This window comes from Dehalobacter sp. (assembly GCA_023667845.1).
Lineage (GTDB): Bacteria > Bacillota > Desulfitobacteriia > Desulfitobacteriales > Syntrophobotulaceae > Dehalobacter.
Genome location: JAMPIU010000018.1, coordinates 1 through 55,738 on the forward strand (window position 1 = coordinate 1; position 55,738 = coordinate 55,738).

Consider the following 55,738-nt stretch of genomic DNA (forward strand, 5'->3'; position numbering starts at 1 on the left):
ATGTCTGAAGATAAAATAAAAGCCATGTGGGAAGAAGATGGTGATCTCATGCGTCTTAAGAAATTTTTTGGTTATGTCTATCAGGACGACGGTCTTAAGGAGCGGATCAAAGATAAAACCCGGGGAAAAATTTTGGATTCTGTTAAAAATCAACCGCTGGAAAACATGACGTTCGTGGCTGCTGAAGCCAATACCAGCATTCCTTTCTTGCAAACACGGCAAAAGAAGAACAGAATATCTGCGCTTGCAGCACGGCTGAAAAACAAACTTTTATATGGAAATAAAAAAGCATTTGCATTGATCGGCTGTGCCGCTGTCGTAGTGCTGGCCGTTGGTCTTGGCGTGAATGGAATCCTGATGGGGGATGGTTTGCAGAAAGAGGTCAGTTCACTGCAAACGACAACAGATCGTACCACGGATGATATGGGGAATGAACTTGCAGCGAGCCCTGATGCCGGTGTTGCGGCTGAATCTGGAGGGGGAGTAGCTGACTCCGCTAATACGGTTTCTCCTTCGTTTACTGAATCTGCTGCTCAGAAAAAAAGTTCGGAGAATTCAGTTCCGGGTGGATCTGCAGCCTACGATTTTTCCCGGCAGAAAATCATCTATTCGCTCGATGTTTTCCTGAAGGCAGATGATGTCGCCGCTGCGGCAAAGGCTATCGAGGAGAAGACCAAGGCCCTTGGCGGATACATCGCCGAATCGACCCGCAGTAATTATGACAGCAGCGTGACGGCTTTTCTCTCCTTAAGAATACCGGCCAAACAATTCCAAACGTTTCAAGACAGTATTCCCCAGTTCGGCACCATCGTCAATCAACACCAGTATACCGAAGATGTATCGACGGCTTATTTTGATGCCGAAACTCGATTGAGATCTTGGGAGGTTCAGGAGCAACGGTACTTGGAAATTCTCGAAAAGGCGAATTCCGTTGAGGACATTCTGAAAATTGAAAGTTCCCTGGTTACAGTCCGTCAAGAGATCGAAAGCCTGAAAGGGCAGCTCAAATACTATGACAACCGGGTAGAATACTCCCAGGTCACCATCAATATTGAGCAGGCCCGGAACGACCTGACGGTCAATAATCCCTGGCAGCCGATATCGCTGAAGAATACCTTCATTGCCGTAAAGAATGCTTTGATCAAGACTGTAAGCTTCCTCTGGAATGCGCTCAACTATGTGTTGGTCTTCATCGGCTATGCGCTGCCGGTATTGATGATCCTGCTGCTGATCTGGCTGGTCTTCCGGATCATTAAAAAACACAGGATGCTTTCGGAGAAAAGTTTTAGACAAAATAAGGAAGATGAAGAATAAAACCTTATATTTATAACAAAACGATCGATGATAAGGCTAGGATGTCGTTGTACGACGCTACATCCTAGCCTTATTTTTTATAAATTTATTTTAAATAAAAAAACAGAGAAATTCCTGAAATTAGAAAAATAATCACTAATTAGTAGCTACTAAGAGATATTACGTATTACAGAGATATAATGCGAGTGACTTGAGTTTATTTTATAGACTCGATGTGAAAAGTATGGAAAGGGGGTGTTAACGTGTTGAATGTAGTTCTCATTTTTGTTGTTGGAATGCTCTTTTTAGCAGGTATTTTAGCCCTGAGACCTTACGCAAACAAGGCGGACAAAAAGAAAACTGTGCTTAATTGGTTTCTGTATTTGGTCTGGTTTCTGATTACTTGTATCGGGTTATCTTTCATTGTGCTTAATGCTCAGATTGGTCATGTCAAAGCTACGAGTACCGGAATCTTTCTTTTTTTTGGGCTATCCATCGTCATCGGAATCGTATTAGCAAGATTAGTGGGATTGATAGGTCTAGGTAAGAAACAAAAAAGTTCTAATTTGACGAGTTAAGAGGTGAGAAGTAATGTCAAAATTTCTAGAAGAAAAACAGCAGGAACAAGGATTCCAGATGAACCGACGTAAATTTTTGAAGGCAGGGGCTGCTTCTGCACTGGCAGTAGGGATTGTTGGCGCAATCGGAGTTTTGCCGTCAGAAGCTATGGCAAGCCAGACAGGTTCTCAAAACGGAGCCAAATCCAAGCTGCATCCCAATGTAGATTATGGTGGTGCCACTGTCCGATTCGTTGAGAATAACGATCAATGGCTCGGAACTTCAAAGATCGTCGGTTCTATTAAAAACACCCATGCAGCAGACGCAGGATTCAATTATGCTATTCGTGGTAAACTAACCCCCGAAGCTCAAAAAGAATCCTTCCACTATCACTTTGTTGGCAAACATCCTCTTAATGCTGCTCTTATGGGATTCGTCGGTGTTATCGGTCCAGACGCACTGTGCGGCGGGAAACCGGCTCCTGAAAAGCTGCCGATTCCTGATCCTGCACAAATGTCCCAACACATTAAGGATTGCGCGTATTTTTTGCGGGCTGACGAAGTTGGAATCGGCAAGATGCCCGCTTATGCTTATTATAGTTACAGGTCCCCTTCGCAGGATAATTTGTTTAAGAATGGGGATGATTTGTCTAAGTCAATTCCGGTCACAGAGAGGATGCCTTATGTCATTACGTTTATGATTGACCAGCATTTGGAAACGATGTTGGGTTCGACCGGATATGATGGTATCAGTGCTGGCCAATCCTTCCGTTCATATCATGCCTCCGGTGTTATTGCGGTCATCTTAGCGAGTTATATTCGTAACCTGGGTTATAATGCCAGGGCAAATCATATTTCCAACTATGAAGCAGTCATGGGTCCCTGCCTGATAGCGTCGGGATTGGGCGAGCTATCCAGAACAGGAGACTGCGTAGCTCATCCCCGTCTGGGATTCCGCCATAAGTGTGCAGCTGTAACCACGGATCTGCCGCTCGCTCCTGATAATCCCATTGATTTTGGCTTGCAGGATTTTTGTCGAGTGTGTAAAAAATGCGCTGATAACTGTCCAGGGGGCGCTATTACATTTGATGATGATCCAGTCGAGCACAATGGATACTTGAGATGGAACTCTGACGCTCAAAAATGCACCATATTCCGGTCAACAAACAAAGAAGGCTCTTCCTGCGGCAGGTGTATGAAAGTATGCCCTTGGGATTCAAAAGAACAATCCTGGTTCCATGAAGCAGGTACTTGGATCGGCAGTAAAGGCGAGACCTCATCCAGATTGCTTAAGACAATCGATGATATGTTTGGCTATGGTACGGAACAGATCGAAAAATATAAATGGTGGCTGGAATGGCCCGAGAGGTATTAGCCGCCAAACAATAATCGGTTCAGTTTTCTCATTAGGTATATCTTTAAGCGGCCGGGGCTTTATCTTGCCGCTTAAAGATATACGAAAACAAATATTTATTATTGCAATTGGTCTTCATCAAAAAATATTGCAGAGATTTAATCGTCATTTGAAAAGAATCCTCCTTCTTTTTTCTAATGACTTTTTTGGTTTCAGCAAATAGCCTTCGTTCAACTTATTGTAATGTACCTCAGCTTTCCTATCCCTTTTAAGGGACTAATACCTATTAAATTTTTGAAGACTAAGCTTAAAACAACAAGAAAACCACCATAACGGGTATAATGAGAGTAACCACAGTATTATATTTTCTTTTAAAAGGTGGGGATAACTTTGGAAAACGGGAAACTATCGAATTGTATAATAAAGATGCCTATTATTCCAACATTTGATCCCATTGAAGAGCTAAACATGTATACTTCTCTTGGAAGCCTGCATACATTTGCAAGAGGAAGCAAGATCGTTTCGCCCGGCATACCTTTTAGTAATGTTATTTTCTTGATTTCAGGACAACTTGACGTGAGTATGGTATCGCGGAATGGTGAGGAGAAGTACCTGCTTGAAGTTTTTAAGAACGGCATAGCGGTGGCTTTAAACCAAAATGATGATCATGAATTTCAAATTACTGCAGTAAAAGATTGCACTGTCTGTTTTTTTCCTTTGGACATGATGGTTGCAATATTATCGCAGAATACTCGTTTATTAAAAAATTTTATCTTGAATCTTATACAAAAAACGCAATACTTCATGTATCAATCAAGGGACTTCTATCAAAGCCGCCCTTCTGCTAGGGTATTCTCTTTTCTATATAACCTCTGTCTGACAAAAGGAAATCGGGTGAATGACTATTATGAGTTAGCGGTTGAGAATGTGTCACAAAAGACGATTGCCAAAATAACAGGAACCCATCCTGTCACCGTTTGTAAATTATTTACTTATCTTAGTAAAGAAGGCATTATAAAAAAGAATAGAAAAGTCATAAAGGTTTACGATCTCAATAAATTATGTAACCTTATTGCAAATGAGGAATTAACATATTAAATCAACCTGATAATTAAAAATGCGGTGGGGGTAATGTAAAATATCAAGGGATCTGTCCCTTGATATTTTATAATGATGATATGCTTTAAAAAAACGTTTTATATCTTTTGATTTGTTTTGTGTAAAATTTTATTTCTCTAACTCGCCTTTTCGGATATTGTACTCTTCCAGGTCGATTTCCCCTTTGGCATATCGTTCGCGTAAGATGATCATAGCATGGTCTTCCGGTTTACCGGAGGCGTTCTGTCTGTCCAGATAACTTCTAATAAGCCTGACTGCAAGAAAAATAATTCCCAGCCAGAAAAGCAATTGGATGATCATGATAGCAAATCCCATCCAGGAATAATTGCCTCCCATCATCCAGTCTCCACCTGGTCCATACCAGCCTCGCATCATTTTTAGTTACCTCCTTTTATATTCTCTTGGATTTTCTAGGCCATTTAAAAAAGTAAATCCTAGTTTTGGAAACTATTTTTTTTGATTAAACCATTGTCATCAATATTTTGTACTGTTTGTGCCTGATTTATGATGGCTGTAATCTGAGAAAAGGAAATGGAATTGGTAATGAATATGCTGCAGTTTTTTGGCAAGTATAGTGACAGAATGAAAGCCTCACAGTTTGATCTTGAATATTTGTGAAGAAAGTACTGGATGAACGTTGGCAGGAAAAAATAATTTTTCGCGTGTAAAGGGGATTTCTAAAAGTTAGCGAAACAATATGTTTAAAAACTAAACCATGCCAGTAGATGAACAGAGAAAAATGATAGAGAAAATGACCGAGAAAAACTAAGATGATAGGAAGATGAGAATGAGCCAGCAGAAATCATGGTTTGCTGTTGTGAATCCCCGGTCAGCAAATGGAAAAACGCAGGGACTTTGGCCAGGGTATTACCAGCAGCTTCAGCAGGCGGGAATACAGGTCGATTATGCGCTGACCTCCCGCTCCGGGGGAGGAACAGAAATAACACGTATGGCTCTGGACGAAGGGTATCGGAAGATAATTGCTGTCGGAGGAGACGGAACTGTCAATGAGGTGCTTAATGGTCTGATTGAGAAGGACCGGCTTGTCGCGGACGATATCGAACTGGCTGTTTTTGAACAGGGAACAGGCGGGGATTTTGTAAGGACAATAAAAACAGGCAAAGAAAAAGGTCTGAAAGCCTTGATCAGGATGCTGAAGGAGCCCAATATCATTCTTTCTGATCTTGGCCGAGTTGACTTTCTGAATTTTGAAGGGGAAGAACGGACACGTTATTTTCTGAATGCATCCAATGTCGGAGTCGGCGCGGAAGCGGTCCACAGGACCAATTGCCGGAGTAAAGCGATGGGCAGCAAGCTCTCTTATCTGACCAGTACTTTAGAAGCTGTTCTATCGTACAAGAGCGTCTGCGTTTCTCTGAAAATGGACCAGGATACATTCTGGGAAGGGAATATCTGGGGGCTTATGGTCTGCAACGGTCAATATATTGGCGGCGGAATGCGTATTGCGCCTGATGCCCGCCTGGATGATGGTTTGTTCGATCTGGTTGTGATAAAAGAAATGAAGCTGTCCAGGCTCTTTTCACGCTTTCCGCTGCTTTATAAAGGTCAACATATCCATCTTCCTGAAGTCCAAGTGTTCCGCTGTAAGGAAATTGCACTGCATATACCGGATTCCATACTTTTTGAAACCGACGGGGAGATCCCGGGGGTATGTCCGAAGGCATACCGGGTAATCCCTAAGTGCTTGAAACTATGGGTATAAGTTTCCGTTAACATTAAAACCATACGGATGAATACGCATATAGACGAAGATTCTGCAAGGTCAGCTAAAGACAAATATATGTCTGACCAATATTGACCTTTAAAGGAATTTTGCATATAATACAATTAATGGGTAAGGAAAGCAGTTTTGAGGTGGTGAGGACAGTGGATTTTAAAGATTATTATCAAATCTTAGGCGTTTCTCCGGATGCAGACAATAAGGCCATCAAAAAAGCATACCAGGCACTGGCCAAAAAGTATCATCCTGATTTAAACCAGGGTGATAAAGCCTCAGAAGAGAAATTTAAGGAAATTAATGAAGCCTATCAGGCGATATCCGATCCTGCCAAAAGACAAAAATATGATGATTTAAGGGCAAACTACCAGCAATGGCAGTCGCACGGCGGCAGAGGGAATTCTTTTGACTGGTCGGCCTGGCAGGAATCACAGGGGAGCAACCGCTATACCCGTACAATGACGCCGGAAGAGTTCGCGGAAACATTTGGGGACAGAGGTTTTGGCTCTGGTGCCGGCAGGGGCATGGGGGGATTTTCTGATTTCTTTTCCTCGATCTTTGGCATGGGAGCAGGCTATGCTGATGATTCCGATGATTATTATTCGGATAGGATCAGAAGACCGCAGGCCGGCAGGGACATTGAAGGTGAAATCAGTATTACGCTTGAAGAAGCCTATCATGGAACCAAACGGATGATTGAAGTCGGCGGCCGGAGAATTGAAGCCACTGTTCCGAAAGGTATTAAGCATAACAATAAAATTAGGCTCAGCGGACAGGGACAAGCAGGAGCGAAAGACGGAAACAAAGGAGACCTTCTGTTAACGGTAAAAATTCTGCCACATGCTATCTATACCCAGGACGGAGATGATTTGTCCGCTAATATCGAAATCGATTTCTTCAAGGCTGTACTTGGCGGAGAAGCGCGCGTTAAAACGTTAGGCGGAGAAATATCCATTAAGATTCCTCCGCGCACCCAAACCGGAAAAAGTTTCCGTCTGAGAGGGAAAGGCATGCCTATTCTCAACAAACCGGGCCATTTCGGCGATTTTTACGCAAAGATTACGCTTGTCCTGCCCGAAGAGATGTCTGAGAAAGAAATGAGTACGCTTCAGGAATTAAGCCAGGAAAGAAACAGCTGATTACTCCAGAGTTAGGTCTGCATGCCGCAATTACCGGCGTCAAGGGAGCATAGAGGGCGCAATCTGCCGAAAGCGGTATTGTGGCATGCAGACCAGACCCAAATATGCTTACTTATTTATATATTCCGTTGACCTACCAAAAATACCGGTATGTTTACTCAAAGGAGTGATACGCATGGCTTTTGATACCAACCGTTTTACCCAGAAATCCCAGGAGGCAATCATTGCTGCGCAAAACAACGCAGAAAGTAACCATAACAGTCAGGTGGAACCCGAACATCTGCTACTGGCCTTATTGGAACAAAATGAAGGCGTTGTGCCTCAGATTCTGAATAAATTAAATATTTCGCTAGCTAGCGTCAGCGAGAAGACCAAATCCAGCATCTCAAAACTGCCTAGAATGATGGGAGCTGCTACCCAGTTGAGCATTTCCCCGAGAATGAGAACAGTACTGGTGAACGCCCATGACCAGATGGAACCGTTTGGGGATGATTATGTCAGTACGGAACATCTTTTGCTGGCCATTGTTGATCAAGCCGGCGGAGAGGCCGGAAAGACCCTGAAAGAAGCCGGAGTTACCCGGGAAGCCCTGTTGAAAGTCCTAAAGGAAATCCGCGGATCTCAGCGGGTTACCGGTCAAAATCCGGAAGGGACCTATGCTGCCTTGGAACAGTACGGCCGAAACCTCGTGACACTGGCCAGAAGAGGAAAACTTGATCCGGTTATCGGCAGGGATGAGGAAATCCGCAGAGTACTGCAGATTCTGTCCCGCCGGACAAAAAACAACCCGGTTCTGATTGGCGAACCAGGCGTAGGAAAGACGGCCATTGTCGAAGGGCTGGCCCAAAGAATCGTGCGCGGTGATGTTCCTGAAGCAATTAAGAATAAAGAAGTAATCTCCCTTGATATGGGCGCGCTGATTGCCGGGGCCAAATACCGCGGGGAGTTTGAAGAGCGGCTGAAGGCTGTTTTAAAGGAAGTTGAAAGCCGCGAAAATATTATTTTATTTATTGATGAACTGCACACTGTCGTCGGGGCAGGAGCTGCCGAAGGCGCGATGGACGCCGGCAATATGCTGAAACCGATGCTGGCCCGCGGGGAGCTCAGGATGGTCGGAGCCACGACCTTGGACGAATACCGTAAGCACATCGAAAAGGATGCGGCGCTGGAAAGACGTTTTCAGACGGTGATCGTCGCACCGCCCACAGTCGAGGATACGATCTCGATCCTGAGGGGCTTGAAAGAACGTTATGAGACGCATCATGGCGTCAGGATTACCGACAGTGCGATCATCGCAGCGAGTATTCTTTCCGACCGCTATATCAGTGAACGGTTCCTGCCGGACAAGGCGATCGACCTGATAGATGAGGCAGCGGCCAGGCTGCGGATGGAAATCACCAGTGAGCCGCAGGAACTCGACGATATCAAACGCAGAATCATGCAGCTCGAGATTGAAAGGGAAGCGTTGAAAAAAGAAAAAGACAAAGCGAGTCAGGAAAGACTGGCCAATATTGAAAAGGAACTTGGGGACCTGAAGGAAAAAAGAAGTGCCCTAGAGGCCAAGCTTCAGGAAGAACGCGAAAAATTGGGCAATATTCACAAGCTGAAGGAAGATATTGACCGGACGAGGGTGGAGATTGAAAATGCCCAGCAAAAATACGACTATAATAAGGCTGCCGAACTTCAGTACGGCGTACTGCCAAAGCTTGAGAAAGAGCTGGCCGAACTTGAACAGCTCGTATCGGGCCGGGAGAATACGCTGCTGAAGCAGGAAGTCTCGGCAAGCGATATTGCTGAGATCGTTGCCAAATGGACGCATATCCCAGTCTCCAAGCTTCTGGAAAGTGAAGCCGAGAAACTAATTACGATGGAGGAAAACCTGCATCAACGGGTCATCGGTCAGGATAAAGCTGTCCAAGCGGTAGCTGATGCGGTCCGGAGAGCCCGTACCGGTTTGCAGGACCCGAACCGTCCGCTGGGTTCATTCCTGTTCCTCGGCCCTACCGGAGTAGGGAAGACAGAGCTGGCCAAAGCCCTGGCAGAATTTCTGTTTGACAATGAACAAGCCTTGATCCGGATTGATATGTCGGAATATATGGAGAAGCATTCCGTAGCCCGGCTGATTGGGGCTCCTCCCGGCTATGTCGGCTATGATGAAGGCGGACAGCTGACGGAAGCAGTCCGCAGAAAACCGTACGCCGTCATTTTACTTGACGAGGTTGAAAAAGCGCATGGTGATGTCTTTAATGTTCTGCTGCAGCTGCTTGATGACGGCAGACTCACAGACGGCCAGGGCAGGATTGTCAATTTCAAGAATACGGTTGTGATCCTAACCAGCAATATTGCCGGACAGGAGATCCGGGAAATGAATGAAAACCACAGCAGTCCGGAATTGATCCGCAAAACGATCGAAGCCGAGTTAAGCCGGTATTTCCGGCCGGAATTTATCAACAGACTTGATGAGATCATCATCTTTGATCCGTTAAAGAAAGAAGATCTTGTCCGGATCGTGGAAATTCAGCTTGACCTGCTTCGGAACCGCCTCAAAGAAAGAGGACTTACCCTGACTTTAGCCGACAAGGCTTTGCACATGCTTACAGAAGAAGGCTATGATCCCATATTCGGAGCCAGACCGCTGAAGAGAGTGATTCAGCAGCGGATCCAGAATCTGCTGGCTAAACAGATTCTGCAGGGTGAATTTCCAGAAGGCACCAAAATCCTCGTGGATTATGACCAGGACTATCAGTTTAAGAAGATTTAACAAAAAAACGATCGAACGAGTCTGAAACATTAATATAAAAAAACAACATGGGTTTTAGCTGTTAAACCCATGTTGTTTTTATTATTATGACAGGGAATAATGCATAAATTCAGCTCTTTTTGTATATCCTGAAAATACTTAATTCTAAAATACTTAAGAATTTTGGAAGGTGGGATATCATGCAGCATAGTCAAAGTGAAATCAAGAAAATTCTCGATCAGGGAATGATAACAAGATCTCTAGTTGAAAGCGAAGTATCGATGAGGAAATGTGAAATGTTCAGTGAGATGGCTCACGACAGGGAAGTAAAAGCATTTTTTAAGGATCAGGCAAGCGCACTCGAGGGATTAACCGGCTTCCTTAAAAGTAAACTTGCTCAAATCATGTAGGAAGGGGATTATTAAGTTTATGAGTAATTTTTCGGATCTAGATATGATGTATGACTACGAAAAAGATGTCTCGGCAGCGGCTTCCGGGTATATGACATTTGCCACCAAAGCCTCGAATGATGAAATCCGGCACCGCTATCTTCAGCTGGCGAATGAAGCAAGTAAAGTCTATGAACGGCTTGGGAAACTTATTGAAAAATCCGGAGGATCGATCTAAGATTATTTGTTAGCAAGTGGAGATCCATGAGTAAAAAAGACGGGAAGGTTATACAGCGGTATAGCCTTCCCGTCTTTTATTTGCCTTGTTTTAAGAATCGATCTACTACGCAAGCTGCTTAAACAGATTCGCGGTTTCAATCGCGGTTACGGCAGCATCAAAACCTTTATTGCCGGATTTCGTGCCTGCCCGTTCAATGGCCTGCTCAATCGTGTCGGTGGTCAGAACGCCGAAGATCACAGGAACGCCTGTTTCCAGACCGACATTGGCGACACCTTTGCTGACTTCGCTGCTGACATAGTCAAAATGCGGCGTAGCCCCTCTGATCACTGCACCAAGGCAGATGACCGCATCAAACCGTTTTTGTTCAGCAATTTTTTTGGCGGCCAACGGAATTTCAAAAGCACCGGGGACCCAGACGAGTTCGATATTGTCCTCATCAGCGCCATGTCTTTTCAGCGCATCTAAAGCGCCGCCAATAAGCTTATTCGTAATAAACTCATTAAATCTTCCGGCAACAATCGCAAACTTTAAATTCTCAGCCAACAGTTTTCCTTCAATGGTTTTCAAATGATATCCATCCTTTCTTTTGCAGCCTGTTCGGTCATATTTCTTTTAGGCTATTTGGTTATGATATTTGGTCTTTAGTTCTCTATACTCCTTAATGTCTTTGTCATTCGTCAATTAAGGATTGCCGGTTATTACCGATCAGCGAATATTGGTCAAAAAATGGCCCATTTTTTCTTTTTTAGTTGACAGGTAGTATTCATTTTCAGGTTTCGCGGGCATTTCGATTGGGACGCGTTCGGTAACTTGAATGCCGTAGCCTTCCAGACCTACGATTTTCTTGGGATTATTCGTCATCAGACGGACTTTGGTGATACCGAGATCAGCTAATATTTGAGCGCCGACGCCATAATCACGCAGATCAGGCGGGAAACCCAGCGCCAGATTTGCTTCGACAGTGTCTTTGCCTTCTTCCTGAAGTTTATACGCCTTCAATTTATTCAGAAGTCCGATTCCGCGGCCTTCCTGGCGCATATAGAGAAGCAGTCCGCGCCCTTCGCGTTCGATTTGCTGAATGGCTGCCGTTAACTGGTCCCGGCAGTCGCATCTTCGCGAATAAAAAACATCTCCGGTCAGACATTCGGAGTGGACTCTGACCAAAACGGGTTCCCCGTCGCCGACATTGCCTTTGATCAGGGCCAGATGTTCCTTGCCGTCAATTTTACTTTTAAAACCGACTGCCTTAAACGTCCCAAATTCTGTTGGGAAATCAATACTTTCGGCTCTTTCGATAAGTCTCTCGTTCAGGCGGCGGTAACTGATCAAATCTTTGATCGTCACCATTTTCAGATTGTGTTTTTTCTTAAATTTCAGCAGGTCGTTCACTCTGGCCATTGTCCCGTCTTCATTCATGATTTCACAAAGGACCCCGGCCGGTTCAAGACCGGCCAGCCGGGACAGATCGACCGATCCTTCGGTATGGCCGGCTCTGACAAGGACACCGCCTTCCCGGGCCTGCAGCGGGAAAATATGACCCGGTCTGCGCAAATCTTCCGCCTTACTATCTTTATTAATCAGCACCTGAATCGTAGCAGCCCGCTCAAACGCGGAAATTCCTGTGGTGCTGGTTGCGGCATCAACGCTGACCGTAAAAGCTGTGCCGTGGGGATCTGTGTTGTTCCGGACCATCAGATCCAAATCCAGTTCTTTAAGCCTTGCGGCAGTCAGGGAAGTACAGATCAACCCCCGGCCGTAGGTAGCCATAAAATTGATCGCGTCAGGAGTCACCTTGGAAGCAGCCATGATAATATCGCCTTCATTTTCCCTGTCTTCATCATCGACGACGATAATCATTTTGCCCTGACGGATATCTTCGATAGCCTCCGGAATGCTTGCAAAAATATTTTCTTGTTGTGTCATCTGTTTAAGCTCCTTTCGTTAGATAAAACGTTTGCTAAACGTTAGATAAAACCATTTTCAGTTAGAAATGCGAGGGAAATTTCCGTTTTGGTTTGGGGTGGGCTGTGGTCCTTTTGCAGGAATTTTGCTACATATTTTCCGATGAGATCGGTTTCAAGATTCACCGTAGAACCAACGCGTTTAAAGCCGAGTGTCGTATGCTGAAAGGTGTGGGGGATCAGGGAGACGGTAAAAAAGTCATCCCCGGCATCAATGACCGTTAACGAGATTCCATCAATGGCCACTGACCCTTTCGGCAGCAGGGAGGAGGTTATCTCCGGGGAGGTTTGAATTCGATAGATCTGAGCAATGCTGACCGGACTGATGGCAGTAATTTTTCCGGTGCCATCGACATGACCGCTCACCAGATGGCCGCCCAAACGGCTTTGCAGCTGCAGCGCTCTTTCCAGGTTGACTTTTGTCTGCGGCTTTAATTCTTGAAGGTTTGTTCGCTGCAGGGTCTCGTACATAACATCGACAGAAAAACTTCCGGAACCAATGGCGGTCGCTGTAAGACAGACCCCGTTGACGGCAATGCTGTCTCCGATTTGGGATCCCTTCAGCACAAGTGAAGCATCAATGGTTAATCTGGCGGAGTCTTTCAGCAGGTCTATGTTTTTTATTGTGCCCAGTTCTTCAATGATTCCGGTAAACATTATTTGTCACTTCCCATTTTATTGGTATGGTTATAGTCAACTGTTCCGGTAAAACTATAATTTCCTCCCAGCTCACAGACCGCTAGTTGACTGACATTTACTGCCTCAGACATGCTGGTGAGGTGCAGGCCTGAGAGCGGGGAGAAGCCTGATCCGGCCAGTTTCGGGGCCATCATAAACATGATTTGATCAATCAGCCTGGATTCCAGCATTTTACCGGCAAGCGTACCGCCGCCTTCCAATAAGATGCTGTTTAAGCCTCCGGCCGCGATATCTCTCAGCAGGTCCGGCAAGGGAACCTGTCTCGACGTATCATACTGCCAGATATCAACCTTGTCGGCAGCAAATGTTTCGCGCAACCGCAGCAGCTTATTCTCGTCAGCAGCCTTTGTTGTCGCGATGATGCAGCGGCTGGCGGATTCGTTCCGGAGGACCTGAGCGTTTAACGGAACAGACAGGGAACCATCGACGACTAGCCGGACCGGGTCCCGGCCATTCTCAATATTGCGGCAGGTTAAGAGCGGGTTATCCTGAAGGACTGTTTGACTGCCGACCATAATGACATCAAAAGTATTTCTTAGGCCATGGACGAAATGTCTGGCCTCTTCCGAAGTGATCCATTTGGAGTCTCCTGATTCTACGGCAGTCCGGCCATCGAGCGTCATTGCAGCTTTATAAAGTACAAAGGGCATTTTTGTGGTAATCGCTTTCAGAAAAGGCTCATTAATTTTTCGGGCTTTTTCAGCCAGCAGACCTGTTTCGACAAGAATACCGGCATCCTGCAGCTTTTTCACACCCTGACCGCTGACCAGCGGATTCGGATCCGTCATCGCTACAATTACTTTCTTTACGCCTGCTGCAATCAGCGCATCGGTGCAGGGAGGTGTACGGCCGTAATGGGAGCAGGGTTCCAGTGTGACATAGACATCGGCACCTTCTGCGCTTGATCCTGCAGCATTTAAGGCATGGACTTCCGCATGCGGCGTACCGGCTTTCCTATGGTAGCCTTCCCCGACAATCTGACCGTCCCGGACAATGACACAGCCCACAAGTGGATTTGGACTGGTTCTGCCTGCTGCCAGTACGGCAAGATTCAGCGCGCGTTCCATGTAGTTTTTATCTTCTGCGGTAAAACGATCAGGCAATGGATGTACCCTCCAGTCATTAGCGTGTCAACGACAAATGAAAATATAAATCATTGATAAATTATAGAAAAAATAATAAAAAATGCCCGGAAATACTCCGGGCGTCATCATTCAGATCAACAGTCATTCAAAACAAGCAGGTGAGAGGCTACGCGACAAACACGACAAGCACGTGCACGATCACACCATGTTTTGCTCTTTCCATCCAGACTTTAACTGTCGGCTTCGTAATTTCAACGAATCTGCCATAAGGCTCGCGGGCTGTACCGCCGGTAAGGAATTACACCTATCCCCAGAGTAAAGAACGTATTCAGTTTTGCTGCGTAGATCAATCGAACTTGCAATTATCATACTGCAATCCTGCCAAGAATGCAACCATTTTGCACAGAGATCAAGAGAGTCTAAAGGCGGACGACCTCGGCATAATCTTTTTTTAATAAACCTAAGATGATTGCGTCAAAATATTGCCCTTCCACATAATAGGCTTCACGCAGCCTGCCTTCGGCAATGAAGCCGAGCTTCTGATAGCAGGAGAGCGCCCTGGTGTTATTGACCCAGGTCTCAGCGGTCAGTCTCCGGAAATTCCACTGGCCAAACAGGTAGCGGATAAAAGCAGTCAGCGCATCGGTCCCGTAACCTTTTCCCCAGTAATCTTGGAGACCAATTCCGACATAGATGCGGGCCGATCTGGCCGGAATATTGACCTGATCGAAACCAATTGTACCGATAAGGCTGCCTTGTAAATCCGTAATCGCATAGCGGTTGGCATCCTCTTCAAAAAGTTTGCTCTCCAGATCTTCCCGGCGCAGCAGGGTTGTCAGCGGCCAATTGCCGCTGACCCAGTAAGAGAAGTCGTGATCATTATACCATTCATACAAGGTGTCCAGATCATCCATTGCGAGCGGACGGATTCGGGTTCGTTTGCCGTTTAATATGGCATTCACCTTCCAAACAAAAATGCGTTTAAGTAATCATAGTTTAGCATGTAGAGAAATAAGATCAAGTAGAAGGAGAAGCAAATGCAAAATAAGGTAAAATATAGCAAAAATGCTTGAATTTTGTTGCTTCTTTCGTTAAGATGAAATTATTCATCTGGAGTCATCATTAATAATTTTGAAAGGGGACTAGAAAATGCTTGAAAACAAAGAATTAAGGGCCATGGCCCGCACCCAGTTAAAAGGGCAATGGCTGAGACCAATCCTGGCCTGTCTGATTTATGCTGTAATCGTATTCATCCTGTCTTGGATCCCGTGTGCTGGTCCGATTATTACGCTCTTAATTGCGGGGCCGCTCATGATTGGCCTGGTGACCTTTACCTTAAAGTTCTGCCGCGGGGAAGATCCGAACGTTGAAGTGGTTCTGTCTGGATTCAAAAACGCCGTTAACTGCGCCGGGCTATATCTCTGGTATGTGCTGTGGACACTTTTATGGTCACTGTTACTGATTATTCCGGGGATCGTTAAAGCGTACGGCTATATGATGAGCTTTTATATTTATGCTGATAATCCTGATATGGGTATCAGAAAGGCCTTTGATCTCAGCAAAAAAATCAGCTATGGCTATCGCGGCAAGCTATTCCTGCTTACGCTCAGCTTCATTGGCTGGGCGATCCTGGCCACGATCCCGTTCTGTCTTGGCTATATCTGGCTGATGCCTTACATGCAAATTACGTTTACTAATTTCTATCAGGAACTGAAAAAAGAAAGCATCAAAAATGGTGTCTGTACTGCGGAAGAGTTTTAAGTTATAGATAAATTTACTCCGGGCAAAAAACCCGGAGTAAATTATTTTTCATTAACTTAGTGACTAGATTCTACTGTTAATATATTCAAAAGTTTTCTTAACCATGCTACCTCCAACAGAGCCGTTTTGTCTTGCGGAGGTGTCTGGACCTAGGTTAACATTAAGCTCGCTGGCAACACTTTGTTTGTTAACCGGCAGTTTATACTTAGCCATTCAATATCCCTCCTTTTTATTTATTATTTATCTATCTGTAGTATCTGCATACAGGAATAAAATACACAGGTAGTTTATTTTAGTTCAGTAAGTTTTTAACATTTAGCTTAAATATGACAATTAATAAAGAGGTTCAAAAGTGGATCAAATATATAAATATAAAAAATAAGCTCCGGGTATAAACCCGGAGTTTCTTTTGAGTTTCAATGGTCGGGGCGACAGGATTCGAACCTGCGGCCTCTTGGTCCCGAACCAAGCACGCTACCAAACTGCGCCACGCCCCGATGTCTCTTCTGAAGAACAAATAAAATCATAACAAATGGCATAACGCATGTCAAGGATAATATCCGGTCAATAAATGTTTTACATTACAAAATACGACAAAATAGGATATATAAGGAATGGCATGATGTATCACATATAAAGATATTTGACTAAACTTGCTACTGAATTATTCTGTGGAGGGAAAAATAGAATGGAAAATGGAAAAGTAAGAAAAATATCAGTATTTTATTAGCTTGTAATTATACTGAACCATATAATAAAGTATTATATGATGCGGGTGTAGAAGCCTCAGAACATAAGGGAGATTTATATTGTTTTAAATCAAAGGTAAATCACGGAAAAGACTGGGATATTAAAAGAGAAGATCCTTGGAAGAAAACTATTGGAACGACATACCCTGAAAGTCTTGACACTACAATACTCCTGAAATATTTTGATTCAGGTTACTTTAAACGCTGCCAAGATTAAAGACACCTTATAGTATTGGCTTACCGCTTTGCTTGGGGTGGTTTAAAAAAGATGACTGCTTATATATCCTACCTTTTCAAACCACCAACTATAGCGGTAAGCCAACGCTTTGAACGAATCTATTTTTCTTTTGCCTTCTCGACGGAGACGGTATCCCAAATTCGCAACCGGTTGCGAATTTGAGTTATTAATGCTTCAGCAAGTTCAAAACGTATACGTTTTGAACTTGCTGAAGCATTAAAGCAGGCAAGACATTGACAAGTATCAATGTCTTGGATAATATATAAGCATATTGATGTTTATCAATATATAAACATACAAATGAGGCGGTTGAATTGGAAAAAAATTATCAAGATTATGCTTTAGCGATGAAAGCGTTATCTGATGAAACAAGATTGAAAATATTTGACATGTTGGGCAATGGGGAACTATGTGCTTGTAAGATTCTCGAAGCGTTCAACATAACCCAATCCACGCTTTCTTATCACATGAAGATCTTATGTGAAAGCAGTCTGGTGAATGCCAGGCGGGACGGCATTTGGATGAGGTATTCTATCAATGAAAGTAACCTTGAAGTCATTGCCCGCTTTTTTAATAAGGTCACAAAAATTAAAAGTAACAAAAAGTAACAATTCGAATGAAACGAATAAACAGCAAGAAGGTGACTTAAATGGTATTTGAATGGCTAAACAACCAATTGCTCAGGATGGAATGGCTTTCGAATTTGGTAAAGCTTTTGGTTGAGAATGTATTTGGGCTTAGCATCCAGGATCGCTGGGGAGGCGGCCTCCATTTTTTTATCTATGACGTTCTTAAAATATTTATTTTGCTAGCCGTTTTGATCTTTCTCATTTCTTATATTCAAAGTTTTTTTCCGCCGGAAAGAACCAAAAAAATACTCGGCAGGTTTAACGGTATTTCAGGAAATATTTTAGGTGCTTTACTCGGCACGGTGACGCCTTTTTGCTCCTGTTCTTCCATTCCTCTTTTTATTGGCTTTACCAGCGCGGGGCTTCCCGTCGGTGTTACTTTCTCGTTCTTAATATCATCCCCCTTGGTGGATTTGGCTTCGGTGCTTTTGCTGGCAAGTATCTTTAATTGGACCATTGCCATTGCCTACGTTGTTGTTGGTTTGATTCTGGCAGTGATCGGCGGAACTGTGATTAGCAAAGCAAAGCTGGAAAAGTATGTAGAACCGTTTGTATTCAGCAATAAAATACCGGAAATAGAACCGGAGCGGTTAACAACTCGGGAAAGGCTGGATTTGGCTAAAGATCAGGTTCGTGATATTGTGAGAAGAGTGTGGGTATATATTCTAATCGGTGTCGGTATAGGTGCTGCGATTCACAACTTTATTCCTGAAAATATCATTTCCTTACTTCTGGGTCAGGATAAATGGTATTCGGTATTGTTGGCTACTTTTGTAGGGGTCCCGATGTATGCAGATATTTTTGGGACGCTGCCGATTGCGGAAGCGTTAGTGGCCAAGGGCGTTGGTCTGGGAACTGCTTTATCCTTCATGATGGCTGTAACTGCACTTTCTCTGCCGTCTTTGATCATGCTCAAGAAAGTCGTAAAAATGAAACTACTCGTCATATTTGCAGGGATTGTAACCATTGGTATTCTTATCATCGGCTATACATTTAATGCCTTAGGATATTTGCTCATGTAAGGGGTTATAATATTTAAATTTTCAAGTAAAAGGAGCGTATTAAATATGATGATTAAAATTTTAGGATCTGGCTGCAAAAATTGCGTTACCCTTGCTGAAAATACCAGAATTGCTTTGGAAGAAGTGGGCCTTGCTGCCGAAGTAATCAAAGTTACCGATATTCAAGACATCATGGCCTATGGTGTGATGTCCACACCAGCCCTGGTTATTGACGAAAAGGTGGTATCTTTTGGGAAAGTTCTAAAACCCAAGGAGATCGTAAAGATTTTAGAAACTGCGAGGTAGAAAAAAAGATGCTATCAATCTCATAAAATAGTTTCGTGTGATTAAAAGCGAGTACAACTCAAGAAGTACTCGCTTGTTTTTAGCGGAATAGCGTGGATAGTTTTATTTTTAGTCCGCCTTAGTAGGAAATATCAAGAAAATGTCGAATGAGATATTAATTGACTCATTAAATGATTATTGGGGAGTCACGCTATGGATAAATTAACAGTTGTTTTTGAATCAACGCTCAACGCAATCGAGAACGGTAAAGAAGAAATATTCAACATCTATGAGATGACCCGCAACGAAATACAGCGGTTAAAAAAAGAGCTGGAATTTATGCGCAGGGAAATCGAAGACACGATCAAAATGGTGGATACCCAGTTTATGAAAGAAAAACGCTTCCGTCGGAAGCTGATGGAAGTCAACAAGAACTTCGATAAGTTCAATGAGAAGCAGATGCTCGAAGCGTATTCGGAAACGAAGGATGCACAGGTAGAGCTGCAACTGCTCCAGGCGAAAGAGCTTCAGCTGCGTTCCCGCAGGGATGAAATCGAAAGAACGTTAAAAAATTTGGATATCACAGTGATTAAGGCTGAGGATCTGATGAGCCAGGTCAGTCTTGCCCTGCGGCTTTTAAAAGAAGGAATCAGTGAGATCAGTCAGTTCTATAGCAGTGACCAGAGAAAAGAAACCGCTTTTCAGATCATCAAGGCCCAGGAAGAAGAACGCCTGAGGGTCGCCCGTGAAGTCCACGACGGTCCCGCCCAGAGTCTGGCCAACATTGTTCTGCGTCTGGAAATAGCCGAGAAGCTTCTGGAACTTGATCACCGCCAGGTGAAAAAAGAATTAAAAGAACTGAATATGCTGGTCAGGGATAATCTGAAGGATATCCGCAGAATCATTTTCGGACTCAGGCCAATTCCTTTAAATGGGGCGGGAATTGTTGATACCATCAATCATTATATGAAAAATTTTGAAAAAACGTATGGGCTGACCTGTGAACTTATCGTGGAAGGACAAGAAAGGGAGCTTGATTCTTCCGTAGAAGTGGCCCTTTTCCGACTGGTTCAGGAAGGGATGACCAATGTGGCCAAACATGCGGAATCTCCGAAGTGCAGGGTTCATTTGAATTTTCAGGATGACAGGATTGTCGGTCAGATTATCGATGATGGTAAAGGATTTGATATCAGCAATGGCTTGGATAATTCCGGTGCCCATTTCGGCTTGATTGGAATTAATGAGCGAATTCAGGCTTACTCCGGACAATTATCGATTCAATCAGAACCGGGCAAGGGTACTGTTGTTATGTTTAACATTCCATATTCTGAATAAAGGAGGAAAGGATCAAAATGATAAGGGTTGTAATTGCCGATGATCACCCGCTTCTCAGGGAAGGATTACGAAGAATTCTGGAATTTGAAGAAGGCATTCAGGTTGTATCCGAAGTCGGAGATGGTCAAGGGGCAATTAATATGGCGAGGAAGACGCCGTTTGATGTTCTGCTGATGGATTTGAATATGCCTGGGGTAAATGGTCTTGAAGCCTGTAAAGTCATCAGAAGGGAATTCCCGAACATTGGGATTTTAATTCTTACTGTCGATGACTCGGATGAAAAGGTGTTCCAGGTATTACAGCTCGGGGTAGCTGGATACCTGCTGAAAGACGTCATTCCGAAAGCCCTGGTTGATTCCATCCGCAAAGTATATGCTGGAGAACCCATTTTGTCCCCGTCGGTAACCGGAAAACTGCTTGGCCAGCTTTCCAATCCGAACAGTCCAAAAGATCATTTCGGATTAAGCAACAGGGAAATGGAGATACTTACCTATGTGGTCAAAGGCTCGTCAAACAAAGATATTGGCTTAACGCTGTTTATAAGTGAAAAAACAGTCAAAAATCATCTTTCCAGTATTTTTAGAAAACTAGAGGTCGAAGATCGCACCCAGGCTGCTTTGAAAGCAGTGAAGACGAAACTTATTACACTGGAATAAATTTTTTGTGGCTTCACAAGGCTGCAGAAGGGAATACGAATGAAGCTTTGTTTTTATGGTGCCAGTCAGACTGTGACGGGGTCCTGTTATTTGCTGGAAACGACAGATACCAGAATCCTGATTGACTGTGGAATGTTTCAGGGTTCCAAGATCATGAAAGAACTGAATTATGGCGCGTTTCCGTTTGATCCCAACCTTCTTGACGCTGTGATTTTAACGCACGCCCATATTGACCATTCCGGGCTTATTCCGAAGCTCATCAAAAAAGGTTTCAGCGGGCCGATCTATGCGACGACGGAAACCATAGAATTATGTTCTGTGATGCTGCCGGACAGCGGGCACATCCAGGAAATGGAGGTCACCAGAAAAAACCGCAAGCACAGCAGGATGGATGTTTCATTAATCGAACCGATTTACACGGCTGAAGATGCGGTGAATGCTCAAAAGTACTTTGTCGAGGCGGCCTATAATCAAAAGACCCAGATCTCGCAATCGCTGTCCTTTCAGTTTGTCGATGCCGGGCATATCTTGGGCTCGGCCCATGTCATTTTCAGCGTCAAAGAAAACAACACGACGAAAACCATTGCATTTTCCGGAGATATCGGGACTTCCGGTCAGCCTTATGTCGAAGATCCCGAAGGGATTAAAGAAGCGTGTATGCTTAAGGATCCTGATGGTATACGAGATGCCTGTATGATTGTGATGGAAACAACCTACGGCAACCGGATTCATCCGGATAAAACCAATCGAATGGAGAACCTGGCCAGGGTCATTAATAATGCCCACCAAAAAGGCGGCAATATTATTATTCCGGCTTTTGCCATAAATCGGACACAGGACCTTTTGTACTACCTGCGCAAACTTCAAGATGACAAAAAAATTCCGGTAATGCCGATTTACATCGATAGTCCGCTGGCTGTTGCAGCGACGAGAATATTTGGGCGGAATACCCGGAATTTTGATCAGGAAACCAAGCAGCTGCTGGAGGCGGGCCAAAGCCCGTTTGCCATGCCGAATCTTCATTTGAGTGAAACCGCGGAGGATTCGATCCGGCTGAATGCGATACAGGGCGGCGCGATTATCATTTCGGCTAGCGGGATGGCTGATGCCGGGAGAATCAAGCATCATTTGAAACATAATCTGTGGCGGTACGATGCCACAGTCATCTTTGTCGGTTATCAGGCCCAAGGGACACTTGGCCGGTTTTTAACTGACGGTGCCAAAGAAGTGACTATCCATGGAGAGAAAGTCGCGGTCAACGCCGAAATCGTTGCGTTCCAAGGTTTTTCAGCGCATGCGGACCAGAATGAATTGCTGGCGTGGCTTAAAGCCGCCGGCGGCAACGCAGATCATCTCATCCTGGTCCATGGCGAAGATGATGCGATTCAGGCGTTTTCATCTCTGGTCCAGCAAAAATTCGGGATTGTGCCAATCATTCCAGAACTGGGTGAATGCCTGGAGATAGCGGACGGCGAAATCAAGCGTCTGAAACCTTCCAAGCCCTGGCTAAAGGAAATTGAAGATAGGATGGGTTATCCTGCACCTCAGGAATGGCAGTCACACCCGTCCAAATCTGTTAAGCAAAGATCTTCAGAAGAAGGACCAGGGGGAAGAACCTTCAAACGCCGGAGAAAAGTTCTGCTTTCCGAAGCAAACAGGGCCTATACTAAACTCCGCAAAGACCTGAAATTATTCATTGATAGGAGCAATGAGCGCAAGGACTATGAAAACCTGATTGATACCTTTGAGAGCATTTCCAATCTTTTAAAAACAAGAATGAAACGGTAAAACGAATCAGATCCAGGCATACTCCGAGGTCTGACGCTTAATCCCTGACAGAAAACGCATGATCTCTTCGCGCCGTTTTACAGCGATTCTCCTGCCGGTCTTGGAGTACACTTTTTTGGGCAGTGCTTCAGCAAAGGTCTGCGCTCGCATTAAAGCCTCATCGGGACTCGGGATCAGCTCGTCCTGTCCGACAAGGCTCAGCAGTTTCATTAATCCGATGTTTCCGAGATTATCAAGGATATTGGCGTCCCTTAAATAAATAGCCTCGTCACTGTTGCCCGGCTCGGAATAATACATGTGGCATTCAATGGCGTCCAGAATTTTTGCCAGTTTTTCCTGCTCAAAGTGATAGCTCTTCAACAGGTTCATCGCGACACCTTTTGATCTGAGGGTATGATCGACGTTGGGAAGCGCGTACATCGGGTACTTTCCGGTATCGTGAAGCATGGCAGAAATATAAAGTACTTCATCATTCAGGTTGAGATGCTGAGATAATTCTTTGGATAAATGATAGACCCGCTGACAGTGTTTCCAGCCAAGAGCCGGATGAGCACCGGATTGGTTGATAATTTGAAATAGTTCTTTGGAGATATCCATATCCTGCACCACCTTTCTGTTAAGTATTACGGCAAAAAAACGCAAAAGTCCTTCCAATACATAGAAAAAATGTCGTCATAAAAATTGTTTTTCCTCCTAAAATCTTTAGGATTTTAGGACAGTAATAGTGTAATATATAGAATAGTAGCAATAATGCCAATAATTTTTTTTTCTAACATCAATGAATGGTATGAGGTGGTAGCAATGTCAAAAAACAAGGTATACGGGGGCTTTTGTCAAGCTCTTTTATTTTCCGGTTCCGTTTCGATTCCCAATCTTATTCTTGATCATTATACGGAACTTGGAATCGGTCATAAGGAAATGATGCTGATGATTCATATGATGACTGAGACAAGTACGAACAGTGATCGTATTGAGGAACAGATCACCAAGAAAATGGGACTCTCGGTTGAAGAATACAAAATCATGATCCAGAATCTCCAGACCAGAGGACTGCTTTCTGTCAATAGCCGCAAAGCGAAAAACGGCACGAATCGTGAATATGATTTCAGTGGGCTGATCGATCAGTTATTGGAATTATGGGGAATCAATGAGTTTAAGCAGATGTCCTCAGGCAGTGAACGTAATGGCAAAATGAATATAGAGAATATGCCGGACCTTTCTCAGGCTAAGCTGACTTCGCTGTTTGAACAGGAATTAGGCAGGCCGTTAACCGGTCTGGAGTGTGAACATATTGAAAAATGGCTGATGGCCTCGTATTCCGAAGAACTGATTATTGAGGCTTTACGAAGAGGCGTTGGCGCCGGGATTCGGAGTTTCCGCTATCTCGATTCTATTTTAAGAGAGTGGGAGAAGAAGGGGATCAAAACGCGTCTGGAAGTTGAGGCTGAGGACCAAAATTTCCAGTCCAGACAAAATAAAAAAAATGACAAACCGTTGAAAGGCTCACCAAAAATCAAAAGCAAATATGATAATATTTATCTCTAATATCTTGTATTATAGATAAATAGGTATAATAACATTCAGACATTAGTATCTCGGGCTAGTCTGAGTGCCACAATACCGCTTTCGGCCGTTGCGTCCTCCGTGACGCAAAAGGCCGCGCTACGCACTCCATGCTCCGCTTGACGCTGGAACTGTGGCACGCAGACTAATAACAGGCATGTTAGGGCTTGGCTGCGATCCCCAGACTGATTATCGGGTTAGACAAGCAGGTCTGATCGTCGGAATGTATCTCATTATTTGTGGAGTTATTTTAAGAACATTTTCTCGCATGTTAAAATGGTATTTGAAATATAGGTAGATAGACATCATTGAAGGGTAACGAAATTGTTGTCAGAGGAGGGATTTCATCTGGAAAGAACAGATCGTATCATTGGAAGAGTGCTGCCGAATCAGGGAAACACGAACATGGAAGATCGGATTGCAACGGATTCGGATAAAACAAATCGGAATGAATCGGAGATAAAGATTCAGCCGACTGTTCAGCACGAAACAAATATTGAAGCCGGTGCTGTCTGCCCGCTCTGCGGAGACAGGGGAATCGTCCTGAATGGAGATACGGCGGTACCCTGTTCGTGTATGGAGAAAAAGAGGATTGTAAACAGCTTTAAATATGCACGTCTGTCCAGGGAACTAATGAACTGCCGTTTTGAAAAATTCAGCCTCGAATACTATCGGAACACCCAGCAGGATCAGGAAGATTACCTGAATGCCCAAAAAGCACTGAAAGCCGCCAGGGAGTTTGTCAAAAATGTCCGGACAAATCCCCATGAAGTCGGGCTGCTCTTCACGGGCTCCGTCGGAAGCGGCAAAACGTTTCTGGCAGCTTCCATCGCGAATGAAATTCTGGAAAATAATCACAAGCTGCTCTTTTTGATTGTCCCGGACCTTTTGGATGAACTGCGCGCTACATTCAGTAATAAAAGTGAAAATACGGAATACGACTTGCTGGATATTGCCAGAACCGTACCGATTTTGATTCTCGATGACCTGGGTGCGCATAATTATACCGAATGGTCCCGCAACCGGATCTACTCCATCTTGAATTACCGGATGAACGAGCAGCTGCCGACTGTCATTACGACCAATCTTGATTTTGATGAGATCGATCATTATCTGGGAGAACGAACCTGCTCCCGGCTTCTTCAGATGTGCAGGATTTTCCGCTTGTCTGCACCGCAGGACATCCGGATGCAGAATTATTTAAAACGGGAAGGATTAAAAAAGGATAAAAAATAAGCGTCCAATCAGAAAAAACGCTAAGATATTTTCCTAAGCTGTCTGCTTAAGGCGAATTTCCTCAAATCATAAGGATTTTTTGGGTATAAACCTATGCATGTCCATGAAAAGCATGCATAGGTTTTCTATTAGAAATGGTTTTATGGAGGTGCAGACACTTGGCTAAATTCTTTATTATTAAGAGAAAGTATTTGTTTGTCGGAGGACTGGTCATATTGGTTGCTCTTATTGGCCTTATGGGCAGCTTGATCGGAAATACGGAGATCGTTTCCACTCCGGAACAAACAGAACCTGAGATTAAAATTGTAAGTATTGATTTTGATCCTCAAATTGTCATCCGGGACATCACTTACGGAGAGGAAATGTTTAAGGGAGTCCAGATACTACCGGCAAGTCATTTTAAAGTCTCTGCGATCATTCAAAACATGACCGAAAACACGATGACCAATGTGCCGGTTGTCCTGACCATTCAGTCCCTGGAAGATAAAAATAAGCAGGTCAGCAAGGAAGGGATTATACCGACACTGGAACCCGGAGCAACAGCTAAAATTGCCTTTGAAAATATTGAAGCCTTAGGTGATGCAACCGGCAAGAGTGCGACGGCAGGCCAGCATGAGATGGTACTGGCAATCAAAGCCAATCTCGAAGGCGGTGCGTCTCAAAATACGGAAGCCAGGGTGGTCTTCAATGTTGATTCGTCGATAAAGTCCTGACTTTATCGAACCATGTAACCGTAGTAAAACGGAGTGTAAGGAAAAATCATTGCTTAGAACCTTATAAATATAGTATCATTAAGTGTCTGGTACCTTTTAATCAAAAAATTCTTGGTACGAAAGCACTTATTTTTTTGCTTGACCAAATAGTATAATAGAACTGTTGATCGATTTCTTGATGGAGTAAAGGGACTAAATGAAAAGAGCCATACTGATTAGCCAGGAAAAACAAATCAATGAATTGAATGCCGTCCTGCCTTTGGCTAATTATCAGGCGATCGCGAGGACTGACAGTGGTATAGAGGCTCTGCGCATGGCGCAGCGGGTTGAGCCTGACCTGATCATCTGCGGAGGGGATATCCAGGGGATTTCCCCGCTTGATCTCGTTCAGAATCTCGTTCATGCCAATATTTGTCCGGTTATTTTCGTGCTTGATCAAAAGGATTATGTGAACCTGGATTTTGCGCTGAAAACCAATGTCCACCATATCATGACGGCTCCGCTCAGAGCGATAGATGTCGTCTCCGGGATTGCCCAGGCTGAACACCGGTTTAACAGAGAAATAGAACAGCGCAAAGAAATGAATAAATTAAATGATGAGCTTAAAACAAGAAAACTGGTGTATCAGGCGATTTTAATCCTGATTGCAGGCGGGATGGATGAAGAAACAGCCTATGCCTCGATTCGAACAGAAGCGATGACCTCAAGAAAAACAATTCGGGCAATCGCTGCCGATGTCGTAAAAGGAACGTGGAGACCTTGATAACAAAAAAACAATTTTTGATCCGGTTCATCGTTGGGAATATGCTGTTGTTCATCCTCTTAGGGCCTTTCATTGTCTTTTATGGTCCTTTTCATTCGTTGACGTATGTTACGGTCGGAACGATTCTGACGTCCCGCCATCCTCAGGTAGCGGATTTTTTTTTATCGGATGAAAAAATTGCTGAAATTACCCAGAAATACGGAAATACGTCAGTTACCGTGGAACCTGTTATTCAGCATATTGACCATAAGATTGACGATGAAGAAAACGGGATCAGGATAGAAAATATTGAAGGCAAATATTTTAAAGGCATCGTCATGCTCGTGCGTGACCCTCTTCAGATCGAAGTTGCCGTTACCAAAGAGATTGGCATAGCCGGACAGCGCTTATCAGAACTGGTCACTGCGGAGGGCGCAATAGCCGGTATGAATGCCGGCGGCTTTTATGATCCGAATTCGCAGGGGAACGGCGCTTATCCGGATGGGATCACCGTCAGGGACGGGCAGCTCATTCATGAAAATTTGAACGCGGCTAAAGGTGCGAATCTGATCGGTTTTAACAAGGAAGGAAAACTGATACTCCGGACAGTCTCTGCCCAGGAACTTTCCTCGGGGATTATCGGGGATCTTGGGATTCGGCATGCGGTCAGCTTCGAGCCAAACCTTATCCTGAACGGAGAACCACAGATTAAAGGCGACGGCGGCTGGGGACTCGCTCCCAGGACGGGAATCGGGCAAAAAGCCGACGGTACGGTTATTTTCGTTGTGATAGACGGCAGACAGCCTGACTGGAGTATGGGAGCCACGCTGCGGGATCTGATGAATATATTTATTGAATATGGAGCCGAAAATGCAGCGAATCTTGACGGCGGTTCTTCAACGGAATTGTTCTATCAAGGTCAGATTGTCAATAAACTCTGGAACATCTACGGCGAACGCTATATGCCTACAGCTTTTGTGGTGATGCCGGGAAAGAAACCTAGAGGGGTGGGGCAAAATTGAAAAGACGATGGATCATCTGGCTGTTATTACCTTCCCTGGTATTACAGCTTGCTGTTTATGCGCTGCTGAACTGGCAAGCAAAACAGCTATTAAACCCTTCTTTGCATATTAATCAGGCGTATGTTCTGAAAACGGATCTTAGTCAGGCGTATGGCTTTGCGTTGTCTTACAATAAAAAGTTATTGGCCTATCAAGCGGGACGTTATCTTGAAGTCATTGATTTGACGACGAACACGAAGATCTTCTCAAAGTGCCCGGAAGAGGACGCAGCAAAGATCGCCGGCTTCGCTTGGCTTCCGGACCGGAACGGTATGGTCTATCTGATCAGGGAGCAGAACAAGAACGCCGTAACAAGCTTATATTCAGTGGATTTCAGCACAGGCTCTTCTAAATTGAACAGCTTTGAACCGATGCTGGACAGGGAATTAAGCCTTGCGGTCAATCAGGTGCTGCAAATTGAAATGTCGACCTATACAAACAAGCTATTTATCTTGTTTAAGGATGACAATCAGACCCATCAGCTGATTACAATGGATATTATGAAGACCTTGAACAGGGTGAATCAGCAGGGAGAAGAAATCCTTAACATTGCGGTTTCCAATAAATTCGGCAGCATCTATGCAGAGAGCAGAATGGGGACGGACAAGGCAATTGATGTTTATCAGGCCGGCAGTAAGAACCCTATTTCTGTTGACCCTGAAGATACGCTGCTTGGCTGTCGTGACGACAAAATCTATGTTGGTAAAGTCAGCGGGAACATCCTTCAGGAGGTGACCGTTTATCAAGTACAGCCATCCGGCCCGGCGATGACGGAAGCCGTGGTCTGGCAAGGGGAGATTCCGTATGCGGAGACAGAAACAAAAATCAGCAATACGAATCAGGTTATAATCAAAAGCAAGGGACGCCTGGACGTCATTTCCGCTAACGGTAAACATCAATGGCTGAGATTACCGGATGTGTCCGCTACAGAATCCAATGCGGTCATCATCTTAGCTCCAACGGGTGATTTGTACCTGGAGCTTTTGCCGGGAAACGAGAAGTCTGTTTATTACTGGAGGGAAGTATAGTCCATGCCGATTTTTAAAGTTAACGAGGTACTAGTCCAATGATGGAGAATATGCCTGAAAAGGTCTTAAATGAATATAACCGGGCCCGCTTAAATGAAGAAGCCGTCAATATAGAAAAAGTATATTTTTATAAAACAGACAAACGCGTCAATCCACGGCAGGAAGAGCCGTTCCTGTTAACGCGCGGGGAACTTCCGGTGCTGGTGTCCGCGCCGCATGCGGTCAGGCATTACAGGCAGAAAAAGATCCTGATGTCGGATCAGTTCACCGGCTCGGTTGTCTTCCTGTTAAACAAATTGACGGGATGCCATGCCATAGCAGCGACAAAGCTCTACGGCGGAGACCCGAATGCCGACGATCCCTGCATGTATAAAGACCGGATCGCCAGTTTCTGCCGTGAAAAGAAAGTAAAGGTCGTTCTGGACATTCATGGGGCTGCCCGGGAGAGAGATTTCGATGTGGACCTGGGCACAAATCAAAAGAAGAACCTGCTTGGCAAGGCGAACATTTTGGAAATCCTGGAACAAAACTTCCGGGATTTCGGCTTAGCCAGAGTTTCGACGGACTTTTTTGCCGCTTCCGGCGCGAATACCGTCTCCCATTTTGTCTCACAAGAACTGGGAATTCCGGCAGTACAGATAGAGATCAACAAACATTACCGGGTTCCAGCTCAGAATGCCTCAGGGTTTCACCGTCTAATGGGTGCCCTGGCGGAAAGTGTAAAACGACTGGCCTGAACGCGGCGAATGCGTACTTAAAATTTTCTGATCAGGAAATTAATAGCCAGGCACGATCCGTGAATTAATGAGATAGAATAAACCAACAATTGATGTTGGGGAGGTATCTTATATGGTTCCGGGCACAAGCTCATTAACTCAGGATTTAGTCAGGGCTATCAACGGAGAGTATAGCGCGATCGCCTGTTACGCCAAGCTGGCTGAAAAAGCGCCGAATCAGGAAATAAGAAAACAAATCCTGGAGATCCGCCAGGACGAGGTGCGGCATTATCACATATTTTCGCAGATATTTACTGAAATCACAGGGACAAAACCAAACCCTCAGATGACTGAAGAATGTCCTGCCGCTTACAGGGCGGCTCTAAAGTCTGCCTTTCAGGATGAGCAGCATACGGTTGATTTCTATCATAATGTGGCTGAAAAGACACAGGATCCTTTTATCAGGGAACAATTCAAAAGAGCAGCCGCCGATGAGCAAAACCATGCAGTCTGGTTCTTGTGGTTTTTAAAAGTCTAAAGAAAGCTCACAGCCCCATATGCCGCAGATCGTAGCCGGTGGGGCTTTGATAAATCCGCAGCTCAAACTCCGGAACAATGGCCAGGATATGGTCAAAAATATCGGCCTGGACGGTTTCATAGCTTTCCCAGGATGTATCCTTGGTAAACGCATAGATTTCGATCGGAATCCCGTACTCGGTCACCGGAAGCTGACGTGCCATCCTGGTCATTTCCGGGTGGATCTCCGGGTGGTTTTCAAGATAGGTCTGAAGGTAGGCCCGAAACGTACCAATGTTCGTAAGTCTTCTGCCGTTTACGAGCTGAGCAGGATCAATGTTATGTTCCAGGTTGTATTTCTCAAGCTCCCGTTTTTTATTCTCGATATACTCAGAAAGATATCGGAATTCCTTGAACTTCGCCAGCATATCATCGGTGCAGAAACGGATGCTGGAACTGTCAATAAAAATAGATCTCTTAATTCTTCTGCCGCCAGATTCCTGCATACCGCGCCAGTTTTTAAAGGAATCGGAGATCAGGGCATACGACGGAATTGTTGTAATCGTATTATCAAAGTTTCTGACTTTGACGGTGTTCAGGGAAATGTCCGTAACGTCTCCGTCAGCGCCGTACTTGGGCATTTCTATCCAGTCACCGATCCTGAGCATATCATTGGAAGACAGCTGAATCCCCGCTACCAGACCTAGAAGAGAATCCTTGAAGATCAAGAGGATGATTGCCGTTACTGCTCCAATTCCGCTTAGCAGAAGGAGAGGGGAACGGTCAATCATCGTAGCAATCATCCAGATGCCGCCGATGAGCCAGACGACTATTTTCAGGGCCTGGACGATGCTGCGGATTGGTTTGAACCGGGAAGCTTCAAAAGTCCGATAAATATCGTCAATCGCGTCAAGCAAAGCGAGCATGGCCAATGTGCCGGCCACAATGATGTAAATAATCGCTATTTTTTGAATGAAGCCGGAATATTCCGGGAACAGTCCGGCTACGGCGTAGATTACAATTGCCGGGATCATATGCGCCAGGCGTCTGAAGACTTTCCTGCCAAGAAGCTTATCATCCCAGAGGATTTTGTTGCGATGGATGTAGAAAGCAAGGATTCGCAGGAATACTTGCTTTGTAACGATGAAGGCCAAAATACTGACCAGCAGAACCATAACCACCGCTGCGGCATTCGCGATCAGGACTGCAGCCGTTTCTTCAATTCCTTTGTAAATCAGCCATTGGTCCAGATTGAATATCATACGCACTACCTTCTGCTTAGAATTATTGGACAGCGTTCACGGTAGCCTCAGCAGCAGTGCCTTTAACAGAACTGGCGGAGGCATTCTCAGCTTTATTATTCGTGGAAACGTCCTGACCGGTACCCAGCCCGCTGTCCGGAGTGAGGTCTTCGTTATTGATGGCTGTGACCTGATTTTCCAAGGCTTCGAGCATTTCACGGATTTGTTTGATTTGTTCCAGAACACTCTTCAGTTCTGTTTTCGTGGTATCAGTTCCGTCCACTGCGCCGGATTCCTCAAGCGGTTTCTCTTGCAGCGTATTCAAAGACGGTACAGAACGACCGAAGATTCCTTTCAATCCTTCTTCCAACGTATCGGCCATGACAATTTTATCTTCATAGACGACCACAATGCGCTTCATTTCGGGAATACTGCCGCTGGTCGTAGACTGCAGATAAATGGGCTCCACAAACAAGATATTTCCGCCAATCGGCAATACCAGCAGATTTCCTCTGAGAACGCTCGATCCTTTTTGGTCCCATAACGCAAACTGCTGGGAAATTTCGGGATCCTGATCGATTCTGGACTCAACTTGGAACGGACCGTCGATCTCTATATTTTTGGGCATCTTATATAAGACAAGTTTTCCGTAATTCTCGCCATCCATTCTGGCTCCCAGCCAGGACACAAGATTATTTCTGCTGTTCGACGCGCTGGAGGCCGGGGTAAAAGGCTGCATCAGCACGAATTCTTCCTTTGTTTCCCCGGGAAGTTTCATGATCACGTAATACGGTTCCACATTTTGTTCTGCTGAACCGTAGATTTCCTTCGCTACATTCCAGGCATCTTCTTTATTATAGAAGACTTTGGTATTGGTCATATGAAACGTATTCAGCATGTCGCACTGGATTTTGAACATCGTTTCCGGATAGCGCAGGTGAGATTTTAAGGAATAGGGCATTTCCGAGTTACTTTTAAATACACCCGGGAAAATCTTTTGATAAGTCTTAAGAATAGGATCTTCTTCGTCAATCGCGTAGAAATCAACAGTACCGTCATAAGCATCGATAACGACTTTAACGGAATTGCGGATATAGTTAAAACCTTGGGTGGAGTTTTTACTGGAGTAAGGAATTTTATCCGTTGTCGTATAGGCGTCAATAATCCATTTAATCCTGCCGTTGTCAATCACAGTATAAGGGTCATCGTCATACGTCAGAAACGGCGCCAGTTTCTTGACCCGGTCCAAAATATTCCGGTTCAGAAGAAGCTTGCTTTCCGAAGTTACTTCTCCGGCCAGATAAAAACGCGGGGTCATCTGATGAAGAGACAGCATCAGTTTGTTAAAAGCAGTAAACGGGATACCCGTCTTGCCGGCATAGTTGTTCATCGCGTAATCATTGCCAAGGGGATAATCAAATTCTTTGGATTTGGTGTCGGCAACGACCCAGTCATTCGTCAGTTCGCCAAAGTAGATCCGTGGTTCGGTAATCTTCAGTTCCGCATAGTCTGTTTGTGGCGGCACATTGCTTACCGCAAAAGCAGGAAGCCCTTTGGTAGTGACGGCATTGGCGAACGAAGCGGTTAAGCCGAAACCATGCGTGTATTTAAACCGGGTATTAATAAAGGTCAAAGCTTTCGGATCAAGGTCCTGAAGCGAGATTTCCCTCGCTGAGAGCATAACCTGGCGATACGTACCACCAATATTGTACCGGTCAACATCAATATCATTAAATTTATAGTATTGGCGAATTCCCTGTTTTTGGTTGTAAATCTGCTGCATTGGACGGGGATCGTTCAGGCGGACGTTATTCAGGGTCTCAACCTCATCTTTTAAGTCTTGCGCAGTAACCGTCTCAACCCCGGTGTAGTCCTGTTCCGCGATTTTATCCAGACCGTAGGCATAGCGGGTCATTTGGATCTCGCTGGCAATATACGGCGTTTCTTTTTCCAGCTCGTTCGGAACGACAACCATGGACTGGAGCATTGTCGGGAAGATTCCCGAAGTGAAAAGTGAAAAGACAATCAGAAACATGATCGGCATGGTCAGCAAACGGGAATCTTTCAGAAAAAACGCGATAAGGGAAAACAGGAAACAGACCAGGCTCACAACGACCAGGATCTTAAAAACCGGAAGCGAGGCATAGACGTCACTGTATCCAGCACCGATGACGTGGCCTCTATGCGAGTAAACGAGTTCATAGGTGCTGATATAGTAGCCAAAGCCTTTCAGCGCAAAAAGAATGGTTAAAAGAACCCCAAGGTGTCTTCTGGCCGTAGGACTGATGACGACAGCATCTTTCTTCCAGATCCGGATGGAATGGAAGCGAACGACCCCCGTCATAATATAAAAAAGTGCGGTAAACAGGGTTAAAATAAGGATTGGAGAGAAAAATGCGTTATAAACGGTCTCAAAGAAAGGAAGCTTAAACACAAAGAAACCAAGATCCTGATTAAACAGCGGGTCGGAATAATTAAAGGAAGAGGCATTCACAAAGGACAGAAAATCAAGCCAGCCGGTAAAACCGACGATGAAGCTTACAATAATACTGATCACGGCAGATAAGACAAGCAAGGAAATGGTAACCCTGCGCGGACTGACAGCAGGCGGAAGGTTGACTTCTTCGACCAGTCTGATCCTTTTGCGGAATCTTTCATTGTAAAACGTTGTAAACGCATGTCTTCCCGACATCAGTGTTGCGAAAATCACTAAAAACAACATTGTTCCGTTAATGGCCTGAATAAGTACTTTGCTGAAGAACGGTGTCCAGAAAAGACTTGCGTACCCTAAGTCGGTAAACCACAGCCAGTCTTCGTAGAATCCGCTCAAGGCCGAAAGCACAGCAATAATAATGATGAGTAAAACGAGTACCTTGAGACCAGGTTTTAAAATAGATTTCCCGCGCATATTTCCCTCCTGAGTTAAATTGTTCAAATCACAGAAATGTATGTAAACATCTGTATATTTATTTTTTATTGTTGGCAATATATTCATAGTTTATCATAAAATTCACCTTATTGGCTTCCTGAAAATAAATTTCTGAGCTATACTTTTAATAAACATAAAAATTAAGCTGAGAATAAAACAAAAGGTTGGTGCAGCAATGTATGATCTGATTATTATCGGAGGCGGCCCTGCAGGGCTTACAGCAGCCATTTATGCGGCAAGGGGCGGATTAAAAACAGCAGTTGTCGAATCCATGATGCCGGGCGGGCAGGCAGCGGCGACGGAAAAAATTGAAAATTATCCGGGATTTCCGGAAGGGATTACCGGCTTCGATTTAATGAATGCTTTTTATAAACAAGCCATGAATCAGGGCGCCGAATTCATTTTCGAACCGGTCCTGCATCTGGATCTTCAGAAAGAAATGAAGACGGTTGTGACCGGACAGCAAACCCTCGAAGCGAAAGCGATGATCATTGCTGCCGGATCCAAGCCGCGTTTTTTGGGCGTAGCGGGAGAAGATACCTTTCACGGACGCGGCGTATCGTATTGTGCCACTTGTGATGGGGCGTTTTATAAAGGAAAGAAAGTTGCTGTCATCGGCGGCGGAAACGCCGCGCTTGAGGAAGGTGTCTACCTGACGAAGTTTGCATCTGAAGTCTATATCGTTCACCGCCGAAAAGAATTCAGAGCTTCGCAGATAGCAGCCCAAAGGGCGAAAGAAAACCCGAAAGTTAAGTTTGTTCTGGACAGTGTTGTTCAGGAGATCGCCGGTAATGATAAAGTACAAAAAATAATTCTTAAGAATGCCGGTTCTGGGGCTGTGGAAGAAATCGAGGTTGACGGTGTCTTTATTTATATCGGCACCGAACCAAATACCAAGTTTACGTCAGAATACTTCGAAGTCGATCAATATGGGTATATTATCACAGATGCTTTGCTGAAAACAAATATTAATGGGGTCTATGCGGCCGGAGATATCCGTAATACCCCTTTGAGACAGGTTGCAACCGCAGTCGGGGATGGAGCGCTTGCGGCAGTTCAGGTTGAAAAGTATCTGACGAAAATGGAATAGAAACACGTAAAAATAATCAGACAATTATTACCATGTACAGACACTTTAGCAGTGTTTCTCCATATCCTATAACAAAAAGGAGGTATGGAGATGTACTTCGGAAGAAAATCCGGCTATATGAATCAGCCGCCGGCTGTAAATATGATGAATCAGCCTGATATGACCGGTATGATGAATCAGCCTGAGATGACTGGTATGATGAACCAGCAGGATATGATGGGCATGATGAACCCGGAAATGATGTCTCAGTATGAACAGATGGGTCCTGAAGGCATGTATGCGGAGCAGACGCAGTCAGGGTATACCTGCGATCCATGCGGCTGTACACCTTATTATGAACACATGGAGGTTCATAAGCCGCTGCCGGAAGTTTATGTCGTTCAAAAAGGGGATACCGTTTACAAAATTGCGCAGAGATATGGACTGGATTGGCGTGAACTTGCTGGGTATAACCATCTAGGCAATCCCGATCTTATCTATCCCGGTGAAAGACTTTTTATTCCTCCCAGATATTAAGTGAATCATGTTCCCGCGTCAGGTGCGGAGGACAAAACCGGCAGCCGGATACACATTCAGGGTTCTTAAGGTGCACACATTCCGGCTGCCGTCTTTCTCATAAATTTTCAAGCGAATGCCGATAAATATGGGCATTTTTAATCATTATGATGAATTGGTGGATGGAATGAATACGACATATAAGGAAGAATTCAAAGTTTTTTATGTAACCTATTTGCTTGTCCTGATCAATGTGGTTGTTTTTCTTGTCATGGAGCTGGCTGGGGGGACGCAAAACCCATATGTCCTGATCTTTTTCGGGGCTAAAATGAATACATTGATCGATGCAGGGCAATACTGGCGTCTTTTGACCAGTATGTTCATACATATCGGTTTTACCCACCTTCTGTTCAACGTGTACGCACTGATTGTTTTGGGAAAATTAGCCGAGAGATTGTTTGGCCATGGCCGCTTTTTGCTGATTTACCTGTTCAGCGGTCTGGCCGGGTCACTTATCAGTTATCTCTGGGGACCCGAATTGTCGGCAGGTGCCTCCGGAGCGATATTCGGCCTGCTGGGGGCAATTATTATTTATGGCTGCAGAAAACCAGCATTTTGGAGAACAGGTCTGATTACCAATCTTGCAATCGTGCTCGGTATTAACTTGGTCTTTGGTGTTGTTTTTTCAGGTATTGATAATTTCGCTCATTTAGGCGGACTTTTTGGCGGCGCTGTCAGCAGTGCGCTTCTCCTTTTCTTGCAGCGTCAAAGACAAAATTTACATTGAATGCTTTCGTTTAATTGGGGGAGAATAGATTCAAGCTCACAGATCTTAGCAAGGTGGTTTTTATTTAATTGCCATCGATAGTTAAGATTATGTGAGCTTTTGATGTTTTGGATCTTATCAACTTGAAAACATATGGTAAAATAGAAGCAGAGCATCATGACAGGAAAGGAACAACACCGTGAAAAAAACGAAGCAGTATTTTTACCGGGAGTGGGTTATCTATGGCCTGCTCATCGGTTTGAGCGTCTTAATATTAGGAAGACTGTTTTACCTCCAGGTTATCAATTCCGCAGAGTTAAAGGCCAGAGGTGCAGATTTCCAGGCGATAAGACAGACCATGCTTTATGAGCGGGGAACCATTATGGATGCACAGGGCAATGTGCTGGCGAAAAGTGTACCGGTGAAGGATGTCTATGCCGATCCGAGAATGCTGGATACATCCATTGCCAAGGATAAAACGCTGACAAGCGAGCAAATATTACAAAAAAAAGAGAAAATTGCTGAAAATATTGCGGCCATTTTGGGGGAAGATAAAAATGATATTCTTACCCTGCTGCGAAAAGACTTGGCATGGGTCAGCCTGAAACGGCAGGTAGATATCAGTACGGTGGAAAAAATTAAAGAACTTGATATTCAAGGGATCGGCTTCAGTGATAATTATAAAAGAAGCTATCCGGCAGGGGAGATGGGAGCGGCTATACTTGGTATCGTCAATATGGCTGGAGACGGGGTTGAAGGTCTGGAGTATTCCTACAACGCCGAGCTTAAAGGGGAAGCAAATTTAGAGAATCCGGTAGAAACGGATCAAAACAATGAGATTCAGGATAATGTACAGTCAGGGGACAATTTAACCCTGACCCTCGATTCCACCATTCAGCATCTCATTGAACACGAACTGGATGATATTGTCGCAGAAACCAAGCCACAGAGAGCCGTTATCCTGGCCATGGATCCCAAGACCGGCAAAATACTCGGTATGGGCTCCAGACCGTCCTATGATCCGAGCAACTATGCCTCCACCAAACCGGATCAAAGGAAAAACCTGGCCATCAGCATGATTTATGAACCCGGGTCTACGTTTAAAATCATCACCGGATCGGCAGCACTCGAAGAAAATGCCATTAATACGATCCAGCTCTTCAAAGATCCGGGCTATTGGGTTGTCGGGGGCCGCAGGATCACAAACTGGGATTCCGACAGAAAGGCGCATGGCAACATTACTTTCGTCGATGGCATGAAGCTGTCTTCCAACGTTGTACTTGCCCAGGTCGGACAAAAACTAGGCAGAGACCTATTCTATACATACTTAAAGTCTTTTGGCTTCGGAAGTCTGACAGATATTGATATTTCCGGTGAAGAAAGGGGCCTATTGATTGACAAGAGCAGGGTCAAAAGCCTTGAACTGGCGACCATGTCGTTCGGTCAGGCCAACCTTGTCACCCCGATCCAGCTCTTAACGGCGATCTGTGCGGTGGCCAACGGAGGCCAGCTCATGCAGCCGTATATTGTAGAAAACATTAAGAATAAGGATGGGGAGATCGTCAGTAAAACCCAGCCGAAGGTTGTCCGTCAGGTTATTTCCGAGACAACCAGCAAGACCATGAGCGATATCCTCGTGAGTGTCGTCGACAGCGGTACAGGAAGCCGGGCAAAAATTCCCGGAATTAAAGTTGCCGGCAAAACCGGAACCGCCCAGAAAATTGATCCGAAAACCGGAAAGTACTCGGATACCGATTATATCGTCTCTTTTGTCGGCTATGCGCCGGCTGACGATCCGAAGATTGCAGTATTGGTCGTTATTGATACGCCGCATGCTCCGGTCGTCCAGGGGGGAACACTCGGTGGACCGCGCGTTAAAAATATTATCGAGGGCACTTTGCAATACTATGGTGTGCCGGTTTCCGCTGAGACCCCGAGTGATCTTACCAAGGTTGACCCTGACGCTCTGGTGGAGGAAGCGGCTGCGAAAAATGGTAATACAGCAGCAGACAAGAACAGTACCCCTGCCAGGCAGGCCGGGGAAGGCGAAGTGCTTGTACCTGATCTGAAAGGACTGACCATCAGACAAGCCGGCGAATTACTAGGAAAACTGGATTTGCGCTATGAATTCGGCGGCAGCGGACTCGCCTATAAACAGTCACCGGAGGCCGGCAAAGTTGTCAATCGGGGAGATACGATCGAAGTTCTGTTTGGGACAGGTAAGTAGCTTCGATTGAGGGATAACAGGGTACTAAGGAAAGGAAGATGCACGTGTTAAGGAATTCCTTCGAGCTTGCGCGGGAACTTACCTGTTCGTTGACGGAAATGACAGGTGTTTCCGGATATGAACAGGGCTTAAAAACAACACTTCAGGATATTTTTGCGCCACTCTCAGCAGAGACTTTCTCTGATTTTATCGGCAACTTCTATGCGGTTAAAAAAGGAGAGCACAGCGGGAAACATTCCGTAATGCTTGCTGCGCATATCGACGAGATCGGGTTGATGATCACCCATATTGATGAAAGAGGATTTTTACACTTTGCCACGCTCGGCGGAATTGACCAGAGAACCTTGCTTTACCAGGAAATCCTGGTACACGGAAAGGAAGATCTGCGTGGCGTAGTTTGCCTGGGATCTTCCCACAAGGACAGCAAAAAGCGGCAGACTCTCGATATAGAGGATCTGGTGATCGATATCGGTTTTAATGATGCAGCGGCAGTTCAAATGGTCAAACCGGGAGATATCGCCAGCATCAAAAGGTGCCCGCTGCGTCTGCTCAACGACAGAATATCCGGCAAAGCACTTGACGACAGAGCTGGAGTCGCCGTACTGGCGGTATGCCTGAACGAACTGATGGGTATGAAACATCAGCATGATGTGGTAGCAGTCGCTACGGTTCAGGAAGAAGTGGGTTTAAGAGGAGGACTTACCAGCTCGGAGCGACTTCTGCCGTCGCTGGCAGTTGCCGTTGATGTGACGCATGCCCAAACGCTGGATACCAAAAGTCAGGTTTCCGCTGAACTGGCGAAAGGACCGGTGATTAGTCTCGGCCCGAATATTCATCCCTGGGTCTACGCCAGGCTCTCCGACAGTGCGCAGCAGAACAGGATTGCCTGTCAGCGGCAGGCGATTCCAGGGGCGACAGGCACCGATGCCAGAGTGATTCAGTTGACCGGTTATGGCATACCGACCGGGTTGGTGTCCATACCTCTCCGGTATATGCATACATCCGTCGAGACGGCCTCGCTGCAGGATATTGTTGAATGCGGCAAGCTGCTGGCGTATTTCATTGCGTCGTTGCCGGAAGAATTGGAGGAAATCTAACATGCTGTTAAAAGAATTATCTGAGCTTAACGGCGTATCCGGAAATGAGAAACCGGTCAGGGACTTTATTCTGGCGCATCTTAAAGACCGACTCCAAGACAATTTGAATTCGTGCAGGACGGATCAGATCGGAAATCTACTGATAGAGAGAAAAGGGGTCGGCAAAGGATCCGGTGAAAATCTGCCAAAAGTCCTGGTCTGTGCCCATATGGATGAAATCGGCCTAATGGTTACGGAAATTACTGCGGATGGCTATCTGAAATTTCAGACCGTCGGCGGTATTGAACCGGGGATTTTGATTGCCAAGACCGTCGTATTCGACAGCGGTCTGCAGGGCGTCATCGGTTTGAAAGCCGTTCATTTGCAGAAAACGGAGGAAAGAAAAAAAATCCCGGATATCGAGGATCTCTATATTGATATCGGGGCATCTTCCAAGGCAGAAGCAGAAAACGTTGTGAAGCTGGGCGATTACGTCACATTCCCAACGGTATTTGAAGAGATTGGCTCAGGACTGTACAAAGGAAAGGCCCTTGATGACAGGGTGGGCTGTGCGGCGATCATGGAGCTCTTAGAACAGGATTATCCCTGTGATTTGACAGCTGTATTCACAGTACAGGAGGAAGTTGGCCTGCGCGGATCGAAAGTGGTAAGCAATTATCTTCAGGCTGATCTGGCCCTGGTTGTTGAGGCGACACGCGCTGCTGATTTTACTGAATCCGAACGGGAAAACTGGATTGTCACACTAGGAAACGGTCCGGCCTGTTCGCTGATGGATTCCGCAACGGTCTATAAACCTGGACTCGTCCAAAAAGTGATGGCTGCAGCTGCAAAAAATAATATTCCGCTCCAGTTCAGACAAGGAGCTGCCGCGGCCAATGATGCAGGGAACATCCATCAGGCCGGTATCGGCATACCCACGATGACACTCAGTGTACCCTGCCGGAATATCCATACGATGAGCTCCATTATTTCAAAGAATGATTATCAGCACTGCGTGCGGCTTCTTCAATGCATTTTAAATGACATTCACTATTTCTTAAATCTTAATATTTCTTAACATAGTCTGAGGGCCACAGTTCCGCGAAAAGCGAAGCTGAATGCGGAGTGCGGCTCTTTGCGCCAAGGATGGCACAAGAGCCGAAAAGCGGTATTGTGGACCTCAGACTTACCCGAGAAAATACGTCTAACGGAATCCCTGATAAGAAGTAGGAGGCTCTTTATGACAGATACAAAACCATTAGATTCTTTAGATTTCACCTTACTTCAACAGCTCACCCAGACTTTTGGTCCTTCGGGCCAAGAACACAACGTTGCGGCGCTGATTTTAGACCAGACAAAAAATGATGCTGATACCGCTTATACGGATACGCTGGGTAATCTGATTGTCAGAAAAAAAGGTCCTGGGAAGAAGATTATGATTGCCTGCCATATGGATGAAGTCGGCATCATGGTGACCCATATCAATAAGCAGGGCTATCTGTACTTTGCACCGGTTGGCAGTTTGCGAGATCATGTTCTGCTCGCACAGCGCTTCGTTTTTGCCAACGGGGCAGTAGGTGTCGTCAGCCGTGAAGAGAAAAAGAAGCCGGATGAGAATTCACCGGAACGGCTGTTCCTCGATCTTGGAGTAACCAGTGAGCAAGAGGCCAGAACGATGGTTCGGGAAGGCGATATGGCCGTATTTTCCGGAACCTATCAGGAGACCAAAGACTGTGTAATCTCCAAAGCGCTGGATAACCGGGTAGGCTGTTTTATTGCCTTGGAAGTATTGAAAAGAGTCAGCAGCCAAGATGACTTGTACTTTGTGTTTACTGCCCAGGAAGAAGTGGGCGCGCGCGGAGCAAAAACAGCCGCCTACGCGCTGGAACCGGATCTCGCTTTGAATATCGATACGACGTTCAGTTTTGATATGCCCAGGGAATACGGGGTGCCGCGGACTTCTCTGAATAAAGGTATCGCGATTAAAGTGATGGACAGATCAATCGTCGTATCTCCCCAAATTAAAAACTGGATGGCTGAAATCGCCGAACAGCACGAGATACTCTATCAATGGGAAATCATTACGAACGGAGGCACCGATTCCGGCCCGGTTCACCTGACCAAAGGCGGGATTCCTACCGGGGGCCTGGCTGTTCCAGTCCGGCATCTGCATACGCCAGGTGAAATTGCGTCTAAAAACGATATGAGATCCGGTATATCGCTGTTGCTTGCCTTACTTGCATAAGAGAGAGTAGGAATAACATGAAAGATAAAATCAAACAAATCCTGAATCAGGTTCAGGACAGCCAGATTTCAATCGATGAAGGCTTGCAGCAGCTTGAGCAGATGTACAGCTGTGACATGGGCTATGCGCGTTTGGATACTCACCGTCAGTATCGTAAGGGTTTTCCGGAAGCAATCTTTTGTCCGGGCAAAACGACAAACCAAATTGTTCAGATTGCCAAAAAACTGCACGAGGTTTCCGATCAGAACATACTCGCGACAAGGGCCGGCAGGGAAGTCTATGAGGCCGTCTGCCGGGAGATCCCGTCAGCTGAGTTCAATGAAACCTCCCGCACGATTGTGATCAGAAAAGGGGTTCAAAGGTCTGTTGGCAATATCCTGGTTGTGAGTGCAGGTACTTCAGATCTGCCGGTTGCCGAAGAAGCAGCTGTAACCGCGGAAGCTATGGGCAATAAGGTCGAACGCATGTATGATACAGGCGTAGCAGGTCTTCACCGACTATTGTCCCAGTCGGAGCGGCTGCAGCAGGCCAAGGTGCTGATTGTTGTCGCAGGAATGGACGGCGTGCTGCCAAGTGTTGTCGGTGGACTGGCCGCCAGTCCGGTCGTCGCGGTCCCAACAAGTGTCGGTTATGGCGCGAATTTTGGCGGACTCGCCCCTTTGCTTACCATGCTGAACAGCTGCTCGGAAGGAATCGGCGTTGTTAATATTGACAACGGGTTTGGAGCCGGGTATCTGGCTTCGCTGATTAATCAGGCGGGAATATAACGAGGCCTAAAAATTAAAAGAATTTATTAATAATTGTGATTAATCTTAGTTTTAAATGGAGGAAAGGAGGGGGAATCATGGGAAGCAGCGAAATGGATATTCTGTTATTCTTTACAATCTATTCTTTTTTAGGCTGGATGCTGGAATCGGGGTTTGCCTGCATCGTCCATAGAAGATTTGTCAATAGGGGCTTTTTAGCCGGATTCTTTTGCCCGCTTTATGGTTTCAGCGCTGTTTTAGTGCTTCTTTCTTCTGAATGGGCGAGTTCCGTCTTTGAAAACTCACCGGCCGTAGTACTGATCAGTATTTTGGTGGCTGTCCTGGTTGTTACCGGATTGGAATATCTGACAGGGTTTCTTCTGGAAAAAATATTTCGCTACAAATGGTGGGACTACAGCAACAAAATCGCCAATCTAAAGGGGTATATCTGTCTGGAATATTCTGTACTTTGGGGTTTACTGGCCTTTGTGCTGCTCCAGTATGTTCATCCGGTCATTTCTGCAAGGGTATTCTTGATACCTGCAGAAGTCAAGGCGTATCTGGTCATTGCGTTTGTTGTCTACTTCTTTGCAGATACGGTGAAATCTGTCGGCGATGCGCTGAATCTCAGGGAAGTCATTTTGAATTATGCCAATATCCCCGTAAACAAATATCGAGAAAATGTATTGAAATACAAACGGTTTTTCCTGGCTTTTCCACGCCTGATGGTTTTGAATGCAGGTATCATTAACCGTGATGTAAGGAGCATCCTGAATGAAAGGCTTAACAAAATTAAGGTCGAACTTAAAAACAGATTCCTGTGATTTTGAAGAATACCGGGACTGTATTCAGGAATTGATTAATAACGAAAAACTGTATGTCATGGAGAAGTATATTCATCATAAGCATGTCACCTGTCTGGAACACAGCTTTTCCGTTTCCTACACCAGTTTTATTCTTTGCCATAGACTGGGGCTCGACTTCCGGTCTGCGGCGCGAGGCGGACTTCTGCATGACTTTTTTCTGTATGACTGGCATACGACGAAACCGAAGAAGGGGTTGCATGGATTTACGCATCCGTCAGCTGCCCTGGAAAATGCCGGCAAGTATTTTATTTTGAATGAGGTGGAAAAGGACATTATTGTCAAGCATATGTGGCCCTTAACTGTGAAACCGCCGCGCTATACGGAATCGTTTGTTGTCGCCTTCGCAGATAAATACTGCGCACTGTTTGAAATCGTTATTCCAAAATCGGCGATAGCAAGGAAGGATCATTTAAAAACGCTGATGATCAGCAACCATAATTAGAAAGAAAATGATAAACCAGGATAGTATCTCATTAGGCTATCCTGGTTTTTTTATGCAGTAATCCTTGAAATTTCCTGAAAGATTTGTTTTTTTCTGGGGACGCTATGTTCATATGCAAATTTTCAAAACAAAAATGTGCGAATTAACATTTTGAAGCAGGAATATGTTCATTTACACGGAATATATATGTTTAAATAAACATTTGGAGGATGATATTTATGTCCATTAAAGTAGCAATCAATGGTTTTGGCAGAATCGGAAGGCTTTGTATGAGAGCTTTCCTTGAATCTTCAGGGGATTTGGAAGTCGTTGCAGTGAATGATCTTGGCAAAGCAGATATGCTGGCGCATTTGCTGAAATACGATTCTACCCACGGTACACTGCCTTACGATGTTATCGTCGAAGCTGGTGTGATGAAGGTCAAAGGAAGCACCATCAAACTTCTGGCCGAAAAAAACCCGGAAGAGCTGCCCTGGAAAGAAATGGGCATCGATGTCGTGATTGAATCGACCGGAAGATTCGTGGACAGGGAAGGCGCAGGTAAACACCTGAAAGCAGGGGCTAAAAAGGTTGTTATTTCGGCACCCGGTAAAGATGAAGATATCACGATTGTGATGGGTGTCAATGACGATAAATATGATCCGGCCAAACATCATATCATTTCCAATGCTTCCTGTACCACCAACTGCCTGGCTCCTGTTGCGAAAGTGATTATGAAAGAATTTGGCATCGAGCAGGGAATGATGACAACAACGCACTCCGTAACCAATGACCAGAGAATTTTAGACTTTGAGCATTCCGACTGGCGCAGAGCCAGAGCTGCATTCCAATCAATGATCCCGACAACCACGGGAGCGGCAAAAGCCGTGGCCCTTGTTTTGCCAGAACTCAAAGGAAAGCTGAATGGTCTGGCAGTAAGAGTCCCGACACCGAATGTGTCTTTGGTCGATTTTGTTGTGAATGTCAGCAAAGTTACGACGAAGGAAGAAGTCAATGCCAAGCTTAAACAGGCTGCAGAAGGTGAGCTTAAAGGAATCCTTTCCTATAACGAACTGCCCCTTGTTTCGAGCGATTATAACGGCAATAACGCCAGTTCCATCGTTGACGGACTGTCCACAATGGTTATTGGGGATAAGATGGTCAAAGTCCTGGCCTGGTATGACAATGAATCAGGCTATTCGAACAGGGTTATTGATGTGATCAAAATGATGGCTGCTCGCGGGTTTTAATTAATATCTTGGGTAAATAACATTTAGTCTTTTAGTATCTCGGGCCTGTCTGCATGCCACAATTCCGCTTCCAGCCGTTGTGCCCTCCTTGACACGTCGCTCCTTGCCATCCTTGGCATCGCGACATTAGGCCATCCGTGGCCGTCAAAAGGCTGCGCTACGCGTCCTGCTTCGCTTGACGCTGGAATTGTGGCACGCAGACAAAATCTGGAGTAATGTAGATGAATCTTTGCACGCTAGTTTATTTTTCGTAGGTTAATTAAGTATGTCGTGCTAGCTGAATTCTTCGAGAGAGGGCGATATGATGCGAAGAACCAAGATTGTTTGTACGATCGGTCCCGCCAGTGAGCATCCGGATAAGATCAGACAGCTGATTCAGGCCGGCATGAATGTGGCCAGACTTAATTTTTCTCATGGCAGTCATGAGGCGCATGGAAAAACAATTGTGAACCTCAGGGCTGCTGCAGAACAAACCGGTGTTAATCTGGGGATCCTGCTGGATACCAAAGGTCCGGAGATTCGTACAGGCTTGGTTCCTGAGCAAGGGGTTCATCTGGAAAACGGAAGCAGCTTTATGCTTGATCAGGATGAAAGCCTCGGTTCTGCGGAGCGGGTCTTTGTGACCTATCCGGATCTCTGGACCGAGGTTGTGCCCGGAAATCATATTCTGCTGAGTGACGGGCTGCTTGACCTGGAAGTCACCTCAGCTGCAAATGGACAAATCACGACGATCGTCAGGAACGGGGGCCTGCTAAAATCCCAAAAAGGGGTCAATGTTCCCGGCGTCAGCATTCAGCTGCCGGCCCTCACGCTGAAAGATATCGAAGATATTCAGTTCGGGCTGCGAAACGGGATTGATTTTATCGCGGCTTCCTTTACCCGCAAGGCTTCAGATATTCTGGAAGTGCGGAAAGTCGTCGAGGAAGCGAACGCTGCGGTAAAGATTATCGCCAAGATCGAAAGTCATGAAGGTATACGTAATATCGACAGTATTTTGGAAGTTGCCGACGGTATTATGGTAGCCCGGGGAGACCTTGGCGTAGAAATCCCGGTGGAAGAAGTCCCAATTTATCAAAAAGAGATTATTTGCAAATGCAATGCGTTAGGCAAAACAGTCATCGTAGCGACGCAGATGCTGGAATCGATGACGCATCAGCCGCGTCCGACCAGAGCAGAAGCAAGTGATGTCGCCAATGCCATTTTAGACGGCACGGACGCGATCATGCTCTCTGGTGAGACTGCAGCCGGTGAATTTCCGGTCGAAGCGGTACAGACAATGGATAAAATAGCGCACAAGGCTGAAGGGATATTTTTTAAGACCAGTGCCCCGTTGGAAAAAGGACGCAATATTGCCGACGCGATCGGTCATGCCAGTTATACCATAGCAGCGGATCTGAACGCGGCCGCAATCATTACGCCGACCCAATCCGGCAAAACAGCCAGAATGATTTCCCGTTACCGGCCGAAGTCTCTGATCATCGCAACAACGCCTTATCCCGAAGTAGCGAGAAGCCTGACCCTCAGCTGGGGTGTTCATACCATCATTGTCTCGGAAAGTACAGGAACGGACCAACTGCTTTCCGTTGCCGTGACAAGATCTTTGGATCAGAAATTGATTCAAACCGGCGATGTTGTGGTGCTGACTGCGGGTGTCCCAGTCGGCAAAGTTGGCACGACCAATCTGATCAAAGTCCAGGTGGTCGGGAATGTGCTGGCAAGAGGTACCGGGATCGGACGAAGAGCTTATTCGGGGAAAGCAAGCAAAGTTAGCGATCCGGAGAAATTCAGCCAAGGAGATATTCTTATAGCCCCTTTCACGGATGCCGAGCAGCTTCCGGTTATGGCGAAAGCCGGTGCAGTTGTGATTGAACGCGGAGGACTGACTTCACATGCGGCTATTGTCGCTTTGGAATATGGGATTCCGGCAATCGTCGGAGCGGATGACGCTGTACAGAAGATTCAGGAAGGTGTTTTAATTACTGTAGACGCATTGTCCGGTGTTGTCTATGAGGGTTCTGTTGCAATACTATAAATAAAGAACTGACCTGACAGATCTAGTATCTGTTAAACTTAAATTAACTTCAACGTGACAATAGCATAAAATGCAGATGTAAAGCTGGAGGTGGGTAGTTGACAGCAGGCAGACAGGAAAAAATCAGATATTTGCTCCAAAAACACGGGCATTTGACGGTAGCAGAACTGGCTGCTGAGTTTAATGTTTCCGAAATGACCATACGCCGTGATCTTAAACAACTTGCTTTGATGGGCTTGATTCAGCGGGAACACGGCAAAGCCGTTTATCCTCAAAACCCTCAAATTAAGAATACCGTCTTTACTACCCGGATCGGCGAAGCCCAAAGTGAAAAGCTTAGCATTGGCCGAGCAGCTGCTGGTCTGATTAATGAAGGAGAATCCGTGATTCTGGATTCCGGAACGACGACGCTGGCGATTGCGCTCGCCCTTGACATAAAATGCACGGTTGTAACGAATTCCCTTGCCGTTGCCGAAATTCTCAGTATGCGTGAAGATATCACGACTGTCCTAACAGGCGGAGAAGTGCAAAGCACGACCTATTCGCTGCTGGGTCCGATGACCAGGGAAAATCTGGATGGTTTCTACGCGGACAAACTGTTTCTGTCGGCGACAGGCATCAGCACGGAAAAAGGTCTTTCGACATCGAGCATGATCGAATCCGAAGTCAAACAGGCCATGATTACTTCGGCCAGGGAAGTTATTCTTGTCGCTCACAGCGCGAAACTCGGTCATATTCTCTACCATACGTTTGCCAAATGGGAAAAGGTGAATAAGTTTATCACCGATGCCGGGGCCTCTCCGGAACAAATTGATAAAATTAAGCAATACGGTGTAGAAGTCATTATTGTTTCTCCTAAAGTATTGCTTCCATAATTCAGCCTTACCGTTCTTTACACGTTGGCACCGGAAATTGCTTACGGTAATATAAAATGATTGCCCATTGCAGTCATTTTTTTTTATAAGCCAGAAGGGAACTTGTCCTTCGTTGTAGAAAATTATATAGCAGTTCAGAATTCGGGAGGAAATTAATGAATCAGCCACAATTCTTTGCAGGACAAAAACTTAATTTTACGACAAACTCCGAATTATTTCACGACATCTATACTGCAGAAATAAAGAATGTATTCCCTGACCGCTTGGAATTGGCAATCACTTTACATAAAGGTTATCTGCTGCTGATCCCGATTGGTACCGTGATACGCTGGCTGGTCTCCGATTCGAAAATCGTCCTTACATCCGAAGTGATTTCCCGGCAGCCCGCTCAGCAGAGTTGGTGCGTTACGATTCCAACTGTCCAGAGACAGCAAAAAAAATCCAGAGTCATTGCGATCGGCAGCGGTAAGGGCGGAGTTGGTAAAACTTCACTCACCATCAATTTGAGTATGGCTTTAAGCCAGCTTGGTAAAAGAGTTATCATCCTTGATGCCGATATTGGGATGGCCAATGTCGAATTATTGTTGAAATTGAATAATCCGCTGAACCTTACCCATGTCCTGAAAGGAGAGTGCACCTTAAAGGACATTCTGACTCCCGGCCCGGGAGGAATTAAGCTTCTGCCGGGTTCAAGCGGCATTTCATCGTTAACAAATCTCAGTCCTCTTCAGTTTAACCGTATCATATCCGGATTTGCGGATCTGGAAGGTGAATGTGATATCTTTCTGATCGATACCGGAGCGGGTATTTCGGAAGTCGTACTTAAATTTTTGGAGGCGGCGGATGACCTGCTGCTGATTACCACCACAGAACCGCACGCGATGATGGATACATACGGACTGACCAAAGCGCTGGCGTACCGCAATTCGAATATCCGTCCTTACCTGGTGATCAATCGCTGTGAAGATGAAGCTGAAGCGATAAAGTGCTGTGAAACATTTAAGAAAGCTTCGTCCAAGTATCTCAAGTTGCAGCCGGAACTGCTTGGCTGGATTTATGATGACAAAAAAGTCACAAAATCCTTAAAGAGTCAAAACCCCTTATTTTTATCCCAGCCTAATTCTGAATATGCAGTTAAGGTCCTCAGCATCGCCAAAACGCTTCTTGGGAAAAGAGTCACCCATGAAAGGTCCACGGGAATCTTGTCTTTTATCAATAAAATTAAAAGAAATTTTGCCTAGAATATAAGGAATTTCTCAAGGAATAAACGTGTGCGTCAATGAATTGGAAAATTCCTGTATTTTCTTAAGGCTTAATTAATGGTATCATATAGCAGTGTACGAATGACAAGCCAAGGGGGGCGAGAATGATTAGTAGAAAGATAAACAAAAATTATCTGGACAAAATCATACAAAAATTTAAAAAAGTGAATACTGCAGAGGCTTTGGCTAAGCAAGCGAAAAGAATAAAATTTGGCGTCGTGAACTTAGCAAATAAAATCGAATATAAAGAAATTTTTTCGAAGACAGCAGCAAAGATTAAAAATATTTCCTGGAAATCTCCAAAAACGATCGGGATCACCGTGCTGGCTTTGGCAGTGATTTTCAGTGGTTGTTTTTATTTTAGCTCGACAACTCCGGCAGTAGGTATTGTTGTAAACGGCAAGAACATTGGTTATGCAGCAAGTAAATCTGAGGCTAAACAACTGGTTCAAGAGGTTCTTACCCAACAGGGGAACACAGCCGGAACCGTTGCTCAGACCAGCGATACGATAGAATATAAAAGTGTAAGATTAAAGAATAAAGATTATACCGGGCCGGTGTCTCATGATGTTTTGGCAAAGGCCATTACACCGTATGTCAATGGATATGGGTTACAGGTGAATGGCAAAGTCGTGGTTGTTTTAGCCAGTGAACAAGACATCAATACTTTGTTGAAAAAGTATGAGGATTATCAGACCAAGCCTTCGAAAAATAATACTGTTTCTTCAGTCAAAATTGTCGAACCGGTCTCCAAAATTGCATCAAAAGTTCACCCGGGTGAAGTCAAGACAGTTGATGCTGCTTTGGAAATCTTGGTTAAAGGCGATGTAGCAGAAACCACTTATACCATTCAAGAAGATGATTCTTTATGGCTGATTGCCCGTAAGAACAATATGCTGACGGATGAAGTGATTGCTGCTAACCCGGGATTTACTGAAGACTCAATCATTCAGCCAGGACAGAAAATCAAGCTTGTTCAAACAAAGCCTTACCTTACAGTACGAAGTGAAGGTACGAAAGTAGTCAGTGAGGTTGTTCCGTTTGATGTGGTTTCCAAGACGGACAGAAGTCTCGGCTACGGCAAGAGTATCATCAAGCAGGCGGGTAAAGATGGTGAAAAGGCTGTTACATATTCGTATGTTGAGGAAAATGGTAAAATGATCGAAAAGCAGGTTGTTAAGGAAGAAGTCGTCAGTAAACCTGTAAATCAGATTGTTGCCAAAGGACCTGGCCGCTCAATTGTCTATGTTGGGACATCCCGCGGATCGGGCAGTATCTCCGGTTTAAGCTGGCCCATCAGCGGAGGCATTACCTCCTATTATGGTTCTCGTCATGGAAGCTTCCATACTGGAATCGACATTGATGGAGTTACCGGCCAGCCCTATTATGCGGCAGCTTCCGGCACCGTTGTGGAAGCAGGATGGGATGGCGGATATGGATACTGCATCATGATCGATCATGGTAATGGCGTATCTACCCGGTATGGTCACTCATCCAAACTGCTTGTCAGTGTCGGACAAACTGTATCGAAAGGCCAAAACATCGGCAATGTAGGCTCAACCGGCAATTCAACAGGATCACACCTGCATTTTGAAGTAATCATTAACGGCAGTACTGTAAATCCTTTGAACTATCTCTAAAACAGGAATAAAATAGCGCTTGGACAAGCGCTATTTTTTTTAAACTGTCTAAGTCTATCAGAAAAACTTGACAAACAGGATGTAATTGGTAGGATTATTTATAGTATCATTTTTTGGATGGAGTGATAGCATGCCATTTCAGATCGTAGTAGACAGCGCTTCAGATATTCCAAGAGATTTAGCTGAGAAACTTGGGATTATTGTTGTCCCGATGCCAGTAAATATTGATGGGGTTACCTATGCAGAAGGGATCGATATTTTCCCAGACAAATTCTATGCTGACTTCAAAGACTATAAAGAACTCCCGAAGACTTCGCAGCCTAATTTAAATCTCTTAAAGGACGCCTACGAAAAAGTATTGGCTGAAGGTAAAGAAGTCATTGCCATACACCTGTCTTCCGGCTTAAGTTCAACTTGTCAAACGGCAGTGATGGTGCGGGAAATGTGCAGCACTTCGGAGAAAATACATCTTATCGACAGCCTTGGTGCATCTTTGGGATTTGGGCTGCAGGCCATACTTGCGTCAGAAATACTGAAGCATACCGATACCTGGCAAGAGATTGAACCGCAAATCATGGAGATTAAAAATAGAATGCGGTACATTTTTACCATTGATACGCTGGAGTACCTTGTGAAAGGCGGAAGATTAAGTAAAACCGCCGGATTCGTCGCCGGACTTTTGGATGTCAAACCGATCCTGCACATGAATACGGAAGGAAAAATTGACGTATTCAACAAAGTCAGATCCAGAAAAGCTGCGATCCGCAAGCTCATCGAAATCATGAAAAATGAAATCGTCGAAGCAGAAAAGCAAGTGATCGGGATTTCTCATTCGGCGTGTCTGGAAGAAGCCGAAGCCCTGGCTGAAGAAATTAAAAATGTACTGCCGGTCAAAGATGTGATTATTAGTGATATTGGCTGTGTTGTAGGCAGTCATGTCGGACCGGGAACGCTGGCGCTGTACTACCAGTCCGTTTCGAAGATGTAATAGAGGATTGATTGAATACATGTCGAACAAAATGAATAAGAAAGTGTGTACGATTTCGTATGGCTGTCAAATGTCCGAGCGGGATGCAGAGACCTTGACGGCCATTTCGGAAAAAAACGGGTACGAGCGTACCGACAACCCTGAACAGGCTGATTTGGTTATCATTAATACCTGTTGTGTCAGAGAAAGCGCCGAAAATAAAATTATTGGCAAAATCGGTCAATTGAAAAATCTAAAAGAAAAAAAACCGCAGCTTAAGATTGCGGTTGCCGGATGCATGATCCAGCAGCCCGGCCTGCTGGAAAAACTGCAAAAAAAGGCCCCTCATGTTGATATCTGGACAGGGACCTTTGATCATCATCAATTTGAATGTTTGCTGAAAACAGCGGATCAGGGCGGAAAAGCCTCGCTTGTTTCCGGGGCGGCCTGTGAAACCACCGAGGTTGTTCCTTTGGCTGAAAAAGGAAAGCTTCGGACCAATGTCAACATTATGTATGGCTGTGACAATTATTGTGCTTATTGCATTGTTCCTTATGTCAGGGGAAGAGAACGCAGCCGTCCGATGGACGTCATTCTGGACGAAATCAGGACACTTGTCGAAAATGGCTGCCGTGACGTGACTTTGCTTGGCCAGAATGTCAATTCCTACGGAAAAAAAGACGGTTTTGCGTATGATTTTTCCGATTTGCTGACTGAAATCGATAAAATTGAAGGGCTTTACCGAATCCGGTTTATGACCTCTCATCCGAAAGATTTCAGTGATAAGCTGATCGAGACGGTAGCCCGCGGCGAGCATATCTGTGAACACTTCCATCTGCCATTCCAGGCCGGAAGCAATCAAGTGCTGACGGCGATGAACAGAGGGTATACCAGGGAATATTACCTGGAAAGAATTGCGCGTATTCTGGAAATTGTACCCGAGGCCCGATTGACAACCGATATTATTGTTGGATTTCCCGGAGAAACGGAAGAAGATTTCGAACTGACGCTTGATCTTGTCAATACAGTGCCTTTCAATCAGGCCTTTACCTTCATGTTTTCCAAACGGTCCGGGACGGCGGGGGCGTTGCTTCCGGATCAGGTTCCGCTCGATATCAAGAAAAATCGTCTGCAGAGACTGATGGTACTTCAAAATTCTCAGAGTCTGAGCTGGCGCCAGAAAATGATTGGCAACCGCTATGAAATTCTTGTGGAAGGACCCAGCAAGTCGGATCCTAAATATTTAACAGGTCGTACCAGAGGAAATGAGATCGTTGTATTTGAAGGCAGGGAGGACTTGGTCGGTTCGCTTGTTTCGGTTACAATCATATCTGCAAATTCCTGGACGCTTTTTGGGGAGCTAAGTGAGCCATGAATACACCTATGCTGCAGCAATATCAAGAGATAAAGAACAGGGTACCGGATACGATCCTGTTTTTCAGGCTTGGCGATTTTTATGAAATGTTTGGCCAGGATGCCGAGACCGCTGCTCCGGTTCTGGAAATCGTGCTAACGGCGCGGGACGCAGGCAAGGGCCAGAAAATACCCATGTGCGGAGTTCCGCATCATGCCGTGGACGGTTATCTTCTGAAATTGGTCGCTGCCGGATTTAAAGTTGCTATTTGTGAACAAATGGAAGATCCTCAAGCCAGTAAAGGAATTGTCAAAAGAGACATTGTCCGGATTGTGACGCCGGGTACGCTGGACAGTATCAGCTCGGAAACAAAGAACAACTTTCTGGCGTGTGTATATAAGGAGAAAACGTGGGCGCTCGCTTATCTCGACATCACAACCGGTGATTTCCGGATCATGGAGACGCCTTCCATTCAGATACTACAGGCAGAATTAAACCGTATTGCACCTTCCGAACTTATCCTGTCCAAGGACATTGCGATGCTGCCCAAACTATTTACGGATTATTATCTGACAGCGATCGAAAAAAATTTGTTCCTGAGGACGGCTGAACTTCGTGAAAGATTTAAGAAGCAGGCAGAGCTTTTGCAGCAAATGCCGGTTGCCTGCAAAGCTGCCGCCGGACTTTGGCAGTATATCAGTCAGAATATCCCCAACTCGGGACAGGAACATATCCTGCGCATTTCGGTGAGCCAAAGCAGTACGGCAATGGTTCTCGATAAATGGACCAGAAGGAATCTTGAACTTGTCGAATCACTGCGAACCAGCGATGAGAAGGGGACCTTATTTTCCACCCTGAATTTAACCAAAACGGCCTTTGGAGCCAGACTGCTCAGAAACTGGGTGCAGCAACCCTTACGCGATCCTGAAAGCATTAATGAACGGTTGGCTTCCGTCGAAGAGTTAACGCTGAATACTTTTTTACGCCAAGATATACAAAAAGCTTTGACAACAGTGTATGACTTGGAAAGGCTGCTTGGAAAACTGTCCCTTGGCAAAGCAAGTCCCCGTGATCTGCTGGCGTTGGGCAGCACGTTATCCTGCCTGCCCAAGGTCAGGGATTGCATCACTGACAACGCTTCTCAAATATTGGCTAAATACCTGCCGTCCTTGGCAGGACTTGATGACCTTGCGCAGGAACTGCTTGCGGCCATAAATCCTGAAGCACCGTACTCTCCGAAGGACGGGAATATTATTCAGAACGGCTATTCAGCAGAAATTGACAGTTTGCGGGCGATATCGTCCGGCGGCAAAGAATGGATTGCCCGCCTGGAAAATCAGGAAAGAGAACGCACCAAAATCCGTTCGTTGAAGATTGGCTTTAATAAGAACTTTGGGTACTTTATTGAAATCACCAATACGAATGCCCATTTGATTCCGGATGATTATCAGCGAAAACAGACGCTGGTTAATGCCGAGCGATTCATCACCCCGGAATTAAAGGAATACGAGCAGCGCGTCCTGACTGCGCAGGACAAACTCAGTGATCTCGAATATCAGCTGTTTTCTGTGCTTCGGGACAAGGTTCTGGCTTGTTCGCTGCTGATCATTAACGCTGCCCAGTCGTTGGCTGAAATTGATGTTTTTGTCTCGTTGGCCGGAACCGCCATTCAGAACAATTATGTCAAACCGGAGATACGCTCCGATGGGATCATTCATATTGTTGAGGGACGGCATCCGGTTGTGGAAAGAATCTGTGATACGTTTGTTCCGAATGATACTTATCTTACCCGTAATAAGCACCTTGCTCTGATTACCGGCCCCAATATGGCTGGGAAATCGACCTATATGCGCCAGGTAGCCCTGATTGTTTTAATGGCCCAGATCGGCAGCTTTGTGCCTGCTCAGAAGGCCGCCATTTCGAT

The 55,738-nt window shown here is 45.3% G+C and carries 52 protein-coding genes, 1 tRNA gene and 1 riboswitch; of the genes, 42 read left to right on the forward strand and 11 right to left on the reverse strand.

Annotated elements, in window-relative coordinates:
- The 4 genes from NC238_00925 to NC238_00940 form a co-directional block, all read left to right on the forward strand.
- Positions 1-1,314 (forward strand): DUF4349 domain-containing protein (locus NC238_00925; GenBank protein ID MCM1564519.1); only part of this gene is annotated, 1,314 nt, incomplete at its 5' end.
- A gap of 242 nt (positions 1,315-1,556) precedes the next feature.
- Positions 1,557-1,871 (forward strand): dehalogenase, encoded by a 315-nt coding sequence (locus NC238_00930; GenBank protein ID MCM1564520.1) that lies wholly within the window; start codon positions 1,557-1,559, stop codon positions 1,869-1,871.
- 13 nt (positions 1,872-1,884) lie between these two features.
- The gene (locus NC238_00935; GenBank protein MCM1564521.1) at positions 1,885-3,225 is read left to right on the forward strand and encodes a reductive dehalogenase; all 1,341 of its coding nucleotides are present in this window, start codon (positions 1,885-1,887) and stop codon (positions 3,223-3,225) included.
- A gap of 369 nt (positions 3,226-3,594) precedes the next feature.
- Positions 3,595-4,302 carry a Crp/Fnr family transcriptional regulator gene (locus NC238_00940; protein MCM1564522.1) on the forward strand — a complete coding sequence of 236 codons (708 nt, stop codon included), beginning with the start codon at positions 3,595-3,597 and terminating at the stop codon, positions 4,300-4,302.
- Between the two features lie 129 nt (positions 4,303-4,431).
- Here the strand turns inward: NC238_00940 and NC238_00945 are convergent, their stop codons facing one another.
- Positions 4,432-4,698 carry an SHOCT domain-containing protein gene (locus NC238_00945; GenBank protein MCM1564523.1) on the reverse strand — a complete coding sequence of 89 codons (267 nt, stop codon included), beginning with the start codon at positions 4,696-4,698 and terminating at the stop codon, positions 4,432-4,434.
- A 412-nt stretch (positions 4,699-5,110) separates the two neighbouring features.
- On the opposite strand from NC238_00945, the gene NC238_00950 reads away from it, so the two are divergent.
- The 5 genes from NC238_00950 (at position 5,111) to NC238_00970 (ending at position 10,567) form a co-directional block, all read left to right on the forward strand.
- Positions 5,111-6,046 (forward strand): diacylglycerol kinase family lipid kinase, encoded by a 936-nt coding sequence (locus NC238_00950; GenBank protein MCM1564524.1) that lies wholly within the window; start codon positions 5,111-5,113, stop codon positions 6,044-6,046.
- A 128-nt stretch (positions 6,047-6,174) separates the two neighbouring features.
- A complete protein-coding gene (locus tag NC238_00955) occupies positions 6,175-7,200 on the forward strand; it encodes a J domain-containing protein (GenBank protein MCM1564525.1) in 1,026 nt (341 codons plus the stop codon).
- Between the two features lie 175 nt (positions 7,201-7,375).
- Entirely contained in the window at positions 7,376-9,961 is a 2,586-nt protein-coding gene (gene clpB / locus NC238_00960; GenBank protein MCM1564526.1) for an ATP-dependent chaperone ClpB, read from the forward strand.
- A gap of 179 nt (positions 9,962-10,140) precedes the next feature.
- Positions 10,141-10,350: a hypothetical protein gene (locus tag NC238_00965; protein ID MCM1564527.1), complete on the forward strand. Its 210-nt coding sequence runs from the start codon at positions 10,141-10,143 to the stop codon at positions 10,348-10,350.
- A 19-nt stretch (positions 10,351-10,369) separates the two neighbouring features.
- Complete coding sequence (locus tag NC238_00970) at positions 10,370-10,567, forward strand: spore coat protein (protein ID MCM1564528.1); 198 nt, start codon at positions 10,370-10,372, stop codon at positions 10,565-10,567.
- A gap of 105 nt (positions 10,568-10,672) precedes the next feature.
- On the opposite strand, the gene ribE is transcribed toward NC238_00970, so the two are convergent.
- The 5 genes from ribE to NC238_00995 form a co-directional block, all read right to left on the reverse strand.
- On the reverse strand, positions 10,673-11,137 hold the full coding sequence (gene ribE, locus NC238_00975; GenBank protein MCM1564529.1) for a 6,7-dimethyl-8-ribityllumazine synthase: 465 nt from the start codon (positions 11,135-11,137) through the stop codon (positions 10,673-10,675).
- 138 nt (positions 11,138-11,275) lie between these two features.
- Entirely contained in the window at positions 11,276-12,475 is a 1,200-nt protein-coding gene (locus NC238_00980) for a bifunctional 3,4-dihydroxy-2-butanone-4-phosphate synthase/GTP cyclohydrolase II (GenBank protein ID MCM1564530.1), read from the reverse strand.
- A 59-nt stretch (positions 12,476-12,534) separates the two neighbouring features.
- The gene (locus NC238_00985) at positions 12,535-13,188 is read right to left on the reverse strand and encodes a riboflavin synthase (protein MCM1564531.1); all 654 of its coding nucleotides are present in this window, start codon (positions 13,186-13,188) and stop codon (positions 12,535-12,537) included.
- The gene (gene ribD, locus NC238_00990; GenBank protein MCM1564532.1) at positions 13,188-14,333 is read right to left on the reverse strand and encodes a bifunctional diaminohydroxyphosphoribosylaminopyrimidine deaminase/5-amino-6-(5-phosphoribosylamino)uracil reductase RibD; all 1,146 of its coding nucleotides are present in this window, start codon (positions 14,331-14,333) and stop codon (positions 13,188-13,190) included. Before ribD ends, NC238_00985 begins: the two co-directional genes overlap by 1 nt.
- Positions 14,334-14,522: 189 nt before the next feature.
- Positions 14,523-14,637, reverse strand: a riboswitch (FMN riboswitch).
- Between the two features lie 97 nt (positions 14,638-14,734).
- A complete protein-coding gene (locus NC238_00995; protein ID MCM1564533.1) occupies positions 14,735-15,268 on the reverse strand; it encodes a GNAT family N-acetyltransferase in 534 nt (177 codons plus the stop codon).
- A 196-nt stretch (positions 15,269-15,464) separates the two neighbouring features.
- Here NC238_00995 and NC238_01000 point away from each other — a divergent pair, with 196 nt between their 5' ends.
- Positions 15,465-16,076, forward strand: coding sequence for a DUF975 family protein (locus NC238_01000; GenBank protein ID MCM1564534.1), 612 nt, complete (start codon positions 15,465-15,467; stop codon positions 16,074-16,076).
- Between the two features lie 63 nt (positions 16,077-16,139).
- Here the strand turns inward: NC238_01000 and NC238_01005 are convergent, their stop codons facing one another.
- Entirely contained in the window at positions 16,140-16,289 is a 150-nt protein-coding gene (locus NC238_01005; protein ID MCM1564535.1) for an alpha/beta-type small acid-soluble spore protein, read from the reverse strand.
- Positions 16,290-16,496: 207 nt separating this feature from the next.
- Positions 16,497-16,573, reverse strand: a tRNA-Pro gene (locus NC238_01010).
- Positions 16,574-17,377: 804 nt separating this feature from the next.
- Here NC238_01010 and NC238_01015 point away from each other — a divergent pair.
- From NC238_01015 to NC238_01040, 6 genes are all read left to right on the forward strand, one after another.
- Positions 17,378-17,671 carry a metalloregulator ArsR/SmtB family transcription factor gene (locus NC238_01015; GenBank protein MCM1564536.1) on the forward strand — a complete coding sequence of 98 codons (294 nt, stop codon included), beginning with the start codon at positions 17,378-17,380 and terminating at the stop codon, positions 17,669-17,671.
- A 41-nt stretch (positions 17,672-17,712) separates the two neighbouring features.
- Positions 17,713-18,714 (forward strand): permease, encoded by a 1,002-nt coding sequence (locus NC238_01020; protein ID MCM1564537.1) that lies wholly within the window; start codon positions 17,713-17,715, stop codon positions 18,712-18,714.
- A 45-nt stretch (positions 18,715-18,759) separates the two neighbouring features.
- The gene (locus NC238_01025; protein MCM1564538.1) at positions 18,760-18,999 is read left to right on the forward strand and encodes a thioredoxin family protein; all 240 of its coding nucleotides are present in this window, start codon (positions 18,760-18,762) and stop codon (positions 18,997-18,999) included.
- A gap of 192 nt (positions 19,000-19,191) precedes the next feature.
- Positions 19,192-20,313 carry a sensor histidine kinase gene (locus tag NC238_01030; protein ID MCM1564539.1) on the forward strand — a complete coding sequence of 374 codons (1,122 nt, stop codon included), beginning with the start codon at positions 19,192-19,194 and terminating at the stop codon, positions 20,311-20,313.
- A 17-nt stretch (positions 20,314-20,330) separates the two neighbouring features.
- The gene (locus tag NC238_01035; GenBank protein ID MCM1564540.1) at positions 20,331-20,969 is read left to right on the forward strand and encodes a response regulator transcription factor; all 639 of its coding nucleotides are present in this window, start codon (positions 20,331-20,333) and stop codon (positions 20,967-20,969) included.
- Positions 20,970-21,008: 39 nt separating this feature from the next.
- Positions 21,009-22,757: an MBL fold metallo-hydrolase gene (locus tag NC238_01040; protein MCM1564541.1), complete on the forward strand. Its 1,749-nt coding sequence runs from the start codon at positions 21,009-21,011 to the stop codon at positions 22,755-22,757.
- Between the two features lie 6 nt (positions 22,758-22,763).
- Here the strand turns inward: NC238_01040 and NC238_01045 are convergent, their stop codons facing one another.
- Complete coding sequence (locus NC238_01045; GenBank protein ID MCM1564542.1) at positions 22,764-23,354, reverse strand: HD domain-containing protein; 591 nt, start codon at positions 23,352-23,354, stop codon at positions 22,764-22,766.
- Between the two features lie 204 nt (positions 23,355-23,558).
- Here NC238_01045 and NC238_01050 point away from each other — a divergent pair, with 204 nt between their 5' ends.
- From NC238_01050 to NC238_01085, 8 genes are all read left to right on the forward strand, one after another.
- A complete protein-coding gene (locus NC238_01050; GenBank protein MCM1564543.1) occupies positions 23,559-24,302 on the forward strand; it encodes a DnaD domain protein in 744 nt (247 codons plus the stop codon).
- A gap of 342 nt (positions 24,303-24,644) precedes the next feature.
- Positions 24,645-25,556 (forward strand): ATP-binding protein, encoded by a 912-nt coding sequence (locus NC238_01055; protein MCM1564544.1) that lies wholly within the window; start codon positions 24,645-24,647, stop codon positions 25,554-25,556.
- 158 nt (positions 25,557-25,714) lie between these two features.
- Complete coding sequence (locus tag NC238_01060) at positions 25,715-26,269, forward strand: hypothetical protein (protein MCM1564545.1); 555 nt, start codon at positions 25,715-25,717, stop codon at positions 26,267-26,269.
- A 196-nt stretch (positions 26,270-26,465) separates the two neighbouring features.
- Positions 26,466-27,032, forward strand: coding sequence for an ANTAR domain-containing protein (locus NC238_01065; protein MCM1564546.1), 567 nt, complete (start codon positions 26,466-26,468; stop codon positions 27,030-27,032).
- Positions 27,029-28,033: a phosphodiester glycosidase family protein gene (locus NC238_01070; GenBank protein MCM1564547.1), complete on the forward strand. Its 1,005-nt coding sequence runs from the start codon at positions 27,029-27,031 to the stop codon at positions 28,031-28,033. Before NC238_01065 ends, NC238_01070 begins: the two co-directional genes overlap by 4 nt.
- Positions 28,030-29,100, forward strand: a complete 1,071-nt coding sequence (locus tag NC238_01075) for a hypothetical protein (GenBank protein MCM1564548.1) — start codon at positions 28,030-28,032, stop codon at positions 29,098-29,100. The genes NC238_01070 and NC238_01075 overlap by 4 nt, the downstream gene beginning before the upstream one ends.
- A 41-nt stretch (positions 29,101-29,141) precedes the next feature.
- Positions 29,142-29,837 carry an N-formylglutamate amidohydrolase gene (locus tag NC238_01080; protein MCM1564549.1) on the forward strand — a complete coding sequence of 232 codons (696 nt, stop codon included), beginning with the start codon at positions 29,142-29,144 and terminating at the stop codon, positions 29,835-29,837.
- A gap of 112 nt (positions 29,838-29,949) precedes the next feature.
- On the forward strand, positions 29,950-30,354 hold the full coding sequence (locus NC238_01085) for a ferritin-like domain-containing protein (GenBank protein MCM1564550.1): 405 nt from the start codon (positions 29,950-29,952) through the stop codon (positions 30,352-30,354).
- Between the two features lie 7 nt (positions 30,355-30,361).
- On the opposite strand, the gene NC238_01090 is transcribed toward NC238_01085, so the two are convergent.
- Together NC238_01090 and NC238_01095 are read right to left on the reverse strand one after the other, a co-directional pair.
- On the reverse strand, positions 30,362-31,594 hold the full coding sequence (locus tag NC238_01090) for a mechanosensitive ion channel family protein (protein ID MCM1564551.1): 1,233 nt from the start codon (positions 31,592-31,594) through the stop codon (positions 30,362-30,364).
- A 22-nt stretch (positions 31,595-31,616) separates the two neighbouring features.
- Positions 31,617-34,481, reverse strand: coding sequence for a UPF0182 family protein (locus NC238_01095; protein MCM1564552.1), 2,865 nt, complete (start codon positions 34,479-34,481; stop codon positions 31,617-31,619).
- Positions 34,482-34,677: 196 nt separating this feature from the next.
- Between NC238_01095 and trxB the strand changes: the two genes are divergently transcribed.
- The 18 genes from trxB to mutS form a co-directional block, all read left to right on the forward strand.
- Positions 34,678-35,592, forward strand: coding sequence for a thioredoxin-disulfide reductase (gene trxB / locus NC238_01100; GenBank protein ID MCM1564553.1), 915 nt, complete (start codon positions 34,678-34,680; stop codon positions 35,590-35,592).
- A gap of 90 nt (positions 35,593-35,682) precedes the next feature.
- Positions 35,683-36,108: a LysM peptidoglycan-binding domain-containing protein gene (locus NC238_01105; protein MCM1564554.1), complete on the forward strand. Its 426-nt coding sequence runs from the start codon at positions 35,683-35,685 to the stop codon at positions 36,106-36,108.
- A gap of 166 nt (positions 36,109-36,274) precedes the next feature.
- Complete coding sequence (locus NC238_01110; protein MCM1564555.1) at positions 36,275-36,874, forward strand: rhomboid family intramembrane serine protease; 600 nt, start codon at positions 36,275-36,277, stop codon at positions 36,872-36,874.
- Positions 36,875-37,052: 178 nt separating this feature from the next.
- The gene (locus tag NC238_01115; protein MCM1564556.1) at positions 37,053-39,080 is read left to right on the forward strand and encodes a penicillin-binding transpeptidase domain-containing protein; all 2,028 of its coding nucleotides are present in this window, start codon (positions 37,053-37,055) and stop codon (positions 39,078-39,080) included.
- Between the two features lie 38 nt (positions 39,081-39,118).
- On the forward strand, positions 39,119-40,177 hold the full coding sequence (locus NC238_01120) for a M20/M25/M40 family metallo-hydrolase (protein MCM1564557.1): 1,059 nt from the start codon (positions 39,119-39,121) through the stop codon (positions 40,175-40,177).
- A 1-nt stretch (position 40,178) separates the two neighbouring features.
- Positions 40,179-41,234, forward strand: a complete 1,056-nt coding sequence (locus tag NC238_01125) for a M20/M25/M40 family metallo-hydrolase (protein MCM1564558.1) — start codon at positions 40,179-40,181, stop codon at positions 41,232-41,234.
- Positions 41,235-41,396: 162 nt separating this feature from the next.
- On the forward strand, positions 41,397-42,401 hold the full coding sequence (locus NC238_01130) for a M28 family peptidase (GenBank protein ID MCM1564559.1): 1,005 nt from the start codon (positions 41,397-41,399) through the stop codon (positions 42,399-42,401).
- A gap of 17 nt (positions 42,402-42,418) precedes the next feature.
- A complete protein-coding gene (gene larB / locus NC238_01135; GenBank protein ID MCM1564560.1) occupies positions 42,419-43,168 on the forward strand; it encodes a nickel pincer cofactor biosynthesis protein LarB in 750 nt (249 codons plus the stop codon).
- Between the two features lie 77 nt (positions 43,169-43,245).
- The gene (locus tag NC238_01140; protein ID MCM1564561.1) at positions 43,246-43,971 is read left to right on the forward strand and encodes a hypothetical protein; all 726 of its coding nucleotides are present in this window, start codon (positions 43,246-43,248) and stop codon (positions 43,969-43,971) included.
- Positions 43,922-44,455, forward strand: a complete 534-nt coding sequence (locus NC238_01145) for an HD family phosphohydrolase (GenBank protein ID MCM1564562.1) — start codon at positions 43,922-43,924, stop codon at positions 44,453-44,455. The genes NC238_01140 and NC238_01145 overlap by 50 nt, the downstream gene beginning before the upstream one ends.
- Positions 44,456-44,673: 218 nt before the next feature.
- Positions 44,674-45,684 carry a type I glyceraldehyde-3-phosphate dehydrogenase gene (gene gap, locus NC238_01150; GenBank protein ID MCM1564563.1) on the forward strand — a complete coding sequence of 337 codons (1,011 nt, stop codon included), beginning with the start codon at positions 44,674-44,676 and terminating at the stop codon, positions 45,682-45,684.
- Between the two features lie 304 nt (positions 45,685-45,988).
- Positions 45,989-47,716, forward strand: coding sequence for a pyruvate kinase (gene pyk, locus NC238_01155; protein ID MCM1564564.1), 1,728 nt, complete (start codon positions 45,989-45,991; stop codon positions 47,714-47,716).
- Positions 47,717-47,814: 98 nt separating this feature from the next.
- Complete coding sequence (locus NC238_01160; protein MCM1564565.1) at positions 47,815-48,591, forward strand: DeoR/GlpR family DNA-binding transcription regulator; 777 nt, start codon at positions 47,815-47,817, stop codon at positions 48,589-48,591.
- Positions 48,592-48,746: 155 nt separating this feature from the next.
- On the forward strand, positions 48,747-49,832 hold the full coding sequence (locus NC238_01165; GenBank protein ID MCM1564566.1) for a MinD/ParA family protein: 1,086 nt from the start codon (positions 48,747-48,749) through the stop codon (positions 49,830-49,832).
- A 125-nt stretch (positions 49,833-49,957) separates the two neighbouring features.
- A complete protein-coding gene (locus NC238_01170) occupies positions 49,958-51,493 on the forward strand; it encodes a peptidoglycan DD-metalloendopeptidase family protein (GenBank protein ID MCM1564567.1) in 1,536 nt (511 codons plus the stop codon).
- A gap of 130 nt (positions 51,494-51,623) precedes the next feature.
- Positions 51,624-52,481 (forward strand): DegV family protein, encoded by an 858-nt coding sequence (locus tag NC238_01175; GenBank protein ID MCM1564568.1) that lies wholly within the window; start codon positions 51,624-51,626, stop codon positions 52,479-52,481.
- Positions 52,482-52,500: 19 nt separating this feature from the next.
- The gene (miaB, locus tag NC238_01180) at positions 52,501-53,835 is read left to right on the forward strand and encodes a tRNA (N6-isopentenyl adenosine(37)-C2)-methylthiotransferase MiaB (protein ID MCM1564569.1); all 1,335 of its coding nucleotides are present in this window, start codon (positions 52,501-52,503) and stop codon (positions 53,833-53,835) included.
- On the forward strand, positions 53,832-55,738 hold a 1,907-nt coding region (mutS, locus tag NC238_01185), incomplete at its 3' end, for a DNA mismatch repair protein MutS (GenBank protein MCM1564570.1). The genes miaB and mutS, both read left to right, overlap by 4 nt.

Excerpts from the sequence above, each read along its gene's own strand:
- NC238_00935 (MCM1564521.1), top strand. The coding sequence starts at position 1,885 with ATGTCAAAATTTCTAGAAGAAAAACAGCAGGAACAAGGATTCCAGATG.
- NC238_00945 (MCM1564523.1), bottom strand. The coding sequence starts at position 4,698 with ATGATGCGAGGCTGGTATGGACCAGGTGGAGACTGGATGATGGGAGGC.
- NC238_00950 (MCM1564524.1), top strand. The coding sequence starts at position 5,111 with ATGAGCCAGCAGAAATCATGGTTTGCTGTTGTGAATCCCCGGTCAGCA.
- NC238_00955 (MCM1564525.1), top strand. The coding sequence starts at position 6,175 with ATGGGTAAGGAAAGCAGTTTTGAGGTGGTGAGGACAGTGGATTTTAAA.
- clpB (MCM1564526.1), top strand. The coding sequence starts at position 7,376 with ATGGCTTTTGATACCAACCGTTTTACCCAGAAATCCCAGGAGGCAATC.
- NC238_00965 (MCM1564527.1), top strand. The coding sequence starts at position 10,141 with ATGCAGCATAGTCAAAGTGAAATCAAGAAAATTCTCGATCAGGGAATG.
- NC238_00970 (MCM1564528.1), top strand. The coding sequence starts at position 10,370 with ATGAGTAATTTTTCGGATCTAGATATGATGTATGACTACGAAAAAGAT.
- NC238_00985 (MCM1564531.1), bottom strand. The coding sequence starts at position 13,188 with ATGTTTACCGGAATCATTGAAGAACTGGGCACAATAAAAAACATAGAC.
- NC238_01000 (MCM1564534.1), top strand. The coding sequence starts at position 15,465 with ATGCTTGAAAACAAAGAATTAAGGGCCATGGCCCGCACCCAGTTAAAA.
- NC238_01005 (MCM1564535.1), bottom strand. The coding sequence starts at position 16,289 with ATGGCTAAGTATAAACTGCCGGTTAACAAACAAAGTGTTGCCAGCGAG.
- NC238_01020 (MCM1564537.1), top strand. The coding sequence starts at position 17,713 with ATGGTATTTGAATGGCTAAACAACCAATTGCTCAGGATGGAATGGCTT.
- NC238_01025 (MCM1564538.1), top strand. The coding sequence starts at position 18,760 with ATGATGATTAAAATTTTAGGATCTGGCTGCAAAAATTGCGTTACCCTT.
- NC238_01030 (MCM1564539.1), top strand. The coding sequence starts at position 19,192 with ATGGATAAATTAACAGTTGTTTTTGAATCAACGCTCAACGCAATCGAG.
- NC238_01035 (MCM1564540.1), top strand. The coding sequence starts at position 20,331 with ATGATAAGGGTTGTAATTGCCGATGATCACCCGCTTCTCAGGGAAGGA.
- NC238_01040 (MCM1564541.1), top strand. The coding sequence starts at position 21,009 with ATGAAGCTTTGTTTTTATGGTGCCAGTCAGACTGTGACGGGGTCCTGT.
- NC238_01045 (MCM1564542.1), bottom strand. The coding sequence starts at position 23,354 with ATGGATATCTCCAAAGAACTATTTCAAATTATCAACCAATCCGGTGCT.
- NC238_01050 (MCM1564543.1), top strand. The coding sequence starts at position 23,559 with ATGTCAAAAAACAAGGTATACGGGGGCTTTTGTCAAGCTCTTTTATTT.
- NC238_01065 (MCM1564546.1), top strand. The coding sequence starts at position 26,466 with ATGAAAAGAGCCATACTGATTAGCCAGGAAAAACAAATCAATGAATTG.
- NC238_01080 (MCM1564549.1), top strand. The coding sequence starts at position 29,142 with ATGGAGAATATGCCTGAAAAGGTCTTAAATGAATATAACCGGGCCCGC.
- NC238_01085 (MCM1564550.1), top strand. The coding sequence starts at position 29,950 with ATGGTTCCGGGCACAAGCTCATTAACTCAGGATTTAGTCAGGGCTATC.
- NC238_01090 (MCM1564551.1), bottom strand. The coding sequence starts at position 31,594 with ATGATATTCAATCTGGACCAATGGCTGATTTACAAAGGAATTGAAGAA.
- NC238_01095 (MCM1564552.1), bottom strand. The coding sequence starts at position 34,481 with ATGCGCGGGAAATCTATTTTAAAACCTGGTCTCAAGGTACTCGTTTTA.
- trxB (MCM1564553.1), top strand. The coding sequence starts at position 34,678 with ATGTATGATCTGATTATTATCGGAGGCGGCCCTGCAGGGCTTACAGCA.
- NC238_01105 (MCM1564554.1), top strand. The coding sequence starts at position 35,683 with ATGTACTTCGGAAGAAAATCCGGCTATATGAATCAGCCGCCGGCTGTA.
- NC238_01110 (MCM1564555.1), top strand. The coding sequence starts at position 36,275 with ATGAATACGACATATAAGGAAGAATTCAAAGTTTTTTATGTAACCTAT.
- NC238_01120 (MCM1564557.1), top strand. The coding sequence starts at position 39,119 with ATGCACGTGTTAAGGAATTCCTTCGAGCTTGCGCGGGAACTTACCTGT.
- NC238_01125 (MCM1564558.1), top strand. The coding sequence starts at position 40,179 with ATGCTGTTAAAAGAATTATCTGAGCTTAACGGCGTATCCGGAAATGAG.
- NC238_01130 (MCM1564559.1), top strand. The coding sequence starts at position 41,397 with ATGACAGATACAAAACCATTAGATTCTTTAGATTTCACCTTACTTCAA.
- larB (MCM1564560.1), top strand. The coding sequence starts at position 42,419 with ATGAAAGATAAAATCAAACAAATCCTGAATCAGGTTCAGGACAGCCAG.
- NC238_01140 (MCM1564561.1), top strand. The coding sequence starts at position 43,246 with ATGGGAAGCAGCGAAATGGATATTCTGTTATTCTTTACAATCTATTCT.
- NC238_01145 (MCM1564562.1), top strand. The coding sequence starts at position 43,922 with ATGAAAGGCTTAACAAAATTAAGGTCGAACTTAAAAACAGATTCCTGT.
- gap (MCM1564563.1), top strand. The coding sequence starts at position 44,674 with ATGTCCATTAAAGTAGCAATCAATGGTTTTGGCAGAATCGGAAGGCTT.
- pyk (MCM1564564.1), top strand. The coding sequence starts at position 45,989 with ATGCGAAGAACCAAGATTGTTTGTACGATCGGTCCCGCCAGTGAGCAT.
- NC238_01165 (MCM1564566.1), top strand. The coding sequence starts at position 48,747 with ATGAATCAGCCACAATTCTTTGCAGGACAAAAACTTAATTTTACGACA.
- NC238_01170 (MCM1564567.1), top strand. The coding sequence starts at position 49,958 with ATGATTAGTAGAAAGATAAACAAAAATTATCTGGACAAAATCATACAA.
- NC238_01175 (MCM1564568.1), top strand. The coding sequence starts at position 51,624 with ATGCCATTTCAGATCGTAGTAGACAGCGCTTCAGATATTCCAAGAGAT.
- miaB (MCM1564569.1), top strand. The coding sequence starts at position 52,501 with ATGTCGAACAAAATGAATAAGAAAGTGTGTACGATTTCGTATGGCTGT.